Origin of the sequence: Collimonas sp. (genome assembly GCF_035566555.1) — a bacterium.
In the GTDB taxonomy this organism is placed as follows: domain Bacteria; phylum Pseudomonadota; class Gammaproteobacteria; order Burkholderiales; family Burkholderiaceae_D; genus Collimonas.
Map to the genome: position 1 here is coordinate 1 of NZ_DATMRB010000141.1, position 54,126 is coordinate 54,126.

At 61.8% G+C, this 54,126-nt stretch carries 52 protein-coding genes, 2 pseudogenes and 1 riboswitch; of the genes and pseudogenes, 29 read left to right on the plus strand and 25 right to left on the minus strand.

The genetic code is table 11. The features are described 5' to 3' along the window. Positions 1 to 460, plus strand: a 460-nt coding sequence (locus tag VNZ65_RS17510; RefSeq protein WP_325671250.1) for a TolC family protein, incomplete at its 5' end; no start/stop codon positions are given. A gap of 331 nt (positions 461 to 791) precedes the next feature. Further along, positions 792 to 1,208 (plus strand): F0F1 ATP synthase subunit epsilon, encoded by a 417-nt coding sequence (locus VNZ65_RS17515; protein ID WP_325671252.1) that lies wholly within the window; start codon positions 792 to 794, stop codon positions 1,206 to 1,208. A gap of 45 nt (positions 1,209 to 1,253) precedes the next feature. Here VNZ65_RS17515 and VNZ65_RS17520 read toward each other — a convergent pair whose 3' ends face one another. After that, on the minus strand, positions 1,254 to 1,868 hold the full coding sequence (locus tag VNZ65_RS17520) for an SH3 domain-containing protein (protein WP_325671254.1): 615 nt from the start codon (positions 1,866 to 1,868) through the stop codon (positions 1,254 to 1,256). 114 nt (positions 1,869 to 1,982) lie between these two features. Continuing rightward, complete coding sequence (locus tag VNZ65_RS17525) at positions 1,983 to 2,885, minus strand: LysR family transcriptional regulator (protein WP_325671256.1); 903 nt, start codon at positions 2,883 to 2,885, stop codon at positions 1,983 to 1,985. Positions 2,886 to 2,987: 102 nt separating this feature from the next. On the opposite strand from VNZ65_RS17525, the gene VNZ65_RS17530 reads away from it, so the two are divergent. Then, a complete protein-coding gene (locus VNZ65_RS17530) occupies positions 2,988 to 3,995 on the plus strand; it encodes an aldo/keto reductase (protein ID WP_325671258.1) in 1,008 nt (335 codons plus the stop codon). A gap of 137 nt (positions 3,996 to 4,132) precedes the next feature. Here VNZ65_RS17530 and lipA read toward each other — a convergent pair whose 3' ends face one another. The 4 genes from lipA to VNZ65_RS17550 form a co-directional block, all read right to left on the minus strand. Further along, entirely contained in the window at positions 4,133 to 5,137 is a 1,005-nt protein-coding gene (lipA, locus tag VNZ65_RS17535; protein ID WP_325671260.1) for a lipoyl synthase, read from the minus strand. A 93-nt stretch (positions 5,138 to 5,230) separates the two neighbouring features. Then, positions 5,231 to 5,908, minus strand: coding sequence for a lipoyl(octanoyl) transferase LipB (gene lipB / locus VNZ65_RS17540; protein ID WP_325671262.1), 678 nt, complete (start codon positions 5,906 to 5,908; stop codon positions 5,231 to 5,233). A gap of 70 nt (positions 5,909 to 5,978) precedes the next feature. Continuing rightward, positions 5,979 to 6,599 carry a glutathione S-transferase family protein gene (locus tag VNZ65_RS17545; RefSeq protein WP_325671264.1) on the minus strand — a complete coding sequence of 207 codons (621 nt, stop codon included), beginning with the start codon at positions 6,597 to 6,599 and terminating at the stop codon, positions 5,979 to 5,981. Between the two features lie 13 nt (positions 6,600 to 6,612). After that, positions 6,613 to 6,921 (minus strand): DUF2917 domain-containing protein, encoded by a 309-nt coding sequence (locus VNZ65_RS17550; RefSeq protein WP_325671266.1) that lies wholly within the window; start codon positions 6,919 to 6,921, stop codon positions 6,613 to 6,615. 169 nt (positions 6,922 to 7,090) lie between these two features. Between VNZ65_RS17550 and gcvA the strand changes: the two genes are divergently transcribed. Further along, the gene (gcvA, locus tag VNZ65_RS17555; RefSeq protein WP_325671268.1) at positions 7,091 to 8,017 is read left to right on the plus strand and encodes a transcriptional regulator GcvA; all 927 of its coding nucleotides are present in this window, start codon (positions 7,091 to 7,093) and stop codon (positions 8,015 to 8,017) included. A gap of 12 nt (positions 8,018 to 8,029) precedes the next feature. On the opposite strand, the gene VNZ65_RS17560 is transcribed toward gcvA, so the two are convergent. Further along, entirely contained in the window at positions 8,030 to 8,317 is a 288-nt protein-coding gene (locus VNZ65_RS17560; RefSeq protein ID WP_098494497.1) for a DUF493 family protein, read from the minus strand. Between the two features lie 330 nt (positions 8,318 to 8,647). Beyond that, on the minus strand, positions 8,648 to 9,499 hold the full coding sequence (locus tag VNZ65_RS17565) for a D-amino acid aminotransferase (RefSeq protein WP_325671272.1): 852 nt from the start codon (positions 9,497 to 9,499) through the stop codon (positions 8,648 to 8,650). A 213-nt stretch (positions 9,500 to 9,712) separates the two neighbouring features. On the opposite strand from VNZ65_RS17565, the gene VNZ65_RS17570 reads away from it, so the two are divergent. Together VNZ65_RS17570 and ycaO are read left to right on the plus strand one after the other, a co-directional pair. Next, positions 9,713 to 10,291, plus strand: a complete 579-nt coding sequence (locus tag VNZ65_RS17570) for a DNA-3-methyladenine glycosylase I (protein WP_325671274.1) — start codon at positions 9,713 to 9,715, stop codon at positions 10,289 to 10,291. A gap of 153 nt (positions 10,292 to 10,444) precedes the next feature. After that, positions 10,445 to 12,172 carry a 30S ribosomal protein S12 methylthiotransferase accessory factor YcaO gene (gene ycaO / locus VNZ65_RS17575; protein WP_325671276.1) on the plus strand — a complete coding sequence of 576 codons (1,728 nt, stop codon included), beginning with the start codon at positions 10,445 to 10,447 and terminating at the stop codon, positions 12,170 to 12,172. A gap of 15 nt (positions 12,173 to 12,187) precedes the next feature. On the opposite strand, the gene VNZ65_RS17580 is transcribed toward ycaO, so the two are convergent. Further along, positions 12,188 to 12,532, minus strand: a complete 345-nt coding sequence (locus tag VNZ65_RS17580) for a phosphotyrosine protein phosphatase (RefSeq protein ID WP_325671278.1) — start codon at positions 12,530 to 12,532, stop codon at positions 12,188 to 12,190. Positions 12,533 to 12,621: 89 nt separating this feature from the next. Here VNZ65_RS17580 and VNZ65_RS17585 point away from each other — a divergent pair, with 89 nt between their 5' ends. Further along, positions 12,622 to 13,338 carry a pseudouridine synthase gene (locus VNZ65_RS17585; protein WP_325671280.1) on the plus strand — a complete coding sequence of 239 codons (717 nt, stop codon included), beginning with the start codon at positions 12,622 to 12,624 and terminating at the stop codon, positions 13,336 to 13,338. Positions 13,339 to 13,487: 149 nt separating this feature from the next. On the opposite strand, the gene argB is transcribed toward VNZ65_RS17585, so the two are convergent. Then, on the minus strand, positions 13,488 to 14,390 hold the full coding sequence (gene argB, locus VNZ65_RS17590) for an acetylglutamate kinase (protein ID WP_038493964.1): 903 nt from the start codon (positions 14,388 to 14,390) through the stop codon (positions 13,488 to 13,490). A gap of 323 nt (positions 14,391 to 14,713) precedes the next feature. Here argB and VNZ65_RS17595 point away from each other — a divergent pair, with 323 nt between their 5' ends. Next, positions 14,714 to 14,911 carry a cysteine-rich CWC family protein gene (locus tag VNZ65_RS17595; protein WP_325671284.1) on the plus strand — a complete coding sequence of 66 codons (198 nt, stop codon included), beginning with the start codon at positions 14,714 to 14,716 and terminating at the stop codon, positions 14,909 to 14,911. Here VNZ65_RS17595 and VNZ65_RS17600 read toward each other — a convergent pair whose 3' ends face one another. The 3 genes from VNZ65_RS17600 to VNZ65_RS17610 are packed head-to-tail and all read right to left on the minus strand — an operon-like array spanning position 14,912 to position 17,200. Beyond that, positions 14,912 to 15,601, minus strand: coding sequence for an SPOR domain-containing protein (locus tag VNZ65_RS17600; protein ID WP_325671286.1), 690 nt, complete (start codon positions 15,599 to 15,601; stop codon positions 14,912 to 14,914). A gap of 3 nt (positions 15,602 to 15,604) precedes the next feature. Further along, positions 15,605 to 16,366 carry a type III pantothenate kinase gene (locus VNZ65_RS17605; RefSeq protein WP_325671288.1) on the minus strand — a complete coding sequence of 254 codons (762 nt, stop codon included), beginning with the start codon at positions 16,364 to 16,366 and terminating at the stop codon, positions 15,605 to 15,607. A 3-nt stretch (positions 16,367 to 16,369) separates the two neighbouring features. Next, on the minus strand, positions 16,370 to 17,200 hold the full coding sequence (locus VNZ65_RS17610; RefSeq protein WP_325671290.1) for a biotin--[acetyl-CoA-carboxylase] ligase: 831 nt from the start codon (positions 17,198 to 17,200) through the stop codon (positions 16,370 to 16,372). Positions 17,201 to 17,397: 197 nt separating this feature from the next. Between VNZ65_RS17610 and VNZ65_RS17615 the strand changes: the two genes are divergently transcribed. The 8 genes and pseudogenes from VNZ65_RS17615 to VNZ65_RS17650 all read left to right on the plus strand — a co-directional run bounded on the left by VNZ65_RS17615 (position 17,398) and on the right by VNZ65_RS17650 (position 24,729). Beyond that, a complete protein-coding gene (locus VNZ65_RS17615) occupies positions 17,398 to 18,522 on the plus strand; it encodes an ABC transporter permease (protein WP_325671291.1) in 1,125 nt (374 codons plus the stop codon). Beyond that, on the plus strand, positions 18,522 to 19,352 hold the full coding sequence (locus VNZ65_RS17620; protein WP_325671293.1) for an ABC transporter ATP-binding protein: 831 nt from the start codon (positions 18,522 to 18,524) through the stop codon (positions 19,350 to 19,352). The genes VNZ65_RS17615 and VNZ65_RS17620 overlap by 1 nt, the downstream gene beginning before the upstream one ends. 31 nt (positions 19,353 to 19,383) lie before the next feature. Beyond that, positions 19,384 to 20,331: an MlaD family protein gene (locus VNZ65_RS17625; RefSeq protein ID WP_325671295.1), complete on the plus strand. Its 948-nt coding sequence runs from the start codon at positions 19,384 to 19,386 to the stop codon at positions 20,329 to 20,331. Between the two features lie 74 nt (positions 20,332 to 20,405). After that, entirely contained in the window at positions 20,406 to 21,005 is a 600-nt protein-coding gene (locus VNZ65_RS17630) for an ABC-type transport auxiliary lipoprotein family protein (RefSeq protein ID WP_325671297.1), read from the plus strand. Further along, a complete protein-coding gene (locus VNZ65_RS17635) occupies positions 21,005 to 22,174 on the plus strand; it encodes a VanZ family protein (protein ID WP_325671299.1) in 1,170 nt (389 codons plus the stop codon). The genes VNZ65_RS17630 and VNZ65_RS17635 overlap by 1 nt, the downstream gene beginning before the upstream one ends. An 85-nt stretch (positions 22,175 to 22,259) precedes the next feature. Further along, entirely contained in the window at positions 22,260 to 22,580 is a 321-nt protein-coding gene (locus VNZ65_RS17640; RefSeq protein WP_038493988.1) for a (2Fe-2S) ferredoxin domain-containing protein, read from the plus strand. 59 nt (positions 22,581 to 22,639) lie between these two features. Then, positions 22,640 to 23,362 (plus strand): annotated as a pseudogene (locus VNZ65_RS17645) (alpha/beta hydrolase); the annotation flags it as partial. Between the two features lie 221 nt (positions 23,363 to 23,583). Then, positions 23,584 to 24,729 carry a D-alanyl-D-alanine carboxypeptidase family protein gene (locus tag VNZ65_RS17650; protein WP_325671302.1) on the plus strand — a complete coding sequence of 382 codons (1,146 nt, stop codon included), beginning with the start codon at positions 23,584 to 23,586 and terminating at the stop codon, positions 24,727 to 24,729. 88 nt (positions 24,730 to 24,817) lie between these two features. On the opposite strand, the gene VNZ65_RS17655 is transcribed toward VNZ65_RS17650, so the two are convergent. The 6 genes from VNZ65_RS17655 to VNZ65_RS17680 all read right to left on the minus strand — a co-directional run bounded on the left by VNZ65_RS17655 (position 24,818) and on the right by VNZ65_RS17680 (position 32,926). Next, positions 24,818 to 25,861 carry a 5'-methylthioadenosine/S-adenosylhomocysteine nucleosidase gene (locus tag VNZ65_RS17655; RefSeq protein WP_325671304.1) on the minus strand — a complete coding sequence of 348 codons (1,044 nt, stop codon included), beginning with the start codon at positions 25,859 to 25,861 and terminating at the stop codon, positions 24,818 to 24,820. Positions 25,862 to 25,955: 94 nt separating this feature from the next. Beyond that, positions 25,956 to 26,495: a hypothetical protein gene (locus tag VNZ65_RS17660; protein ID WP_325671305.1), complete on the minus strand. Its 540-nt coding sequence runs from the start codon at positions 26,493 to 26,495 to the stop codon at positions 25,956 to 25,958. A gap of 51 nt (positions 26,496 to 26,546) precedes the next feature. Next, positions 26,547 to 27,140 (minus strand): transglutaminase family protein, encoded by a 594-nt coding sequence (locus tag VNZ65_RS17665; protein WP_325671307.1) that lies wholly within the window; start codon positions 27,138 to 27,140, stop codon positions 26,547 to 26,549. Beyond that, positions 27,137 to 30,760, minus strand: a complete 3,624-nt coding sequence (locus VNZ65_RS17670) for an ATP-binding protein (protein WP_325671309.1) — start codon at positions 30,758 to 30,760, stop codon at positions 27,137 to 27,139. Before VNZ65_RS17670 ends, VNZ65_RS17665 begins: the two co-directional genes overlap by 4 nt. Next, on the minus strand, positions 30,757 to 31,482 hold the full coding sequence (locus VNZ65_RS17675) for a DUF4194 domain-containing protein (protein ID WP_325671311.1): 726 nt from the start codon (positions 31,480 to 31,482) through the stop codon (positions 30,757 to 30,759). Before VNZ65_RS17675 ends, VNZ65_RS17670 begins: the two co-directional genes overlap by 4 nt. Continuing rightward, positions 31,469 to 32,926, minus strand: a complete 1,458-nt coding sequence (locus tag VNZ65_RS17680) for a Wadjet anti-phage system protein JetA family protein (protein ID WP_325671313.1) — start codon at positions 32,924 to 32,926, stop codon at positions 31,469 to 31,471. The genes VNZ65_RS17675 and VNZ65_RS17680 overlap by 14 nt, the downstream gene beginning before the upstream one ends. Before the next feature lie 338 nt (positions 32,927 to 33,264). Here VNZ65_RS17680 and VNZ65_RS17685 point away from each other — a divergent pair, with 338 nt between their 5' ends. Both VNZ65_RS17685 and VNZ65_RS17690 read left to right on the plus strand, forming a co-directional pair. Beyond that, positions 33,265 to 34,299, plus strand: a complete 1,035-nt coding sequence (locus VNZ65_RS17685; RefSeq protein ID WP_325671315.1) for a DUF2804 domain-containing protein — start codon at positions 33,265 to 33,267, stop codon at positions 34,297 to 34,299. A 124-nt stretch (positions 34,300 to 34,423) separates the two neighbouring features. Then, positions 34,424 to 35,674: an Hsp70 family protein gene (locus VNZ65_RS17690; RefSeq protein ID WP_325671317.1), complete on the plus strand. Its 1,251-nt coding sequence runs from the start codon at positions 34,424 to 34,426 to the stop codon at positions 35,672 to 35,674. Between the two features lie 7 nt (positions 35,675 to 35,681). Here VNZ65_RS17690 and VNZ65_RS17695 read toward each other — a convergent pair whose 3' ends face one another. Continuing rightward, a complete protein-coding gene (locus tag VNZ65_RS17695; RefSeq protein ID WP_325671319.1) occupies positions 35,682 to 36,947 on the minus strand; it encodes a voltage-gated chloride channel family protein in 1,266 nt (421 codons plus the stop codon). Positions 36,948 to 37,032: 85 nt separating this feature from the next. Continuing rightward, a riboswitch (Fluoride riboswitch) is annotated at positions 37,033 to 37,098 on the minus strand. Positions 37,099 to 37,154: 56 nt separating this feature from the next. Next, entirely contained in the window at positions 37,155 to 38,066 is a 912-nt protein-coding gene (locus VNZ65_RS17700) for a LysR family transcriptional regulator (RefSeq protein WP_325671321.1), read from the minus strand. A gap of 193 nt (positions 38,067 to 38,259) precedes the next feature. Between VNZ65_RS17700 and VNZ65_RS17705 the strand changes: the two genes are divergently transcribed. Both VNZ65_RS17705 and VNZ65_RS17710 read left to right on the plus strand, forming a co-directional pair. Then, complete coding sequence (locus VNZ65_RS17705; protein ID WP_062119797.1) at positions 38,260 to 38,646, plus strand: DoxX family protein; 387 nt, start codon at positions 38,260 to 38,262, stop codon at positions 38,644 to 38,646. A 35-nt stretch (positions 38,647 to 38,681) separates the two neighbouring features. Further along, complete coding sequence (locus tag VNZ65_RS17710; protein WP_325671324.1) at positions 38,682 to 39,527, plus strand: pirin family protein; 846 nt, start codon at positions 38,682 to 38,684, stop codon at positions 39,525 to 39,527. Between the two features lie 59 nt (positions 39,528 to 39,586). Here VNZ65_RS17710 and VNZ65_RS17715 read toward each other — a convergent pair whose 3' ends face one another. Then, positions 39,587 to 40,078 (minus strand): Lrp/AsnC ligand binding domain-containing protein, encoded by a 492-nt coding sequence (locus tag VNZ65_RS17715; RefSeq protein ID WP_325671326.1) that lies wholly within the window; start codon positions 40,076 to 40,078, stop codon positions 39,587 to 39,589. 194 nt (positions 40,079 to 40,272) lie between these two features. Between VNZ65_RS17715 and VNZ65_RS17720 the strand changes: the two genes are divergently transcribed. The 7 genes from VNZ65_RS17720 (at position 40,273) to ettA (ending at position 49,082) form a co-directional block, all read left to right on the plus strand. Continuing rightward, on the plus strand, positions 40,273 to 41,559 hold the full coding sequence (locus VNZ65_RS17720) for a D-amino acid dehydrogenase (protein ID WP_325671328.1): 1,287 nt from the start codon (positions 40,273 to 40,275) through the stop codon (positions 41,557 to 41,559). Positions 41,560 to 41,621: 62 nt separating this feature from the next. After that, a complete protein-coding gene (alr, locus tag VNZ65_RS17725; protein ID WP_325671331.1) occupies positions 41,622 to 42,731 on the plus strand; it encodes an alanine racemase in 1,110 nt (369 codons plus the stop codon). A 119-nt stretch (positions 42,732 to 42,850) separates the two neighbouring features. Beyond that, positions 42,851 to 44,089, plus strand: coding sequence for an ArgE/DapE family deacylase (locus tag VNZ65_RS17730; protein ID WP_325671333.1), 1,239 nt, complete (start codon positions 42,851 to 42,853; stop codon positions 44,087 to 44,089). 214 nt (positions 44,090 to 44,303) lie between these two features. Further along, complete coding sequence (locus VNZ65_RS17735; RefSeq protein WP_325671335.1) at positions 44,304 to 45,539, plus strand: Bcr/CflA family multidrug efflux MFS transporter; 1,236 nt, start codon at positions 44,304 to 44,306, stop codon at positions 45,537 to 45,539. An 8-nt stretch (positions 45,540 to 45,547) separates the two neighbouring features. Next, a complete protein-coding gene (locus tag VNZ65_RS17740; RefSeq protein ID WP_325671337.1) occupies positions 45,548 to 46,231 on the plus strand; it encodes a diphthine--ammonia ligase in 684 nt (227 codons plus the stop codon). A gap of 148 nt (positions 46,232 to 46,379) precedes the next feature. Further along, positions 46,380 to 47,270, plus strand: a complete 891-nt coding sequence (rarD, locus tag VNZ65_RS17745) for an EamA family transporter RarD (RefSeq protein ID WP_325671339.1) — start codon at positions 46,380 to 46,382, stop codon at positions 47,268 to 47,270. Between the two features lie 144 nt (positions 47,271 to 47,414). Beyond that, the gene (gene ettA, locus VNZ65_RS17750; RefSeq protein ID WP_061945267.1) at positions 47,415 to 49,082 is read left to right on the plus strand and encodes an energy-dependent translational throttle protein EttA; all 1,668 of its coding nucleotides are present in this window, start codon (positions 47,415 to 47,417) and stop codon (positions 49,080 to 49,082) included. 58 nt (positions 49,083 to 49,140) lie between these two features. On the opposite strand, the gene VNZ65_RS17755 is transcribed toward ettA, so the two are convergent. Continuing rightward, positions 49,141 to 49,719 carry a DUF4337 domain-containing protein gene (locus tag VNZ65_RS17755; RefSeq protein ID WP_325671342.1) on the minus strand — a complete coding sequence of 193 codons (579 nt, stop codon included), beginning with the start codon at positions 49,717 to 49,719 and terminating at the stop codon, positions 49,141 to 49,143. A 340-nt stretch (positions 49,720 to 50,059) separates the two neighbouring features. Here VNZ65_RS17755 and VNZ65_RS17760 point away from each other — a divergent pair, with 340 nt between their 5' ends. Beyond that, positions 50,060 to 52,372, plus strand: a complete 2,313-nt coding sequence (locus VNZ65_RS17760; protein ID WP_325671344.1) for a hypothetical protein — start codon at positions 50,060 to 50,062, stop codon at positions 52,370 to 52,372. Between the two features lie 51 nt (positions 52,373 to 52,423). Continuing rightward, complete coding sequence (locus VNZ65_RS17765; protein ID WP_325671346.1) at positions 52,424 to 53,395, plus strand: glycosyltransferase family 2 protein; 972 nt, start codon at positions 52,424 to 52,426, stop codon at positions 53,393 to 53,395. A gap of 9 nt (positions 53,396 to 53,404) precedes the next feature. Here VNZ65_RS17765 and VNZ65_RS17770 read toward each other — a convergent pair whose 3' ends face one another. Both VNZ65_RS17770 and VNZ65_RS17775 read right to left on the minus strand, forming a co-directional pair. Then, positions 53,405 to 53,803, minus strand: a complete 399-nt coding sequence (locus tag VNZ65_RS17770) for a GtrA family protein (protein ID WP_325671348.1) — start codon at positions 53,801 to 53,803, stop codon at positions 53,405 to 53,407. 179 nt (positions 53,804 to 53,982) lie between these two features. Continuing rightward, positions 53,983 to 54,126: pseudogene (locus tag VNZ65_RS17775) on the minus strand (L-asparaginase); the annotation flags it as partial.

Here is a 54,126-nt window from a genome sequence, read left to right on the forward strand (position 1 = left end):
GCTGGGACCGCTGGTGGGCAGCGTGCTGAACCTGCCCCTGCTCGACGGCGGCCGCAACAAGGCTAACCTGGCCAAGGCCGACGCCAACTATGAATCGGTGGTGGCCAACTACCGCCAGCAGGTGCTGGTCGGCTTCCAGGATGTGGAAGACAACCTGAGCGCGATGCGCACGCTGGATAACCAGATCCGTTTCCAGGAAGACGCCGTGAAATCGGCGCAGCTGGCTGCGCGCCTGGCCGATTCGCGCTACAAGAACGGCTCGACCAGCTATTTCGAAGTGATCGACGCCCAGCGCTCCAGCCTCTCGGCGCAACGCGCCAAGAGCCAGAGCGTCGGCCAGCGGGCGGTCGCATCGGTGGGCCTGATCCGGGCGCTGGGCGGCGGCTGGGGTTCGCCTGCCGCTGCTGTTCCTGTCGCTGCCTCTGCCGCCACGTCTACTGCACTGGCGCAGGCCAGGTAAGCCAACTTGTCGACGTGAAAATGGCGATGCTGGCACTGCTGCCTGCATCGCCATTTTTTTTCGTCCAGATAGGACTTGCGCAACGATTGCGGGCAGTTCTAAGAGCGGATCCGTAATGCACCGCTACTTCCCACCAGCCGGCATGCATGGCAAAGCAGCGGCCGATTAACATCGACCAATTTGCCCAAATCAATTTTTCCACGAAAACCGATCGCCTATTGGGCGCGAATGGTTTTGTCCGTCATAATGGTGGCGAAAATAGACGTGATTTTTTCCAGATAAATACGCTATTGCTTATCAATCAAATTGTTTTCCTGCTACAGGAACCCGTATGTCGGAAACTCAAGTCGTCGTCGTTAGTCCGGAAGGCGAGCTGTACGCTGGCAGCGCCGGATTGGTCACCTTACCGGGCATCGAAGGCTCGCTCGGCATCCTGCCAGGCCACACGCCGCTGCTGACGCGTCTGAAGCCAGGCGCAGTCCATATCAAAAGGCCGTCGGGCGAGGACGATTTCATCTATGTCGCCGGCGGCTACGCAGAAATCCAGCCGCATTCCGTCACTATCCTGGCCGACACCGCGATCCGCGGCAAGGACCTGGACGAAGCCAAGGCCACGCTAGCGCGCCAGCAGGCCGAGGAACGCTTGCAAAACCTGCATTCGGATATCGACTATGCGTTGGCGCAAGCCGAACTGGCGCAAGCCACTGCGCAACTGGCGACGCTGGCGCAAATGCGGCGCGGGAAATAGATCACCCGAGGCGGCCGGCTTGCGTGGGCCGCCTCGTCGCGATCGTCAGCGCGGCTGCGGCCTGTTTTGGCCCGGCCGGTTGCCGCCACCAGGTGGCCTGCCGCCTGGTGGCCGGGCGCCATTACCCGGCGGTCTGGCGCCACCCTGCGGCGGACGCTGGCCGCCCCCGATTCCTGGCCGATGTGGTCGTTGCGGAAAGACGCCTGGCGGCGTTGGCCGTGGTGGCGGTGGCCGCACAATCGGCGGGCGCGGCCGGATCGGCCGGTGCGCCCAGTGCGACTGCTGGCCGTACCAAGGACGGCCGCGATAATACTGCCCCCAATACGTACCAATCGAGAAAGCGATAATCGGCAGGCCGATGGCGCTGCCGTATGTGATCAGCGGCACCTGGTTGCCTTGATAGGGATAGTTCAGGTTCTGTGCATAGACCCAGCCGCGATTGCCATCCTGCAGCGTGACGTCGCACCAGCTATATCCGTTCACGCAGCCCGCCACCTGGACCGGCGTACCCGGGCCGAGCTGCGCCACCAGCGGATAGTCGCGCGCCGGGCCGGCGCGCAAATTGACCGGCTTGCTGGTAAAGGCCTGCTGGGCCATGGCAGCTAGCGGCGCGGCTAGGCAGGCGGCGGCGATCAGGGGGATCAGTCGGATACGGATCATAGGCGGGCTCCTGGTGGTAGGGCGGTCGATAGCGGCGTCTGGGTCCAGCGTTTTCAAGGATACCCTTAAAAACTTTCGATGAGGCAACAAAATCAATCCGCTTGCCGCACAATCCTATTCTGAACTCTCCGGGCTGTCACGTAGCATTTCGATAAATAAACGCAAGCCGGTCGGCAACTGGCGCCGGCTCGGGTAGTACAGGAAAAATCCCGGCATCGGCGGGCACCAGTCGTCCAGCACCCGCAGCAGCCGGCCCTGGTTGATCCATTCCCGGGCCTGTTCTTCGTACAGATAGCTGAGGCCGATGCCGTCCAGCGCCGCCCGCAACATCAGTTCGTCGTCGTCCAGCAGCAAGGGGCCGTCTACCGCCACCGCCAGCGCCTCGCCGTCCTTGGCGAATTCCCAGGCGTACAATGCGCCGCTCGGAAAGCGGCGGCCGATGCAGGCGTGCTGCTTCAGCTCCAAGGGTTGGCGCGGCAAGCCGCGGCGTGCCGCATACATGGGTGCAGCCACCACAATCAGGCGCAACGGCGGGCCCATCGGCAGCGCGATCATGTCGCGCGCCAGGGTTTCGCCGAAGCGGATGCCGGCATCGAAACCCTGGGCGACGATATCGACCAGGCTGTCGTCAGTCACCACTTCCAGCCGGATTTGCGGGTAAGCCGCCAGGAAGCGCGCAAAGATCGGCGCCAGCAGCCAGCGCGCTGCCGCGCGCGGAACATTCAGGCGCAAGCTGCCACGCGGCGTGTCGCGGAACTGGTTGACCTGATCCAGCGCCTCGCCGATTTCGCGCAAGGCCGGCGCCAGCCGCGCCAGCAACTGCTCGCCAGCCTCGGTCGGGGTCACGCTGCGGGTGGTGCGGTTGAGCAGGCGCACTCCCAGCCGGGTTTCCAGCGTGCGCATGGCGTGGCTCAGAGCGGAGGCGGAAACCCCGCATTCCGGCGCCGCCTTGGTAAAGCTGCGATGGCGGGCAACGCTGGCGAAGGCATCCAGTTCGGTCAGGTCGGGCTTGTCCATTAATGAATTTTTTTCAGTATTACATCAAATATAGCATGGCTTATCGATAGCAATTACTCGGAGGATACTGGTCCCGTCATCACTCACCAAGGAACAAGTCCAATGAAAACCCGCACACTGGGCCGCAACGGCCTCAAGGTTTCCGCCATCGGCCTCGGCTGCATGGGCATGAGCTTTGGCTATGGCGCCAGCGACGACGCCACTTCCATCAAGACCTTGCAGCATGCCGTGGATATCGGCGTCACCCATTTCGACACCGCAGAAGTCTACGGTCCGTACATCAATGAAGAACTGGTCGGGCGCGCCCTCAAGGCTGTGCGCGGCAAAGTCACCATCGCCACCAAATTCGGCTTCAAGATCCTGCCGGAAAGTAAAGACGTGCAGGGCCTGGCGCGCATGGCAGGAGTCGACAGCCGGCCGCAGCATGTGCGCGACGTGGTCGAAGCTTCTCTCAAGAGGCTGGGGGTGGAAACCATCGACCTGCTGTACCAGCACCGGGTCGATCCGCAGGTGCCGATCGAAGATGTGGTCGGCGCCATGGCTGAACTCGTGCGCGCCGGCAAGGTCCGCCATTTGGGCCTGTCGGAGATGTCTGCGGCCACTTTACGCCGCGCCCATGCGGTGCATCCGATCGCCGCAGTACAGTCCGAATACTCATTGTGGAGTCGTGACCAGGAGCAGGAAATCCTGCCGCTGTGCGCCGAACTGGGCATAGGTTTCGTCCCTTACAGCCCGCTGGGCCGCGGTTTCCTCACCGGCAAAATCAGCGACAGCGGCCAGTTGGCGGCCGACGATTTTCGCCGCACGCTGCCGCGCTTCCAGGATGGCGCGCTGCAAAGCAACCGCCTCCTGCTGGAGGCGCTGACGCCGCTGGCTAACGCGCGCGACTGCACGCCAGCGCAACTGGCGCTGGCATGGCTGCTGGCGCAGGGAGATAGCATCGTGCCGATACCCGGCGCCCGCCAGATCAAGCATCTGGAAGAGAATGCCGCAGCTGCCGACATCGTGCTGCGCGCCGACGAACTGGCCACCATCCGTGCGGTGCTGGACGGCGACCTGGTGGTCGGCCAGCGCTACGGCGCACCGGAGTTGGAACTGATCAATCGCTGAGCACGGCGCTTGCAACCCGAGCCAGCGTGGTAAAAGAAAAAGCCATATCGCTCAAGGAGAGATATGGCTTTTCATCGGACTTGTTACAGCATCAAGGCAGGCTGGACGACGTGCGTCGTCAGCGCCGCCAGAAAGAATTACTTGCTGGCCATCATGCCGGCATCATGCGCCTGCTGGTCGGCATGGTAGGAACTGCGCACCATCGCGCCAACCGCCGCATGCGCGAAACCCATCTTGTAGGCTTCTTCTTCGTACATCTTGAAGACGTCAGGATGGACATAGCGGCGCACCGGCAGGTGATTCCCGCTTGGCATCAGGTATTGGCCGATGGTCAGCATGTCGACGTCGTGGGCGCGCATGTCGCGCATCACTTGCAGCACTTCTTCGTCGGTTTCGCCGAGGCCGACCATGATGCCGGATTTGGTCGGGGTGTTCGGGTGCAGCGCCTTGAAGCGTTTCAGCAGGTTCAGCGAATACTCGTAGTCGGAGCCGGGGCGCGCTTCCTTGTACAGGCGCGGTGCGGTTTCCAGGTTGTGGTTCATCACGTCCGGCGGCGCCAGGTTGAGGATTTCCAGGGCGCGGTCCATGCGGCCGCGGAAGTCCGGCACCAGGATTTCGATGCGGGTGTTCGGCGACAGCGCGCGCACGTGGCGGATGCATTCGGCAAAATGGCCGGCGCCGCCGTCGCGCAGGTCGTCGCGGTCGACACTGGTGATGACCACGTAGTTCAGTTTCAGCGCAGCGATGGTCTTGGCCAGGTTTTCAGGCTCGTTGACGTCAAGCGGATCGGGACGGCCGTGGCCGACATCGCAGAACGGGCAGCGGCGGGTGCACTTGTCGCCCATGATCATGAAAGTGGCGGTGCCCTTGCCGAAGCATTCGCCGATGTTCGGACAGCTGGCTTCTTCGCACACGGTCACCAGGTTGTTGGCGCGCAGGATGTCCTTGATTTCATAGAAACGCGAGGACGGCGAGGCCGCCTTGACGCGGATCCAGTCCGGCTTTTTCAGGCGCTCGATCGGGATGATCTTGATCGGGATGCGGGCGGTCTTGCTGGCGCCCTTCTGCTTTTCGGATGGATTGTAGCTGGCGGTAGCAACAGTGGCTTCGGTTGGCAGCGACGGCGTGGTTTCTGTGGTCATGGTCTGGTGGAGTCCCGGAGGGCGCTCGGTTAAATCGCGCAGTTAAATTCAGCAGTAAGTTCGGTAATTAAGTTCAGCAACTAAGTTGAGCAGTTAAGCCGCAAATGTTTCAATCAATTGGTCAGCAAGCGCTAACTGCATCTCAGAGAGCGCTATATCGACACCAAGTGTTTTCATGTCGACGGTCTGCAGGCCTTCGTAGCCGCACGGGTTGATCCAGGAAAATGGCGTCAGGTCCATGGCGACATTGAGCGATACACCATGGTAGGTGCAGCCGCTGGCCTTGACTTTCAAGCCAAGCGCGGCGATTTTCGCACCCTGCCAGGCGCCGTCAGCGACATATATCCCGGGCGCGCCGGGCTTGCGTTCACCGGCCAGATTATACGCTGCCAGCGTGTCGATGACCGCCTGCTCGATACTTTGCACGAATTCCCGTACGAACAGGCGGGCGGAAGGACGGCGGCGGCGCAGATCGAGCAGCAGGTAGATCACTACCTGGCCGGGGCCGTGATAGGTCACTTCGCCGCCGCGGTCGGTCTGGATCACCGGGATCTCGTGCGGCGCCAGCACATGGCTGGGATCGGCGCCCAGACCCAGCGTATATACCGGCGGATGTTCGACTATCCACAGCTGGTCAGGCGTGTCTACCGTGCGGGCGGCGGTAAACGCGCGCATGGCATCAAAGCTGACGGGGTAGGATTCGACGCCGCGCTGGATGATCTGAAGGCTGGGCGGATGATCGGAGGAACGGAGTTGCTGCGCACTGGACATAGCGCAAGTGTAACGAAAAAAGGCGGTCGGCGTGCAAAAGCGGCTGGCACGCCGGACCGCCGTCAGGTCCTCAGAGGGCCAGTAAACTTTCAGGAGATTGCCAGTTTGGCAATTGACGGATGCGCTGCAACCAGGCAGCGACACGCGGCGGCAGCACAACTTTGGCGGCATCCGCCCAGAACAGATAGCCGCACAGGGAAAAATCGGCAATGGTCGGCAACTCATCGATGATGAAAGCACGGCCGTCGGCCAGTTCCGCTTCCAGCTTGGCGATGTCCACCTCAAAACGGCTTTGCAGCCAGTCGATGGCGCCCGGCGGGTAGTCCTGCGGCGCAAAACTGCGCGCCCAGCGCAGCTGAGGCAGGCACATGCCGAGCCGGTTGGCTTCCCAGAACAGCCATTCGCGCACGCGCGCCATCCGCAGCGGTGATTCGGCGCCAAAGCCGCCACTCAACTCGGCCAGGTGCATCAGGATGGCGTCGGACTGGATATACGGCACACCGTTGTGCACCAACAACGGCACCTCGCCGAACTTGGCGAGGCTGCGGAACGGCTCCGGCCGCAAATGACGCGGCTGGCCGATATCGATGGACTGATAAGTATGGGCAAGGCCGCTGACCGCCAGCATCAGGCCGACCTTGTATGCATGTCCCGAATCGGCGTTGCCGTAGAACGTGATCTGATCCGGCATGTCCGTCATCGGATCAGCAGGCTGCAGGCGCGCCGTTTGGCGTCTTGCTGAAGCCGGCGCGGGCGCTGACTGCCGGCAGGCGGCCGGACAGCTGTTGCACTTGCACCACGCTGTTGCCCTTGTGGGCTTCGATCACGACATGGCTGTCGGCGGCGACATGCAGGAATTGCCCGGCCGACAACCAGTAATCATCGCCCTGGCCGGAAACCGTCACCCACACCCGGCCTTGCGTGATTTGCAAGGTTTGCGCTACCGGCGCGATGACCGACAGGGCTTGTCCGGCGCCGATCGCCAAAGACTCGTTAGCTAATAATTTTCTCATGATGCTGCTCCTTGAAACTGCTGGTATATTGACCGCTACATCCTCTTCAAGCGCTTGATATAGCCGTTCCTTGTTTCTACAGAGTCATTTTAATCAAGTGCAGAGTGTTAACAAAACGAGTAATTTTCCCTTTCCTTGCTAGTTTTTCTCACACTAACCCGAGCCCGCCATGGCCGATCTCAGAAAACTGCCGAATCTCTCCGCCCTGCGTGCCTTTGAAGCCGCGGCCCGCAATGACAGCTTTTCGCGCGCAGCCGAAGAAATTTATGTGACGCCGGGGGCGATCAGCCACCAGATCCGCACACTGGAACAGGAACTGGGCGTGCAGCTGTTCATGCGCCACGGCAAGCGCATCACCATCACCGCCCAGGGCCAGCGCTTCGCCGCCACCATCCGCAAATCGCTGAATGAAATCGCGCTGGCGGCCGAGGCCTTGCAGCTCGACGCCAAGCAGAAGCGCCTGACGGTCTCCGCCCTGCCCTCGTTCGCGGCGCGCTGGCTGGCGCCGCGGCTGTGGAAATTCATCGACCTGCACCCGGATACGGAAGTCGTGCTGCAATCGAGCAATCACCTCAATGATCTGGAAAGGGAACCGATCGACGTCGGCCTGCGCTACGGCCTGGGCAACTATCCCGGTCTGATTGTGGAAAAACTGATGGATGATTTTTATTATCCGGTGGCCAGTCCGCACTACCGCGACGGCAAGCTGCCGAAAACCCCACAGGAACTGGAGCAGTGCAGCTTGCTGCGGATGGATACTGAATCTTCCTGGCTGCCTTGGTTCGAGGCGGCGGGCGTGGACCTGGTGGAGCCGACCGGCGGCTTGCTGATCGAAGATGCCTCGATGCTGCTGCGCTCGGCGTCGGATGGCCTGGGGATAGCGCTGACGCGGCACGCCATCGCGCTGCAGGAAATCGCCTCGGGCGAGCTGGTGCGCCTGTTCGATGTCGTGGCGCGCTGCCCTTTATCCTATTATTTCGCCTGCACCAGGGAGGCGATGGACAAGCCGCAGGTGCAGGCTTTCCATCGCTGGCTGACAGCCGAGGTGCGTGCTTTCAAGGCGCAAAGCGAATGGCCCGGAGAGCCCGGGGCCTGATCCGCACGGGACTTACAACACCATCTTGACCATCGGATGGGACGACAAGGCGCGGTACAGATTGTCCAGCTGCTCACGGTGGATGGCATACACATTGGCCGTCAGGCCGGTGTAGTTGCCCTTGGACGAAGGCCGCACTTCCAGCTTGTCGATATGGAACGTAGGATCATGCTGCAGCACCACGCCGACAATGGTCTCGACGAAAGCATCATGCGTCGGTCCCATGATCTTGATGGGGAATACGCTGGGATACTCGATCAGGCTTTCTGCTGGATCGATGGGCTTGGTCAGGTCGGTCATGGTCTTTACTCTTCAGTGATGTTGCAGACAGGTAGTTTACTCCTAGTGCAGTGTTTCGTAGGTAATGGCGCTTCAGAAATGGCGTATTTTCGTGCCAGGCTAGGCGCAAACCGGAGCGATAGCGGGTCTATCGCGAGGATTTGCAACGACGCATGGCGCGAAAAGACGCGGTCGGCTAGACGCTGTTTATGAAGTGTCATTACCTGCGAAACACTACACTAACTTATCAGTGGCGCGGGATTCTGCAAGAACCGCTTGTGCAAATGAAAACAGGGTGGAATTTCCACCCTGCAACCTTCGCTCCGACTACCTGACAGAAAGCTGTTCCGTTCAGGCAGCAGCCTTGGCCAGCTGATAAGCCTCGTATAACTGCTTGTATATGGGGCCGGGGGCGCCGTTTCCAATAGCCTTGCCGTCGATCGACACCACCGGCAACACTTCCTTTGTGGCCGACGACAGCAGCACCTCGTCTGCTCCGAACACCTCTTCCCGTGCAATCCGGCGCGCCTCGAAAGGAATGCCGCCGGCGGCGCACAGTTCCTCGATCAGGCGGTAGCGGATGCCTTCCAGGATCAGGTTGTCCTTGGGCGGCGCCATCAGCTTGCCGTGCTTGACGATCCACACATTGGAAGAAGAAGCCTCGGTCAGCCAGCCGTCGCGGAACTGGATTGCTTCCACCACGCCGTGCTCGGCGGCGTTCTGCGCCGCCAGCACGTTGCCCAGCAACGAGATCGACTTGATCTCGCAATGCAGCCAGCGCTGGTCTTCCATCGCAACGCAAGGCACGCCGCTGGCGCGCAAGGCGGCGCTCGGCAGCACCAGCGGGTTGGTCATGATGAACACGGTCGGCGTCAGCGCTTCCTTGGGAAACGCGTGGCCGCGCTTGGCGACGCCGCGGGTGACGTGGATATAAACCATCTGGTCATCCGCCGGATGGGCGTCGATCACGCCCTGGATCAGCGCCAGCCACTGTTCCTTGTCATGCGGATTTGGAATACTGATCTTGGCCAGGCTGCGAAACAGGCGCGCCAGGTGATGTTCGGAACGGAACAGCTTGCGGCCATAGATAGGCACCACTTCGTAGACGCCGTCGCCAAAAATGAAGCCCCGATCCAGCACCGGGATGCGCGCTTCGGACAGCGGGGTCATGCAGCCATTGAGATAGACCAGCGGGTCTTGCATGATCGGATTCCTGAAAAAGTAGAGAAACCAATTCTGGCACAGCGCCAGGCGACAGGGTATGCAAAAAAAGTATGCGGAAATGCGTCAGAAACGAACTGATCCCTCGCTCACATGGCCGGCGCTTAGCCTGCTGCCGCAGCAGATGATTTTGTGCGGTAGCATGTGCGTAACTCAACTTCCGGGAAACCTTAGCGTTTCTCCTCCCAGTTCGCCATGACCAAGTCCCTTACCCGCTGTGCCTGGGCCAATCCCGCCAACCCTCGCTATCTTGCCTATCACGATGAGGAATGGGGCCAGCCCTGCCACGACGAGGTGCGCTTGTTCGAAATGCTCAATCTGGAAGGCGCACAGGCCGGCCTCAGCTGGGAAACCATCCTCAACAAGCGTGAGAACTACTGGCGCGCGTTCGACGGCTGGAACGCCAAGAAGATCGCCCGCTACGACCAGGACAAGGTGACGGCGCTGCTGGCCGACGCCGGCATCGTTCGCAACCGCCTCAAGGTGGCCGCCGCCATCACCAATGCCCAGGCTTATCTGCGCCTGCAGGCTGAACTGGGCGGCCTCGATCCTTATCTGTGGGCCTTCGTCGATGGCGCACCGATCCAGAACCAGTGGACATTACTGGGCGGCAATCCCGCCAAAACCCCGTTGTCAGACCGGATTTCCAAGGATCTGGCCAAGCGCGGCTTCAAATTCGTCGGTTCCACCATCATTTACGCGTATATGCAGGCGATCGGCATGGTCAACGACCATTGCGTCGAATGCTTCCGCCACCACGCCGTACAGGAGTAATTGTTCGCGAAAACGGTTGCGGACGGTCACACAAGGTATCATCGCGCCATTCCACGATGCTGATGAGCTTGTCATGCGATGCTTGCCATGACAAGCGCCCTGCCATCCTGCCCCGCCCGCTTTCCCTGCATTACTCCCATTCCAGGAATTCACATGACAACCGAAAGCTTTATCCCCGGCAAAGATGCCTCGCTGGAATCGTCCATCGGTTCAATGCAATCCAAGCTGGAAAAGCTCGGCTTTCATGTCGAAGAACGTTCCTGGCTCAATCCGATCGACGGCGTCTGGTCAGTGCATATCCGCGAGCGCGATTGCCCGCTGCTGTTCACCAACGGCAAAGGCGCGTCGGAACAAGCTTCGCGCGCCAGCGCACTGGGCGAATTCTTTGAACGCCTGTCCTGCAATTATTTCTGGAGCCACTACTACCTGGGCGAACAGAACGCTAACGCTGCATTCGTCCATTACCCGCGCGAACAATGGTTCAAGCTCAACGACGACGATGAAAACTGGCCGGCAGGCTTGCTGACGCCGGAGCTGCAAAAATTCTACAACCCGGAAGGCTCGATTGACGCCACTACCCTGGTCGATTACAACTCGGGCAACGAAGAACGCGGTATCTGCGCAATTCCTTACGTGCGCGAGCGCGACGGCGCCACGGTCTGGTTCCCGGTCAACATCATCGGCAACCTGTACCTCAGCAACGGCATGTCGGCCGGTAACACGCTTGCCGAAGCGCGCACCCAGGCACTCTCGGAAATCTTCGAACGCGACGTCAAGTTCCGTGTCATCAAGGAAGGCTTGTGCCTGCCGGATGTGCCGGAACAAGTCATCGCGCGTTACCCGCGCATCGCCGCCGGCATCCGCGATCTGCGCGCCGCCGGCTTCGGCATCCTGGTGAAAGACGCTTCGCTGGGCGGCAAATATCCGGTCATGAACGTGACCCTACTCAATCCGCGCGACCAGGGCTGCTTCTCCAGCTTCGGCGCCCATCCGCGTGTCGAGATCGCGCTGGAACGCGCGCTGACCGAACTGCTGCAAGGGCGCGCGCTGGATGCGCTGGACGGCTTCCCTGAGCCGAGTTTCGACCTGGAAGAAATCGTCCAGCCGCAAAACCTGGAAATCCACTTCGTCGATTCCAGTGGAATCATCGGCTGGAACTTCCTGCGCGCCACGCCGGATTTCGCGTTCTGCGACTGGAACTTCAGCAACACCACCGCCGAAGACTATGCCTGGTCGGTGGCCGCCATCCACGCTACCGGCCACGATATCTATGTCGCCGATTTCAGCCACCTCGGCGTGTACGCCTGCCGCATCCTGGTGCCGGGCATGTCCGACATCTATCCGGTGGAAGACCTGGAATGGGACAACAGCAGCGTCGGCAACGATATCCGTGAACCGATCCTGTACCTGGCCGAGCTGGACGACGACGAATGTGTCGACCTGCTGGAAACATTGAATGAACTGGGCTTGGCCGACCAGCGTCCGGTGGCCGCTCTGATCGGCCTCGCCGCCGATGCCGGCTCACTGTGGAAAGAACTGCGCGTCGGTGAGCTGAAAACCCTGCTGGCGCTGGCCATCGGCGATCTCGACGCGGTGCGCGAAGGCTGCGACTGGATCCGCCATTGCAACCAGATCAGCGTCGAACGCCAGCTGGTGTACCGCTGCATCGAAAGCCTGATCGGCCTGGGCGACGCTACCGTGTACGCCGACGCGCTGCAGCAGCTGTACGGCGCCGCTACCCTGCTACAGGCCGAAGCCCTGCTGCAGCGCGAACAGCGTTTCTTCGGCCTGAATGCGCCTGGCCTCAAGCTGGAAGGCTGCGAGATGCATCAGCGTTTGCTGGCTGCTTATGCCAAGCTGAACGCCGCCAAGCTGACGTAATTCAGGCAAAAACGACTAGCCCGCCGCGGGGTCATTGTTTGCCAGCACGTAAGCGACTGCGTCAGTCAGCTGCTCGACCAGTTCCGGATCCATGTATTGATATTCATCGGGAATATCCAGCACATGGATCCGTTTGTGTTCCAACAAACGCCCGAACTCCGCCTGGATGCGGTTCTTGTGTTTCTTTTCCATCACGAAAATCAGGTCCGCCCAAGCGATATCGGCGGCACTGATTTTTCTGCGTGCATTCGGGCTGGTGCCCGCCGAACGGGCCTGGATTCCCGGCTGGCGTCGCCATACTTGCTCGCCTGTAGGGCTGCGCCACTGATTGCGGCTGCAGATAAAGAGTAATTTGGTCATTTGCCGATTTGCCATTTATTCATCTGGCAGCATGGTACACGTCTCAGCGCCCCCTTTCCGTCCGTCCCTCCTTCTGCTACATTGCCGCCATGCCTAAACTGACCTTAGACCGGATCCTGCAATCGCAGGGTTTCGGCAGCCGAAAATATTGCCGTGAGTTAATTGAAGATGGCGAAGTCGCTATCAACGGCACCGTCGTGACCGACTACAAATCGGTGCCGGAGACCGACGGCCTGGTGTTTACCTTGTTCGAAGAAGAATGGACTTACCGCGAGCACGTCTACATCGTGCTCAACAAACCCAGCGATATCGAGTGCTCGCGCAAACCCAGCCATCATCCCGGGGTACTGAGCATCTTGCCGGAGCAGTTCAGTTGGCGCGACGTGCAGCCCGTCGGCCGCCTCGACCACGACACCACCGGCCTGCTGCTGATGTCGGACGACGGCAGCTTCATCCACGCCCAGTCTTCCCCCAAGCGCCACGTGCCCAAGCTGTACGTCGCCACCACCCATGAGCCGGTGACCGAGGAACTGGTGCAAAGCCTGCTGGCCGGGGTCAAGCTGCATGACGAGCCGCAAACCCTGGCCGCCATCAGCTGCCGCATGCTCGGCACGCATGAAATCGAGATCGTCCTGGAACAGGGCAAATACCATCAGGTCAAACGCATGCTGGTGGCCGCCGGCAACCACTGCACCGCCTTGCGCCGCACCGCCATCGGCGGCCTGACGCTGGATGCGCTGGAACTGGAATTGGGAGAATGGTGCTACCTGGAGCCAGAGCACCTGGCTTTGCTGGTGCCTAACTAGAACGTAAAAACACACTTTGCTAGGGCGGGCATTTTTTACCCACGCGTTGATCGTGGAATTCACGCGTGGGCACGGGTGCCCACCCTACGACGTAAAAAAAGCGCAGGGCCTGAGCCTTGCGCTTTCCTGTTTTCGGCTGTTTCCGCCGCTTAGTGCGAGCGGATCATGGTGCCGAAAGCCTGTTCGGTCAACACTTCCAGCAGCAGCGAGTGCTCAATCCGGCCATCGATGATGTGCACGGTGTTGACGCCCGACTTGGCCGCATCCAGGGCCGATGAAATCTTCGGCAGCATGCCGCCGGAGATGGTGCCGTCCTTGAACATTTCGTCGATTTCACGAGCCGACAGATCAGTCACCAGATTACCCTGTTTATCTTGCACGCCAGCAATATTGGTCATCATGATCAGCTTTTCGGCGTGCAGGATTTCAGCGATCTTGCCGGCCACGACGTCGGCGTTGATATTGTAGGCCTGGCCATCGGCGCCAAAGCCGATCGGCGAAATGATCGGGATGAAGGCATCGTCCTGCAAGGCCTTGACCACCGCCGGGTTGATTGCTTCGATTTCGCCGACAAAGCCGATATCCAGGAATTCGCCCGGATGCTCGCGGTCCGGCATGCGGTACTTGCGGGCGCGGATCAGGCCGCCGTCCTTGCCGGTCAGGCCGACTGCCTGGCCGCCGTAGTGGTTGATCAGCATCACGATGTCCTGCTGCACTTCGCCGCCCAACACCCACTCCACCACTTCCATGGTTTCTTCGTCGGTGATGCGCATGCCTTGCACGAACGTGCCTTGCTTGCCGATTTTCTTCAGGGCGTTGTCGATCTGCGGACCGCCGCCATGCACCACCACCGGGTTCATGCCGACCAGTTTCAGCAAGATGACGTCGCGCGCGAAGCCGTGTTTCAGGCGTTCCTCGGTCATGGCGTTGCCGCCGTATTTGACGACGATGGTTTTCCCGTGGAATTGACGGATGTACGGTAACGCTTCGGCCAGAATTTCAGCTTTGATTCCTGGGGCAACGTTGGCAAGATCGTTGGTCAAATCGGCCATGAACAGTCCTACAAGAGATTCCCGGATAGCTGCCTGAGGAAGAATCGCGGCCCGGCGGGCGCCGGCGCCTAACGATTCTTCTGGGGCCTGGGACAGCTGGCCGGAAGAGAATAAAAGGGTGCAAAGACTGCAACTCGGAGGAGTTAAAAATCGCTGCGCGATGGATCAGCGAGATTTTACATTGAAATACGCAAGCTTAGGTGTGACAAGCGTGTGATGTGTTGCGCAGATATACCATGGCGGCCAAGATGGTTATCATGACGGCCGGAGCTTCCCGATTCACCACCCGCGATTCACCCCCGCTTAAACAAAGGATAGCCTGAATGGCGCAATGCCCGATCTGCCAGCAAGCGTTTTTCTGCGGCGCCGGCCAGCATCCGGCCCAGCCTTGCTGGTGCAGCCGCTTGCCGCCGCTGGCCGGAGCCAGCCTGGCCACCTCGGCACTATGCTATTGCCCGGCCTGCCTGGAACGCCTGCTGCAAGAGCAGGCCACGGCCGCTCGCCAACCAGCACCCGGATAGTCAAGGGCAGCTGCGTACTTCCTGGGTCGGAAAATCGGTCTTGATCTTGTCGAACGCCAGCCTGGCGTCGCCGCCCATGTCGCGCAGCTGGAACGCCACCTTGCTGGAACTGACGCTGCGGGTGCCGACCTTGGCCCCGCTCAGGCCGCGCTTGGCCAGGCTGGCGACCTGCTTCTGCGCCGCCTCGTCGGTCTTGAAGATGCCAAGCGAGATGCCGTAGCGCAGCGCGCTGCTGTCCTGGATCACGAAAAAGTCGTTGATGCCGAGGCGCCGCACTTCATCGGCCTTATTGTCAGCCGCTTCCTTGCTGCCCAGCGAAGGCAGGTACACCATGTGGCTGGCGACTTCCTGGATTTCCCGCCGCACGAACTTCAGGTTCGGCGTACGCTCCGCCAGCTGGCTGGAAAAACGGCGTGCTTCGGAAGCGCTGAAATTGCCGATTTCGGTGCAGGCCACCGGCGCCAGGTCGGCCGCCGCCGGCGCGCTCGCGGCGGGAGCAGAGGCGCTTGCCGCGGCCGTTGCCGCAGGCGTCGCATCGCTGGCCACCAGCTTGATCTTGTCCGCCTGCAGTTGCTTGCCGATGCGGGCCGGCTCACGGCCGTCGCTGTAGAACGCGCCCAGATAGCCCTTTTGCATGGCAAACAGGGCGGCATTCGCCAGTAACAGCAGCCAAAAGATGAGTTTCAACATGTTTTAAATAGTCGCCGCTGCAGTTTGTAGACCGATCAATACCAGATTATCAACTATTTCATGCCGGATGGACAGATAAGGCGCAATCAGCCCCGCCGAACCGCCCGCCACGATACAGCGTAGCGCCGTTCCCGCGGCCTGCTGCCCGAGCAAGGCAAAGCCGCGTTCGATCGCCCCGACCTGGGCGTTGATGCAACCGCTGATGATAGCGCCATCCGTGTTGTCTGCAAACAGCGTGTCGACTTGCACGTGGTCGGTGATATGCGGCAGCTTGGCGGTGCTGCGCGCCAGCGAGGTCGCCATCAGGCCCAGTCCCGGCAAAATCATGCCGCCGCTGAAGACGCCGTCGGCGGTGACGGCATCGATGGTGGTCGCCGTGCCGCAGGTGGCGACCAGCAAGGTCTCGCGCGGAAACAGCTGCTGCGCGCCCAGCGCCGCGGCGAAACGGTCGCAGCCAAGCTGGGCCGGATCGCGGTAGCCGTTGCGCAATCCCGCCAGCTGCGGCGGCGAGGCAAACCAGCCAGGCTGCACGGCGGCGCCGAACACTACTTCCAGCATGGTCTGCAGGCGTTCCTGCATATGTTCGCCGGCCACATTGGAGATCAGTATCTGCGCCACCGCCAGCTTGCGCCAGCGCTCGCTCAGCATGGACAGCTCGGACAACGCCGCCGAGCCGCTCTCCAGCCACGCGCCCGGCGCCGCGCCGGCTGCCGCCAGCGCCCATTTGATGCGGGTATTGCCGACATCGATCAATAGCATGGCCATGGCTCAGCCTTCCTTCGCGCGCAATGAAATATCCCCGGCCATGATGGCCAGCGGCCTGGCGCCGCCGTCCGGCTGCAGCATCAGGCGGCCGATCTGGTCGATCCCAAGCGCCCGGCCTTCATGCAGCACCTTGCCCTGGTCCAGGATCAGCACTTGCTGGCCGGCAAACGCGTGCAGCCGGTTCCAGCGCTCGACGAAGGCAGGCAAACCATGGCTTTCGAATTGCCGCATGTTTTGCGCCAGCGCGCTCAGCAATGAGGCCAGCAGCAGATCGCGGTCTTGCGCGGCCGGCGCCGGCAGACTGGCGGCACGCTGGCCGATCTGCTCCTGCAACTGCTCCGGTATGCTGAGATTGATGCCGATGCCGATCACCGCCCACACTTGCTGGTCGGGTGCGGTCGCGGTTTCGATCAGGATGCCGGCTAGCTTGCGCCCTCCCTGCAGCACATCGTTGGGCCATTTCAGCTGCACTGCAACGCCGAAATCGGCCAGCGTCTCGGCAATCGTCACGCCCACCGCCAGCGGCAAGCCGACCAGCGCGTGCAAGGGCGCGGCAAACGGCCAGGCCAGCGAAAACGTCAGCGCCGCCGCCGGCGCCGTCAGCCAGGTGCGGCCAGCGCGGCCGCGGCCGGCGGTCTGGGTTTCCGCCGCCAGCAAAGTCGCTGCGCTGAGGCTGCGCTGGGCGACCCGCGCCAGCAGGTCGGCATTGGTGGAACCGGTCTCGGCCACCACTTCGATCTGGCAATGCTCGGCGTGATGGCCGGCAAAAGCAGCGATGCGGGCGGGCGACAAATGGCCCGTGAAAGATGTTGGTGCAATAGTTTGTGCAGTCATGCCGCGCATTGTAGCGGGAGTTATGGCGAAATGCGGCCGCCGATGCACGGTTGTGCAATGGAAAACCGCGCAAGCGCCTGTCATCGCCCTGGATTTTTATTTCATAACAGGCAACTACTCCGTCCTATTACACTTTACCTACAAGTTTTATCACTACTGCAATAGTGCTAAGCACGATTCTCCCTTAAACTGGTGCGATGCCGAATCCCGATTCCTCCACGCCCGTTCTCGATATTACAGATGGCAGCCTGGTCGCCGCGCGCGGCAACTGGCAGGTGCACGCCCTGACCCGGCCGGGCGTGATCCAGGCCATCGAGGCCAAGCTGAAAGGCTTGAGCCGGCAGTCGACCGCGCTGCGCTGGGATCTGACGCAGGTCGGCACGCTCGACCATATCGGCGCCCAGCTGCTGTGGAATGCCTGGGGCAAGCAGCGGCCGCCGCAACTGACCGTGGCGCCGCAGCACCGCGACTTTTTCCAGCGCCTGGCCGACGCCGGGCCGCTGCAACTGCCGCCCAAGCCGCCGCGGCGGCGCCTGTTCAACGCCATCTACGACATGGGCAGCGACACCCTCAGCCATGTGGCCGGCTTCATCACCCTGCTGGGGCAGCTGGTGCTGGATTTCCTGCGCATGCTGCAGCTGCCGCAGCGCGCGCCTTGGAAAGAAATTTCCGCGAATATCTATCATGTCGGCTACCAGGCGCTCGGCATCACGGCGCTGGTCGGCTTCCTGATCGGCGTGGTGCTGTCTTTCCTGTCGGCGCAGCAGCTGCATACCTTTGGCGGCGACATCTACCTGGTCAACATCCTCGGCATGAGCATCATCCGCGAACTCGGACCGCTATTAGCCGCGATCCTGGTAGCAGGCCGCTCCGGCTCAGCGATCACCGCCCAGCTGGGCGTGATGCGCGTCACCGAGGAACTGGACGCGATGCTGGTGATGGGCCTGCCGCACGGCTTCCGCCTGATCCTGCCGCGGGTGCTGGCCTTGCTGGTGGCGATGCCCTTGCTGGTGATCTGGACCGACGCCATCGCCTTGCTGGGCGGGATGACGGCAGCGCAATTGCAGCTGGGCCTGTCGCCGACCTATTTCCTGCAGCAGCTGCCAAATGCGGTGCCGCTGCCGAATTATCTGATCGGGCTCGGCAAAGGCGCGGTGTTCGGCGGGCTGATTGCCATGGTGGCCTGCTATTTCGGCCTGCGCATCGAGCCGAATACGGAAAGCCTGGGCCATGGCACCACCACCTCTGTGGTGACCGCGATCACCATCGTGATCGTGGCCGACGCCATCTTCGCCATCATTTTCAGCGGCGTGGGGTTCTGATGGATAACACGCAACTAAGCACGCCACTAAGCACGCAACCAAGTGCTCAACCGGGTATCCAGCCGAGCGCCCAGCCGATTATCGAGATCGACAAGCTGTGGACCCAGTTCGGCCCGGTAGTGATCCACCAGGACCTCGACCTAAGCGTCGCGGCCGGTGAAATCGTCGGCCTGGTGGGCGGCTCCGGCTCCGGCAAGACCACGCTGGTGCGGCAGATCCTTGGCCTCAACCGTCCGACCAAGGGCAAGGTCAGCGTGTTCGGCACCGACATCAGCCAGGCCGACGTGGAACAGATGTATGCGCTGCAAAACCGCTGGGGCATGCTGTTCCAGCAAGGCGCGCTGTTTTCCGCGCTGACTGTGCTGGACAACGTCGCGCTGCCGATGCGCGAGCTGCGCGCCTTGCCCGACAAGCTGATCCGCGACGCCGCCCTGCTCAAGCTGCAGATGGCCGGCATCGGCCCCGAGCATGCGCTGAAGATGCCGTCCGACCTGTCCGGCGGCATGATCAAGCGGGTGGCGCTGGCACGCGCGCTGGCGCTGGAACCGGAGCTGCTGTTCCTGGACGAACCGACCGCCGGCCTCGATCCGGCGTCCTCGGCCGCCTTCATCGAATTGATACGTTCGCTGCACAAGGACATGAGCCTGACCGTGGTGATGATCACCCACGACCTGGAGCCGTTGCTGGCGCTGTCGACCAAGATCGCGGTGCTGGCAGACAAGCACGTGATCGCCTACGACACGCCGGAGCGCGTCATGAAAGTACGGCATCCCTTTATCGAGACATTTTTTCTTACAGCCAACCGCTATGAACACGACACTTGCGGCTAAGCCGCTGCTGGCAGCATAGATAGGAAACACCATGGAAAACAAAGCACATGCCCTGATCGCCGGCCTGTTCACCGTGATCTTGCTGATCGCGGCGATCATCGGCGTCATGTGGTTCAACAGCGACCGCGTCGAACGGGTCCCTTATGAAATCGCCACCAAGCTGTCGGTGCCCGGCCTCAATCCGCAAGCCGATGTCCGCTATCGCGGGCTGGACGCCGGCAAGGTCGATACGATCACCTTCGATCCCAAGTTTCCCGGCCAGATCCTGATCAAGATCAAGATCAATCCGGACACGCCGGTGACGCAATCCACCTTTGCCACCCTGGGTTATCAGGGCGTCACCGGCATCGCCTATATCCAGCTGGACGACGACGGCAGCAAGCCGGTCAAGCTGGCCAGCAGCAAGCAGCAGCTGGCGCGCATCGAACTGCGCCCCAGCCTGTTCGACAACCTGCAGAGCAAGGGCGCGATCATCCTGTCGCGCGCCGACGAGATGATCAACAAGCTCAACGACCTGCTGGACCCGGCAAACCAGAAAACCATGGTGAAAGCCTTCAGCGATGTCAGCGATACCGCCAACGCATACCGGGACATCCCGCAGAAACTGGAGCCGACCATCCGCCAGCTGCCAGCCCTGACCGGCGAGCTGAACCAGGCGCTGGCCTCGATCACAACGCTGTCGAACAACATGAGCGTGCTCAGCAAGAACTTGAACAGCCTGACCGCCAGCCTGCAGGGACCGGACGGCGCCGTCACCAACCTGACTGGCGCGGTGCAGAACATCGGCTCGGTGGCCAGTGGCGTCGAATACGATACGCTGCCGCGCTTCAATACGCTGACAAATGAAGCGCGCAGCTCGATGCGGACGCTGAACCAGACCCTGGATCACTTCAACCAGCAGCCGCAAAGCATCCTGTTCGGCAGCAAAGGCCTGCCGCCGGGTCCGGGCGAGGCTGGATTTGTCGCGCCGGTAAGATAACAAATTGGGGACAGAGTTTATTAGCCACCGTAGCGTGGCGAATTACTCTGTCCTCGACTAAAAAAGGGTAAGCCATGACAATTTCTAAAATTCTTTCATCCCTCCTGGCCATTGCGCTGATCGCCGGTTGCGCCAGCAAGGTCGATGCCCCGACCCAGTACGATCTCGGCCTGCTGCCGGCCGTCGCCGCACCCGTTGCACCGGCCCTGGCCGCCATCAGCGTGGCCGACGTCAACGCCCCCGCCTGGCTGGACAACAGCATGATGTTCTTCCGCCTGGCCTATGCCAACGAACAGCAGCCGCGCCCCTACGCCAGCAGCCGCTGGACCATGCCGCCGGCGCAGCTGTTCCAGCAGCGCCTGAAAGCGCGCCTGGCGCAGAACGGCAGCGCGGTGCTGGCGATGTCGGATGCGGCCCTCAACGTGCCGCTGTTGCGCATCGATATGGACGATTTCACGCAAACCTTCGATACGCCCTCGCACAGCGTGGCGACCTTGCAGGTGCGCGCCTCGCTCTTCAACGGCCGTCTGCTGCTGGCGCAAAAGAGCTTCAGCGGCCGGGCGGATGCACCTAGCGCCGATGCCGCCGGCGCGGCGCGCGCTTTCGTCAGCGCCAACGATGCCGTGATCGGTGACATGATGACCTGGCTGGCGACGGTGGCGCCGAAAAAATAATGGCGCAGAATTCCGCACCGGAAACCGCCGCACCGCGCTCTTTGGCGGCATCATCATTTGCGCGCGTCAGCCTGCTGATCTACCTGCTGCTGATCATCTATGCCAGCTGGTATCCGTTCGCCGGCTGGCGCGATCTCGGCTTGACCGCCTTCGCCTACCTGAGCGCGCCGCTGCCGCACTATTGGACCGTGTTCGATGTCTGGACCAATGTCGCCGGCTATCTGCCGCTGGGCATGCTGATGGTCTTGTCCTTGCCGCGCTGGCGCCGCTGGTCGCCTTACTGGGCGGTGCTGCTCGCCACCATCGCCGGGGTGCTCATCTCCGGCAGCATGGAAGCGGTGCAGACCTTCCTGCCGACCCGGGTTGCCTCCAACCTGGACCTGATGACCAACAGCATCGGCGCCCTGCTTGGAGCGATGCTGGGAGCTATCCTGCGCCCGCGCTTCGGGCCGGACAGCCGCCTGCTGCAACTGCGAGAACGCTGGTTCAACCGCGAAGCCAGCCAGGGCATGGTGGTGGTAGCCTTGTGGCCGCTGGCGCAAATCTATCCGCTCAGCCACCTGTTCGGCTTCGGCCAGGTAACTTCGATGCTGTCCTCCTGGCTGTCCGACCTGATGGAGCAACCGGTCGATCTGCAAGGCTGGATCACCAGCGATTTCCAGTTCAGCGCCGACCAGTACTGGCTGACCGAAACCATCATCACCGCCTGCGGCCTGACCGGCGCCGCCCTGACTTTCCTGATCCTGCTGCGCCAGCAGGCGCCCAAGCTGCCGCTCAGCCTGCTGCTGGTGTTCCTGACGCTGATGGCCAAGACGCTGGCGACAGCGCTGCTGTTTGCACCGGATAACGCCCTGGTCTGGCTCACCCCCGGCTCCTTCGGCGGTTTGCTGATCGGCGGCCTCATGCTGAGCGGCCTGGCCTACGCACCGCCGCTGGCGCAACGGCGACTGGCGGCGCTGACCCTGGTCATCGCGCTGCTGCTGGTGAATGTCATGCCTGACAACCCGTATTACGTCGAAACGGTGCAGACCTGGACCCAGGGGAAATTCCTCAACTTTAACGGCGTCGCCCAATTCCTCGCCATGCTGTGGCCGTTCTGCACGCTGTGGTTCCTGCTGCACCCGATGCACAAGCGGCGCGCCGGCAAGCAGCAACGGGATTCCAGATAGCGGCAAGCAGGAAACAAAACCCGTGCAGGTGTATGATTCCTGCCTGTATTCATGCTTGCAGCACGCAACCCATCATTCCGAGACCATGAGCGACAAACCATTCTACGAACACCACGTCTTCTTCTGCCTCAATCAGCGCGCCCCCGGCGAGCGGGTCTGCTGCGCCAACAGCGGCGCCCAGGCGGCGCAGGAACATGCCAAGAAGCGCATCAAGCAGCTCGGCCTGGCCGGCGACGGCAAGGTGCGCATCAACAAGGCCGGCTGCCTGGAGCGCTGCGAAGAAGGCCCGGCGCTGGTGATCTATCCGCAAGGCACCTGGTATACCTATGTCGACAATGAAGATATCGACGAAATCATTGATGTCCATATCGTCGGCGGCAAGATCGTTGAACGCCTCAAAATTTAAGCAGTGTGTAGGATGGACAGGCTTTTGTGCCCACGCTGTAGCGCCATCCGCGTGGGCACAAAAGCCTGCCCACCCTACCTCTAAACAAGAAGTACAAATCAACTACTCACGATGGCAAAACAGTCTCATCGAATCAATTCCATCCAATGAACGCTCAAACTCTCCCCTTCTTCATCGCCGGCGCCGTCGGCCAGCTCGAATGTGCGCTAGACCTGCCTGACGCCACAACTTTCCCGGAGCCGCGCGGCCTGGCGCTGGTGGCGCATCCCCATCCGCTGTTCGGCGGCACCATGGACAACAAGGTGGCGCATACGCTGGCGCGCGCTTTCCTGGCGCTGGGTTACGTCACGGTGCGCATGAATTTCCGCGGCGTCGGCAAATCCGAAGGGGTGCACGACGAAGGCCGCGGCGAGACCGACGACATGGCGCTGCTGCTGGCCCACATGCGCCAGCAGTATCCGGAACTGCCGCTGGCGCTGGGCGGCTTTTCTTTCGGCACCTTCGTGCAGTCGCAACTGCAGCAGCGGCTGATCGATGCCGGCACGCCGGCCGAGCGGCTGGTGCTGGTCGGCACCGCTGCCGGCAAATGGCCGCTGCCGACAGTGCCGGCCAACAGTATCCTGATCCATGGCGAACTGGACGAGACCATTCCACTGACTGCGGTGTTTGAATGGGCGCGCCCGCAAGACATCCCGGTGATCGTGATTCCCGGCGCCGATCATTTTTTTCACCGGCGCTTGCAACATATCAAGAATCTCATGGTCGAAATGTGGCATCGCTGAGCCGGCGATTCGAACGCAATTCAAGCTGCTTGAATGATTGTTAAGTCGACCGGCGAGGCGGTAGCGCTATAATTCTGTCGGCACGCTTGTTTGCGGTTGTTTGCTCACCGCCTCCGCTTAAGCATTTTTCGACCCGTTTTCAACCCATTCACGCCAATAAAGTTGCTTCTTATCACCATCGATGCAGGTTTGCTGGTCCTGATTTCATTACTCGATACTCCATGAAAAAAATATTCGCGGCGCTTGCTGCAACTGTCCTCTCCATATCCGTTGCCTTTGCCCAGACCTTGCCGTCGCCGACCGTGGCGGCAAAATCATGGCTGCTGCTGGACACCACCAGCAACCAGGTGATCGCTGCGCAAGATCCTGACATGCGCATCGAGCCGGCTTCGCTGGCCAAGATCATGACCGCCTATGTGGTCTTCGACGCCCTCAAGGACAAGAAGATCAGCCTCGACCAGATGGTGACCGTGTCGGTACGCGCCTGGAAGGTCGACCCGAGCAGCTCGAAGATGTTTATCGATCCGGCCACCCCAGTGTCGATCAACGACCTGCTGTACGGCCTGATGGTGGTTTCGGGTAACGACGCCGCGGTCGCGCTGGCGGAAGCCGTCGCCGGCACCGAAGACTCGTTCGTCGCGCTGATGAACCAGGAAGCGCAGCGCATGGGCATGAAAAACACCCATTTCGGCAATCCGCACGGCTTGCCTAGCGCCGACACCTACTCCACCGCGCGTGACCTCTCCACGCTGGCGGCGCACGTGATCACCGACTTCCCCGAGTTCTACAAGATCGACTCGACCAAGAAGTACACCTACAACAAGATCACCCAGCCTAACCGCAACCGCCTGCTGTGGAGCGATCCGACCGTCGACGGCATGAAGACCGGCCATACCAGCAGCGCCGGCTACTCCATCATCGCCAGCGCCAAGCGTCCGAACGCCGGCGGCGACCGCCGCCTGCTGGCTGTCGTCATCGGCACCAACTCCGACGGCACCCGCACCCAGGAAGCGCAGAAGCTGTTGAACTGGGGCTACCAGAACTTTGACGCGGTCAAGCTGTACGCCAAGGACACTGCCATCGACACCCCGCAAGTCTGGAAAGGCGCCAAGAATCTGGTCAAGATCGGCTTCACGCACGACGTCTACGTGACCGTACCGAAGGGCATCGCCGACAAGATCAAGCCGGTTCTGGAACGCACCGACCCGCTGATCGCACCGATCCAGCAGAACGCCAAGGTTGGCGCGGTCAAGGTCAACGCTGACGGCAAGACGATTGCCGAATTCCCGGTAGTGGCGCTGGAAAGCGTCGGCCAGGCCACCATCTTCGGCCGCGCCTGGGATTCGATCCGCCTGATGTTCAAGTAACAATGTAGCCCTGGCCCTGAAGGGCTGCACATAAAAAATGACAGCCGCGGCTGTCATTTTTTATGCTGCCATTCAAACGCGCCTCGCTTCAGCGCTTCTGACGATGGTTCCACGCTTCCAGGAAAGCCAGCGTCACGCTGGCTTCGTTGGTTTCCGCCAGGCCGCTGCCGAAGAAGGCGCCGACATCCTTGAAGTCATTGCCGCCGGCCAGGTCCGACAGGCTGCGGAAGGCAATGAAAGGCACGCGGTTGGCGTACGCCACCTGGGCGAAAGCGGCAGTCTCCATATCCACTACCTGCGCCTGCAGGTTCTCATAGAGATAAGCACGGTAGTCGGGATTGGCCAGGAATGCGCTGCCGGAGACGCCGCGGCCGCCGACCCGCAGCTCAGGCTGGACGCTGACGCACAGCGACGGATTTTTCGGTCCGCACTTGGCCAGCGCCGGCTTCAAGGTGCGCGCCAGCGCCAGCATCTCGGCATCGGCCTGGAAATCGAAGCGGAATTCGCCTTGCGGCGCATTACTGGCATTCATCACGAAATTTTCGCGCATGAACAAACCGCTGCTGACCGGCCCCTGCGGCGTAGCGATCTTGAAATCCGGACGCGGCTTGCCGTTTTCCGTCGCCAGCCTGACGCCCAGGCAGCCGACATCGCCGGCCGTGCCGCATGGCGCCGGCAGACTGCCGTCGCCATTCCAGTAAACTTCCATCGGCATCGCCCAGCTTTCCGGCACGATCACGTCGCCAACATGGTTGTCCGGGTTGACGCCGCCGGCGATACCGCTCATCAGCAAACGCTCGACATGGAAATGATCCATCATCAGCTGCGTCACCATGGTGGCGTTCACCACGCTGACGCCGCTCAGCACGATCACCACCGGATTGCCGCGCAGTTCGCCGGTAGTAAAGCGGTTGCCGTTGATTTTCCAGTCGCGCTTTTTCTGCGTCTGTTCCAGCAGGATATCGGCCTCGGCGCCGAAGGCAGAGACGATGCCGATGCGCGGCTTGCAGTCGCTCAGGCAATGCTTGTCGGCTGTTGGCGCGGCGGCGGCAGCGCTGCTCAGTGCGGCGCCAAGCAGCAAGGCGGAAGCGCTGCGGCGCAGGGTTTTAAATAGGGGCTTGGAGACAGGCAAGGGCTTTCCTTTCGCTTAGAGATGGCTGCAGGCATCAAGTCATCAGGAGCACTGCAGCGGACAGGATAACTCAGAGAACATCTTGCAGAAAAGACTATTGACGCATTTCCCGCCCGGCAGGGAGCACCCGGCGACGCCACAGCAGCAAGCCGACCGCGTAGGCGACGTAGTAACCGGCCAAGATGCCGAAGATCAGCAAGGTCAGCGGGCTGCCGGAAAATTCAGCGGATGGAAAGGTATTCGACGCCACGCCCGATGCCGAATAAAGCAGCACGCCGCGATACACCAGGCGGCCGATGAACAACGCCGACAGCGCTATCCCCAGATGCAGGCTCGGGGTGTAAAACAGCCCCTCCGGTGTCTGCTCGAACCGGGTCAGCCGGATGCCATACCAGCCCAGGGCTGCCCCAGCCGCGGTCCCGCCCAGCAGCGCCGCCGCATGCATCGGGTGCACGACGGAGCCAAGCAACAGCATCGCGATCAGGACGCTGAAAAACACGATGCGGATCCAGGTCCGCCGATCCGACATTTTCTGCCGCCCGACCATGCGCCGGACGCGCGAATACAGGCGCCAGACCACCAGCGCGGCAATGCCGAGATAAACCACCAGGGAAGGATGAGCAGGAATTGCCATGCGCCTAACTCCAAATGCCGAAAAATCAGTTAATAGGATTAACTCAGCGGATCAATTCAGCGAACGAGCCGAGATCAATTCAATATCGGGAAGGTTTTCAGCGACTTCCCGCACAGAAGAATACGCCAATAATGCATGCACCACCTGCGGCAAGGGTTCGGCCCAGATTTCCGGCAAATCCCTTTCCTGTTCCGCCAGCACCGGAAACGCCAGCCGTTCCAGCGGTGGCATGAATTGCGCATCCACGCCCGGCTTGTTGCCGCGTGCATCGATGCGGTACCAGCCGTGATTCTTCAGATAGACCGCGTTCAATCCGTGCAGGCAAAACGGCGGCCCTTCCATGCCCACCGACAAACGCTGGTAACACAAGCCGGCCGGAATGCCGTTGCGGCGCAACAGCGCCGCCAGCAAATGGCTCTTGGCATAGCAATAGCCGGTGCCATGGAGTAACACATCGGAAGCGCGGCAAGTCACCGGATCGCGCTTGAAATCCCAGCTGTGCTGGATGGCGTCGCGTACGAATTCGAAGCAGGCTTTGACCACATCCTCTTCGCTGGCGCAACCAGCCGCCAGTGCCGCTGCCTTGGCGGCTACCTGCGGGTGGTCACCGTCGATGTAGGTGCTGAACGCAAGATAGGGATTCACGCTGCCTGCTCCGCCGCTTCAAAATTCATCTGCGCCTGCTCGCGCACCTGGGCGCGCCGCAATTCCCACAGTTCGCGCAACTTGTCGGAGCGTAGTTCGCGTTCATCCGATTCGGAAACGAAGCCAACCTCGCCGTTGCCGTCGGCGACGGTGCGGCTGAAACTCCATTCGCGCGAAAATTCCGGCTTGATGGCGCCGGCGTGCTTGGTCGGCATGGCGCAGATCAGCTGCATGCCGAGATTGTCGCGCAGGAATTTCAAGACATCGCGTGCGCGCCCTTCATCCATCTTGGCGAACGATTCGTCGTTGACCAGCAGATGCAGGCTATTGCCTTTCTCGAAGCGCTTGAGACGGTTGGTCACAACGGCCGCGTGGATGATGTAGGCGGGTGTTTCCAGCTGGCCGCCGGAACCGGTGCCCCACTCGGACAAGCGCACGTGCGAACCGGTATCGGATTCCTTGTAGATTTCGTAGCGGCGGTAGTTGCGATAGTCGGCAACCCGCTGCAATTCCTTGACCGCCTTGTCTTCATCGTCCGACAACAGCAGTTGCACCAGGCGGTCGCGCACCAGGCAATTCTCGGCGCTCAAGGCAGGATCGGCGAACAGGCTGCTGCTGGCTTCCTGGGTATCCGCCATTTCCGAGGTGGCGCAGAAGAAGTCGTAGTAGGCCTTGAACTCCGGAATCCATTCCGACCAGTCGATGCGGAATTTGTCGGTACCGAACTTGAGTTTGTCGAGTTCGGTATTCAGTGTCTTGAGGGTGCGGACGCCGGTATCGACGGCATTCCGGATCTCGTAACAGAACTGCTTGGTGAAAACGTCGTTGAACGAGGATTCGGCAGTGCGTAGCTGTTCCAGGTTCTTGATCAGGCCGATGTCTTTCTGCCGCGTCAACTGGGCGCGGGTGCGCTCCTGCAAGGTCACCATCATGGCGTACAGCGGCGTGAAGTCGCCGTCGCGCAGATCTTCGCCCTGGGCGATTTCGAAGCGTTCGTCGATACGGGCATGGGCGTGGTATTCGCCCAGCGCGTTGCGCGCATCGCCGTACAGCTGCCAGCTGAGCGCGGTCTGCTTGCCGACGTTGTTCGCTGCCTGAGTCTGTGAATAACTGCCGTCGCTGACCCAGTCCGCCACTTCATCGGTCACGGCAGTGAACGACAGGCTGCCATTGACTACGCACAGCTGGCGCAGGCGTTCGCTGTCGGCGTCGACCCTTGCCTGCTTGCCGCCGAGACCGAAGTTCAGGCGTGTAATCGCCGCCTGATGACCCTGGATGGCTTTTTCATGACCGCCGATGTTCTTGCTGCAGGCTGTCTTGCGCGCTTCCAGCGCAGCGATTTCCAGGCCCAGCGCCTGCGCTTCGTCTTCCAGCTTGCTGACCTGGGTCAGGTCGAGCCGGCTCATGTCCTGGCGCGCTGCATCCAGCTGCCGCACCAGGTTTTCCAGCTTATCGATAGCGGCGAACGAAGGACATTGCAACTGTCCCATCAGCGCCAGCGCACCTTGCAGTTCGCGCAGCTGGACGCGGATCTGGGTCAGTTCCTGCTCGGCCTGCGCATGCTCCTGTTCGGCGCGCTGCTTGGCGAGGCGCTTGGCTTCCTGGCCGAACACCAGCATGTCGGTATCGGTGGTGAACATGGTGCGCGATCCGCTGCCCTTGCCGTCCTTGGTCAGGCCGCGCGAAGTATGGCGCAGCGCCTCGGTATCGGCCACCTTGACCACCTGGCCGAACTGGTCGTGCAGGTAGGCGTGGGCGATCGGATGCTCTGTGCTGAGTTCGTGGATGATCGAGTCGCTCGGCGTTCTTTCGATTTTCAGGTTCTTCAGGCAAAAGCTGCCCTGGATCACATTGGCGCGCAGTTTTTTCTGGCGCACGAAATCGATCGCCTTGCCTTCCCAGGCCTGGTCCACCACCAGGTTGAAACGGGCGCCGCCGAGATAGCCTTCAATCGCCGCCTGCCATTCGGCCGAGGCCGGTTCCACCAGGTCGCACAGCACCTGGGCGCGGGCGGCGCCGAGTTCGGCGCGGAATTCTTTCAGCGCGTGGCGGATATGCGCGGGATAATCGGCGCCGCCCTCGGCCAGGTTGGCTTTGCGCGAAGCGGCGTCTTTTTCGCGGCGCAAAGCTTCGTGCTCGCCGGCGCGCAATTGCGCGATCTGGGTATGCAGGGCGGAGACAAAACTCTTTTCGGTACCGGCCAGCGCGCCGTGCAGCTTCACCAGCGCGGCGTCGACGCCTTCAAAGCCACTGACCAGCATCAGCGATTTCAATACGTCGACCTGCTCGGCCTTGGCCAGTTCGCCAATGCTGCGCAGATGACTGGCAATCTCCAGCGTACCGGCAGCGGCCAGCGCCAGCACGACCTGGCGGGCGGCATCGGCAATTTCCTTTTGCTGCGGCGGGATCTGCATGCCGGCGACGTTGCGCGCAGCGCTGTCCAGCTGCTGCGCCGTCTGCGCGTTATGCAACAGCGAATTGAAGACCGCCTTGATCTTGCCGTCGCACTGCTCGATCTGATTCTGGATGCGGGTCTTTTGCTCGACGGCGGGAATCCCCATCATCTGCGCATGGATCTGCGTCAGGCTGCGGTTCTTGGCGTTGCGATCCTGCTCCAGCTTGTCGACGCTCTCGCTCTCGTCGTCGATGAGCGCCTGCAAACCCTCGATCGCCGAACTGGCCGCTTCCAGCTGGCGCTGGTCTTCACGCAAAGCCAGCGACGACGCCAGCAGCTGCGACTGGCTGGCGGCCTGGTGCGCGCGCGCAGTGTCGCTGACAGCTTTGCCAAGCAGTTCCAGGCGCTTGACGTTGTCGCTCAGGCGTTCGCCTTCCTTGCGCAGCTCGTTGACCTGGCGCATCAACTTGCTGATCTGGCCGATGCGTTGCCCCAGCTGGGTGGTGTCGAGCTCCAGGATCTGGTGCTTGACCAGGTCGTCGACGCTGCCGATCGGCTTATGCGCAATCGACTGGCTCCAGGCGCGGGCCGCGCTTTCGGCTTCGGCGAAGGAGACCGTCTTCTGCCCACGGAAGCGGCCGTACAGCTGGCACAGGTACTCGCGCTTGCTGTCGCGGAAGTTGGTGACGCCGTGATATTTCCCGGACAGATGACGTTCGATCTTTTCCACCGCCACCACCGCCATGCCGCCGTCGATTTCGGTCGAGGTCAGGTCACCCAGCTGCAGGGCGACGCCATCGATGATCAGCAGCGCCAGCCGTTCCGATACCGCCTGGCGCCGCTCGCCGGCGCCGTCGACGCGTGCCGAAGCGGCCACCAGCGCGGTGAACTCGCGTCCCTCCTCGCCCTCGCTCGGCTTGAACACTGCGGCAACATAGCCGTGTGCGCCGTTGGGACGAGCGAACAGGTTGTCCTCGGCGCCGACCACGTAGGACCACAGGCTGCGCTTGGTCTTGCCGTTGCGCGCGCCCTGGGTGGTTTCGTCCTGTCCCGGGTTGTAGCTGAAAATGTTCTGGTAGACCGCTGTCATCACGGTTTGCAAGGCGTCCAGCATGGTCGACTTGCCGGAACCGGTAGGACCTGTCAGTAAGGTCATGTTGCCCATCGGGTATTCCTGCGAGCGCAGCGCGCCCCAGTTCACCAGGATCAGTTTGTCCAGCTTCATTCCATGTTTCCTTCAATGCTTTCTTCCTGCTCTTCCATCGCTGCCTGCACGCCGGGCTGTTCATCGTCGGCAACAGCGAGCGGCAACGGCTCGGATTCCAGCGCCGCTTCCAGCATGTCGTCGCTGATGATGCCGAGGATGGTCGGCCGGATCGCCAGCAACGCATCCTCATCGTCCATGGAGAAATTGGCGGCCAGGCGGATCAGCCGATGGCGCTTGAGGTCGTTCAGCAAGCGCTGGCGCTCGATATTGGTGGGCGGCAGCGCCCGTTTCAATTGCGTCTGCAAGGTTGCCGACAATTCTTCGAAGCGGGTCAGCACCTCGCCGGAATCGGTGAGGCGGTTGCCGCCTTCCGACAAACCCTGCTGGTATTGGAAGCGTAGCGCCAGGGCGGCGGCGACGAAATCCGGCGACAGCCTGGCGCGCAAGCCCGGCACCGGCTCCAGCCCGTCCTCCGGCATGCCCGGCACTTCGGCGCCGGGCGCATACAACCGGAAAAATTCGCCCTTCAGGTTATGTTCAAGACGGAAACCGGCAAGCTGGAAATAATCGTGCAGGCAGGCTTCGATACGGCGCGCATCGTCATACAGACGCTGTTCGACGCCGTCTTCTTCGCGGATCACGATGCCGGCGGCAAACAGCCGGCCGACGATCTCGCGGAAACGTTCCGGCGGCAGGTTGTGCAGCGCCAGCTGCTCATGCAATGCTTCAATCAGTGTCATGTTTCATCTCGATCTGGTAATCGTCGCCGGCATAAAACTCGTTCCAGAGCTTGCTCGGCAATTTCTGCACGGTCAGCCGTTCATCGCGCGCACCGCGCACGGCTTCCACTATCTGCATATTGTTGAGAACGTCGGTGGTGGTCGCCACCGGCAAGGTCGACAGGCGGATCGGCCGGTCGCGCAGGCGCAGCTCGGCGCGGATGCGGTGCACGATGTCGTCGTTGGAGAGGGCGAAGGCATCGGCTTCGGCGCGGTACATGGCAGCCGCCAGGCGGGCGTCGCGCGTGACCTTGGGCTGCGCGGTCACGGTCAGCGCACGGCGTCGCTGCGAAGCGCTGCGCAATTTGAACGTTGCGGGGTCGAGCAAACGGATTTCGGCCGGCGCAATGGCCGCGCCCAGCCGTTCCAGCAAGGCATCCTGAGCATTGCCAGCGCCGCTCAGCCTGGCGATCTTGCTGATGGCCACGCTGTAGGCCTGGCGGGTATGGCCGCCGCGCAGCATCAAGGCTTGCTGCACGATGCTGGCGGCGCGCTGCATGTAGACACTCATTGCCTTGATCAGCTCCGGATGCTTGGTGGTGCAGGCGGCTTCCACCATTTCTTCGATGCGGTCCAGCATCCAGTCCAGCGTCGACGGCCCCTGCCGTTCCTGGCTGGCCCAGCGCGCGATATCGTTGAGCTGGTCTTCCAGCGCCTGCGCCTGGTCGTGCTCCAGGCTGTGCAGGCGCGCGATCAGGTCGCGGATGGCCTGGCGGTGGCGCTCGATGCTGTCGGCGGTGAGCTGCTTCTTGAACTCTTTCTCGAAGCGGTCGAGAAATTCCATGAAACCGTCCCATGGCGTTTGCGATGCTTCCAGCATCAGGCGCCGCACCAGTTCCTGGAAATAATCGACACCCTCGGACAAATCGCTGATGACTTTCTCCGCGTAGTCGTAAGCATCGATCAGGTCGTAGGCGTCGACATTGCGCAGCGCGGCGTTGAGCGCATTGCGGCAGCTGCGCACATTGCGCTGGCGGGTGCGGGCGCTGCGCCGGTCGATGGCCCAGAAGGCTTCTGCAAACAGCTTGCCGGCACGGCTGAAACGGTAGGCCGTGACCAGGCCGGCGCGGTCGCCGAAGGTTTCCAGCCAGCCGTCCCTGAGCAAGGTGCGCAGCAGCGCGCTGCTGCTCTGCTGGTCGTCGGCGCCGGCCGGGATCAGATCGTCGTCGGCCAGCTCGGCGGCGGCCTCGTCCTGCTGCAGCATGGTCTGACGTGCTTCTTGCAGCGCTTGCTGCACCACCGGCAGCAGCAGGTCGCGCAAGCCGTCGCGAGTCAGGTTCTGGCCGTAATCGGCGCTCGGCCCGTGCAGCCGCTCATACAGCGCGCGCACGCAAGCCACCACCACGCCGCGGTGCTTGCCGGCCAGGGGCCTGAAGAAATTTAATCTGTCTGGTTCAAAAAACAATCGGATTGCCTGCAAAAGTTGCAAAAAAACGAATATATCGCGATATTGGCGCTGGGCGCTTCAAACTGCCCGGCCGCCAATTTACCTAACTCACCATTGTAAGGGCTCAGGCCTGCCAGCAGGTAGCTTAGACAGTAGACAGGAGACAAGGCTATCCGTAACATTCGTTTCCATAATGCAACTAGACATTACCAGATCAGCCGTCAGGAGACACCCATGCCATCCCGTTGCCCCAACCGCCGCCACAATCTTGCCGTTCAGCCCAAGCCGGGCGATGCCTGTCCACGGAATCTTGCAATATGGACCCGCGCTGTGGCGCCAGCCTTGGCGCACATCCGATGACATCCTCATCTGCAACCATACAAAACCTGCCCGCCGCTCCCGCCAACGTCATCGATGAGGTCGGCCAGCCGCGCATGGGCCGCTATGCCGGCCGTACCGGCGCCATCGATTGGTCGGCCCTGGCGCCGCCCTTTGCCCGCAACAGCCTGTGGCGGCGCTTCCACCATAAGCGCTGGCAGTATGTGGCGCTGTCGACGCCGCGGCTGCTGTGCGGCATCGCGATTGTCGACGTCGGCTGGACCAATACCGCCTTCGCCTACGTCTTCGACCGCCAGCTAGGCAAGCAGATCGCCGGCTTCTCGCAGGATGGCATCCCCGGCCTGAGCGCCCAGGTCAGCGACCGGCCCGACGGTGCCAGCAGCTTCAGCTGCTTCGGCCACCGCATCCGTTACCAGCCGCCGGCCGGCAAAGGCAGCGATGCGGACGGCAAGTATCGGCTCAGCCTGCACAGCGCGCAATTCAGCATCGACGCCGAGTTCGACGACAGCCGCGCCGCGCCGCTGCTGCTGGCGGTCGGCCCGATCGTCAACGGCTCGGTGCATGCGACCCAGAAATCGCCCGGCATGCCGCTCAGCGGCGAAGTGCTGGTGGGTGAGCAGCGCTTCGACTTGCAAGACGGCGTCGCCAGCTTCGACTATTCCAACGGCTTGCTGGCGCGCGACACCGAGTGGCGCTGGGCCTCGGCTCACGGCCTGGATATCGGCTTCAACCTGCAGGCGGGCTATTTCGGCAAGCAGGAAAACGTGCTGTGGCTGGACGGCCAGCTGCATGCGCTTGGCCACGTGCGCTTCGAGTACGATCCGGCGACGCCGCTGGCGCCCTGGCATATCTATACCGACGACGGCTTGCTCGACCTGCAATTCATGCCGGACGGCGCCCGCCGCGAAAACAAGAACCTGGTGATCGCCGCCACCCGCTATATCCAGCCGATCGGCAGCTTCAGCGGCTGGGTCAAGCCGGAGCGCAATGCGCCGCCGCGCGCGGTGGAGCACCTGGCGGGCGTGACCGAGGAGCACTTCTCGCGCTGGTAACATTTCCGCCAGACAACTTAAACCGAAGGCGATTTGCAAATTTCCAACACCTGCGGCATTTCCGCTGCGTAGCCCATACGTTTGGTATACCATTGCCGGCCAATTTTGTGTACGAGGTACGGCGATGTCAAATGCTTGTGGTGTGGATTTCGGCACGTCTAATTCCACGGTCGGCTGGAGCCGGCCCGGACACAAGGCCCTGCTGCCGCTGGAAGACGGCAAGGTCACCCTGCCTTCGGTGGTGTTCTTCAATGCCGAAGACGATGCCTTCAGCTTCGGCCGCGCCGCGCTGGGCGCCTACCTGACCGGTTACGAAGGGCGCCTGATGCGCTCCCTCAAGAGCCTGCTCGGTTCCAGCCTGATCGACGCCCAGACCGAAGTCGGCGGCCGCGCGCTGCCGTTCCGCGCTTTGCTGACCCATTTCATCGCTGAACTCAAGCAGCGCGCCGAAAGCGCCGCCGGCAAGGAATTCCAGAGCGTAGTGCTGGGCCGGCCGGTGTTTTTCGTCGACGACAATCCGACGGCAGACCAGCGCGCCCAAGACACGCTGGCGGAAATCGCCCGCTCGGTCGGTTTCCAGCACATCGCTTTTCAGTACGAGCCGATCGCTGCCGCCTTCGACTATGAATCCACCATCCAGCGCGAAGAACTGGTGCTGATCGCCGACATCGGCGGGGGCACCTCGGACTTTTCGCTGGTGCGCCTGGCGCCGCAGCGGGCCGCCAACAGCGAGCGGCGCGACGATATCCTGGCCACCGGCGGCGTGCATATCGGCGGCACCGATTTCGACAAATACCTGAGCCTGTCGAGCGTGATGCCGATGCTGGGACTGGGCAGCCGCCTGCAAAACAATAGCGAAGTGCCGTCCAGCTATTACTTCAACCTGGCGACCTGGCACACCATCAACCAGATCTACACCCGCAAAGCCTGGCTGCAACTGAAAGACGTGCATCGCGAAACTGTCGAGCGCGAGAAGTTCGGCCGCCTGCTCGACCTGGTCGAACAGCGCGCCGGCCACTGGCTGGCATTGCAGGTTGAACAGGGCAAGATCGGCCTGTCGGATGCCGAAACGGTGCAGATGAGCCTGGACCGCATCGCTCCTGGCCAGGCCCTGAACCTGACGCGTGAACAGTTCAACGCCAGCATCACTCACCTGGTGGGCAGTGTCGAAGATACCGTCACCAAGCTGCTGCGCGATGCCGGCGTTACGCCGGCCCAGGTCGATACTGTGTTTTTCACCGGCGGCTCCAGCGGCGTGCAGCTGCTGAGGCATAAGATCGCGGCCCTGGTGCCGTCGGCAAAAGCCGTGGAAGGCGACCTGTTCGGCAGCATCGGCGCCGGCCTGGCGCTGGATGCGGTGCGCAAGTTCGGCTAGACCGCCGCTAGCCGGCTCCTTGATCCGGTTGGCGCGGCTGCTCCGGCGCATGGCGTTTTGTCTGGCCTATGCGCTGCGCATGATAAATCCCGCTGTGGCCTGAAAACAGATAGCTGACCACGCAGGCGATCCCCGCCAGCACGCCGATCTCCGGCCCGAATAATTCGATCGCCATGATGGTCGAGGCAATCGGCGTATTGGCCGCTCCCGCAAACACTGCCACAAATCCCAGACCGGCCAACACCGGAATCGGCATGGATAAGATCTGCGCCAGCGCATTGCCCAGCGTAGCGCCGATATAGAACAGCGGCGTCACCTCGCCGCCCTTGAAGCCGGAGGCCAGCGTCACCACCGTGAACAGGATCTTGCCGCCGAAGTCGTACAGCGGCAGCGGCTTCTCGAACGCCTCGACGATGGTCGGAATCCCCAGTCCCAAATACTTGTCGGTGGCCGGCAGCATGGCCAGCAACAGCACCGCGACACCACCGGCAAACGGCCGCAAGGGCGCGAACTTGATCAGACGCTTGAATAGACGCGACAAGCCATGCGTCGCCTGCGCAAACAGCATGCCGACCAGGCCGAACACGATCCCCGCCAGCAGCGTGGCGGAAAAAATGCCGAGGCCGAAATGCGGCACGAAGGGAATCGCATAGTGGGTGTGGTGCACGCCCAGCAGCGCCGGAATCTGGTCGCTGATGATGGCGGCGATGAAGCAGGGCAGGATGGCGTCGTAGCGCAGACGGCCGATGGCCAGCACTTCCAGGCCGAAGATGGCGCCGGCCAGCGGCGTCCCGAACACCGAGGCAAAGCCGGCGCTGATGCCGGCCATCAGCAGGATACGCCGCTCGTCCGGTCCGAGGCGGGCGATGCGGGTCAGCACATCGGCCAGGGCGCCGCCCATCTGCACTGCGGTGCCCTCGCGGCCGGCGGAGCCGCCGAACAGGTGGGTGATCACCGTACCCAGGAAAATCAGCGGCGCCATGCGCTTCGGCACGATGCGCTTGGGGTCGTGGATTTCATCGATCAGCAGGTTGTTGCCGCCCTCCACCGACTTGCCGAGGAAGTGATAGAGCAAGCCCACGGCAAAACCGGCCAGCGGCAGCAGCAGGAGCAGCCAGCGGTGTGCGTTGCGGATATCGGTGGCCCATTCCAGCGACAGCAGCAGCAGCGCCGAAGCGAGGCCGGCCAGCGCGCCCACCAGGGAAGCCAGGATCAGCCAGCGCGCGAGATACAGCAGCATCAGGAACTGCTCGGGATAGTTGTTTTTTTTCATCGTCAGGGACAAAAGATTTGAAGAACTCAAACCCGAACGGCAAGGCGAGGTAAACCGAAAACGCACGCCTACAAATCCCGTTCAGGACTTTGTAGGCATCATCAGCTGCTTGCACAGCGGTTCAGGGAGGCATGCCATCTCCCATTGCATCCGTGTCATTGTGCCGGAGCGCGCGCTCCGGCGCAACCGGCGTTCATCGAACGGGTTTCAGGCCGGATCGAAAGTCGTCAGCCTGGCCAGCGCATCCAGCCACCAGGTCAGCGCCGGGCCGGCCTCGCGATCCGGCCGGTACACGCATTGCATCGCCAGCACGGCGCCTTCGGGTGGATGGGCTGTAGTGACGATAGTCACCAGCCGGCCGCTGGCAAGGTCGTCGGCGACGATATGCCGCGGCATATAGCCCCAGCCCATGCCGGCGCGCAGCAAGGCATGCTTGGTGCCGAGATCGCTCATGCGCCAGGCCAGCGAAGAATGCACCGAGAAATCCTGGTTGGCGGTCAGCGCACTGCGGTCGCTCAGCACCAGCTGCACTTGCCGTTCCAGCACATGGCCGGGAATGCGGCCCTGGATCTGCGCCAGCGCATGGACTGGCGACACCACCCCAACCAGCAGCACGCTCGGCAAACTGACGTGCAGCAGGTTGGGCGGCACGATCGGCAAGGTGCCGAGCACGCCTAGCATCGCCTCGCCGTCGATCACGCGTTCGGCGACGGCGCCCAGCGCCTCGATCTCCAGCCTTACCGTGACGCCGGGAAAGGCCACCCGGAAATCCGCCAGCAAAGCCACCAGCGCCGTGGTCGGGAAGAACACATCGAACGCCAGCGTGATCTCCAGCTCCTGTCCTTGTGCATAGGCAGCCGCGCGCGCCTGCATGGCGTCGACCTGGCCCAGCACCTGGCGGGCGTCGCGCAACAGTTCAATGCCGGCGGCGGTCAGCCGCGGCCGGTAGCTGCTGCGGTCGAACAAGGGCACGCTAAGCTGGTTTTCCAGCGTGCCGACGGCATAGCTGACCGCCGACTGTGCCCGGCCCAAGGCGCGCGCCGCCGCCAGGAAGCTGCCGCTGTCGGCAACCTGGGCGAATACCCGCAATTGATCCAGCGATAGCCTCTCGATATTCATGGCGCCCCAACACTATCTAATAATCAGATATTGATTATCGCAAGATAAACAATATCTTGCTGAGCCCGGGGGGATTAATATGAGCTCGTTCGCTGCAATCAGTAGCCGATATCCGGTGGCGCCAGCCAACGCTTGCTTACTTCGGGTTTTACTTACATCGCAGTTTTACATCTACTTATAGATCGGACACATCATGCAAACTTCGCCAACCCTGTACCGCATCGGCCGCGTCCTGCTGGGCTCACTGTTTTTCATTTCCGGCATCCTGAAGATCACCGCCTTTTCCGGCGTGGTCGGCTACATGACCAGCCTCGGCGTACCGCTGGCGACCTTCGCCGTCGCTGCCACCATCGTGGTCGAATTCGGCGGCGGCCTGGCCATCATGAGCGGCTGGAACGTGCGGCCGATCGCCATCGTCGTGGCGCTGTTCACGGTAGCTGCCACCCTGACCGCGCACCGCTTCTGGGAAGCCGATCCGGCCAATGTGCAGAACCAGCTGAACAACTTCCTGAAAAACATCTCCATCATCGGCGCGCTGCTGATGCTGGCGGCAACGGATGACGGCAAATCGAAACAGTAAGCAGTAGATCAACTATTCAAGGAACGGAGCAAGCCATGAAATTCAATCGCCAACTCGAACGCCTGGTCACCGGCATCAACACCCAGGACGGCGCGGGCGTCAGCCTGGTGCGGGTCTTGACCAATGATCTGCAGCGCCGGCTTGATCCGTTCCTGATGCTGGACAATTTTCACTCGGACAAGCCGGAGGACTACCTGGCCGGCTTTCCCGACCATCCGCACCGCGGCTTTGAAACCGTCACTTACATGCTGGCCGGCCGCATGCGCCATCGCGACAACGCCGGCAACGAAGGTTTGCTGCAGCCCGGCGGCGTACAGTGGATGACCGCCGGCAGCGGACTGGTGCATTCGGAACTGCCGGAACAGGAAGACGGCCTGATGAGCGGCTTCCAGCTGTGGCTCAACCTGGCCTCGGGCGACAAGATGATCGCACCCAGCTATCGCGACCTCCAGGCTGAGCAGATTCCGCAGGTGTCGCCGCAGCCCGGCGTCAAGGTCAAGGTGATTGCCGGCGAGGCTTTCGGCACCGCCGGCGCCGTGCAACGGCCGCATACCGAGCCGCTGTATCTGGACGTGCAGCTGGAAGCGGGCCAGCCGCTGGATCTGCCGATCCCGGCCGGCCACAACGCCTTTCTATATGTGTTCGAAGGCACCCTGCGCATCGGTGAAGACAGCCGCAACGCGCCGGCAGGCCGCATGGCGGTCCTGAGCAATACCGCCGACGCAGCCGGCGTCAGCCTGCAGGCGGAAGGCAACAGCCGTTTCCTGCTGATCGCAGGGAAGCCGCTGAATGAGCCGATTGCACAGTGGGGACCATTCGTGATGAACACCCGCGAGCAGGTGGAACAGGCGATCCAGGATTTCCGCGACGGCAAGATGTAAGCGGGTAGTGGGCAAGCCGGCAGCTTGCCCGCCCTGCCGGCGCGCTCCGGGCTGGGCGTCTACTTTGCTTCCATCGACAACGCCAGCGTCTCCTTGATTTCTTCCATCACCACATAGCTCTTGGACTGCGCCGCCCCCGGCAGCTGCAGCAGCATATCGCCCAGCAGCTTGCGGTATTCCGCCATTTCCCGGATCCGGGCCTTGATCAGATAATCGAAATCGCCTGACACCAGATGGCATTCCAGCACTTCCGGAATGCGCAGCACTTCGCGGCGGAACTGCTCGAAGGCGTTCGCCGATTTCTGATTCAGCGTAATCTCCACAAATACCAGCAGCTTGGCGCCGACCGCGGCCGGATTGATGCGTGCGTAATAGCCGTCGATGACGCCGTCGCGCTCCATGCGCTTGACCCGTTCGATGCAGGGCGTGATCGATAGCCCGACCTGTTCGCCCAGGTCTTTCATCGACATGCGGCCGTCCTGCTGCAACAGGCGCAGGATGTGGCGGTCCAGCTTGTCCAGGGCGCGGTTGGATTCCTTGTAGATTCTCATGACGATTTTCTTGAATTTTTAGTATTAATTACTGAATTAATGGGCTTATACAGTAACAAATGCTGGGAAATTACTAATAGCATAGCGCTTATTACTGCAAATCAAAAACAATTCATTAGCACGCATTCCGTATCGCCGGCGCCCCGGATTTCCGGTGCGCAGTAAGATACGCACAGGCGTTACGGAGATTCAAGATGCGAGTACTTATCCTTGGCAGCGGCGTGGTGGGCGTCACCAGTGCGTATTACCTGGCGCGCGCCGGCCATGAAGTGACCGTGATCGACCGCTTGCCGGGCCCGGCGCAGGAAACCAGCTTCGCCAACGCCGGCCAGATCTCGCCCGGCTACGCCTCACCCTGGGCCGCACCCGGCATCCCGCTGAAAGCCTTGAAGTGGATGCTGCAGGAACATGCACCGCTCTCCATCACGCCCGACGGCACCCTGTTCCAGCTGCGATGGATGTGGCAGATGCTGCGCAACTGCAGCTCGGCCCGCTACGCCGTCAACAAGGAGCGCATGGTGCGCCTGGCGGAATACAGCCGCGACTGCTTCAAGGTCTTGCGCGCCGATACCGGCATCGCCTACGAAGGCCGCCAGCTCGGCACCATGCAGGTATTCCGCAGCCAGCAGCAGCTGGACGACGCCGCCAAGGATATCGAAGTATTGAAGGAAACCGGCGTGCCGTTCGAACTGCTGACGCCAGACCAGCTGGCACAGGCTGAGCCGGCGCTGGAAGCGGTCAAGCACAAACTGAGCGGCGCCCTGCGCCTGCCGAACGATGAAACCGGCGACTGCCAGATGTTCACCACCAAACTGGCGCAGATGGCCGAGGACCTGGGCGTACGTTTCCGCTACAACGTGCAGATCGATGCGCTGACCTTGTCCAATGGCGAAATCGCCGGCGTCCAGTGCGGTTCCGAGCACTTGCAGGCGGACAGCTATGTGGTGGCGCTGGGCGCCTACTCCACCGGCTTCCTCGGTGCGCTGGTGGACATCCCGGTGTATCCGCTGAAAGGCTATTCGATCACGGTACCGATTGTCGATGCCGAAGCGGCGCCGGTCTCCACCATCCTCGACGAAACCTACAAGATCGCCATCACCCGTTTCGACGACCGCATCCGGGTCGGCGGCATGGCCGAGATCGTCGGCTTCAACAAGACCCTCAAGCCGAAACGCCGCGCCACGCTGGAAATGGTGGTCAACGACCTGTTCCCGGGCGCCGGCAACACCGCCGCCGCCAGTTTCTGGACCGGCTTGCGGCCGATGACGCCGGACGGCACGCCGATCGTCGGCGCCACCCATATCCGCAACCTGTTCCTCAATACCGGCCACGGCACGCTCGGCTGGACCATGTCTTGCGGCTCGGCGCAGCTACTGTCGGACCTGATCTCCGGCAAGCGCCCGGCGATTGCCGCAGATGACCTGGCAGTCAGCCGCTACAGCAAGCACTTCGAGCAAGCAACGCATCCTGCCTATGCCTGAAACGCCTTGGCCGGCGCGCAGTGTGATCCACCCCGTTTTAAGCGATTCTTGAGCGAGACCCGATGAACCCACAAGCAGCACACGCCGGCGCCATCCTCACGGTCGACCTGGACGCCATCCGCGGCAATTATCGCCTGCTCAGGCAACAGGCCGGCAAAGCGGCCTGCGCTGCCGCCGTCAAAGCCAATGCCTACGGCCTCGGCGCCGACCAGGTGGGGCCAGCGCTGGCGGCGGAAGGCTGCCGTCACTTCTTCGTTGCCCACCTGGATGAAGGTATCGCCCTGCGTCCGCACCTGCCGGCCACCGCCGACATCTTCGTCCTGCATGGCGCACCGCCCGGCACTGAGCGCGAGTTGATCGCCCACGGCCTGACGCCGGTGCTCAACAGCCTGCAACAGATCCAAGCCTGGCATGCGCTGGCGCAAACCCTGCAACGGCCGCTGCCGGCGATTTTCCAGGTCGACACCGGCATGTCGCGCATGGGCTTGCCAGCCGCCGAAGCGGAAGCCTGGCTAGCCAACCCGGCCTTCATGGAAAGCATCCCGCCGCTGTTCCTGATGAGCCACCTGGCCTGCGCTGAACATCAGGGCCATGAAATGAACGCCAGCCAGCTGGCGCGCTTCAAGACCTGGCGCCAGCGCCTGCCGCAGATCGCCGCCAGCCTGGCCAATTCTTCCGGCATCTTTCTCGGTGCCGATTACCAGTTCGACCTGGTGCGCCCGGGCGCAGCGCTGTATGGCATCGCACCTGTGGCCGGCGCCGCCAACCCCTTGCAGCCGGTAGTGGCGCTGCATGGCCGCATCATCCAGAGCCGCACTATCCAGCGCGGCGACCACGTCGGCTACGGCATCAGCTATAGCGCCAGCGAAGAACGGCAGATCGCCACCGTTGGCGTCGGCTATGCCGACGGCTGGCTGCGCAGCATGAGCAACCGCGGCATCGCCTTCATCGACGGCCAGCCGGCGCCCATGGTCGGCACGGTCTCCATGGATTCGATCACCATCGATGTCACCGGCATCGCCGCCGAACGCGTGCAGGCCGGCGCCTTGGTGGAACTGATCGGACCGCACCGGCCGCTAGACGACGTCGCGCGGCTGGCCGGCAGCATCGGCTATGAAATCCTGACCGACCTCGGACGCCGTTATCACCGCGAATACGTCGGAAGCTTGTAGAGTGGGCAAATAATCGAGGGCGATTTCGGGTGGGCAGAAATCTGTCCACCCTACGTTTTCCCTCTCATGGCGCCAACGTCGTAGAATCAGGTACTTCTGCAACTTTTCCCGCCGCCGCCATGACTAAAACAGCGTTATCCGCACAGCTCGCCAGCTGGATCGACAGCCACTTTGACGAAGAAGTCGGGTTCCTGCAAAAGATCGTCCGCATTCCCACCGACACGCCACCCGGCAACAATGCGCCACACGCCGATGCCGTGGCCGAGCTGGTCACAGCCTGGGGCTGGCAAGCCGAGAAGCATCCGGTGCCGGCCGCCACGGTCAAGGATTACGGCATGGAGAGCATCACCAACCTGATCGTCCGCCGCAAGTATGCCGGCGCCGGCCCGACGCTGGCGCTGAACGCCCACGGCGACGTCGTGCCGCCGGGCGAAGGCTGGAGCAAGCAGCCGTATGGCGGCGAGATCGAGAACGGCCGCATCTACGGCCGCGCCACCACCGTCTCCAAGGGCGATTTCGCCACCTATATTTTTGCGGTGCGGGCGCTGGAAGCGCTGGGCGTGCCGCTCAAGGGCGCGCTGGAACTGCACTTCACCTACGATGAAGAATTCGGCGGGCTGCTGGGCCCTGCCTGGCTGCTCGAAAACCAGCTGACCAAGCCGGACCTGGTGATCGGCCCCGGCTTCAGCTACAACGTCGTCACTGCGCATAACGCCTGCCTGCAGTTTGAAGTCACGGTGCACGGCAAGGCCACCCACGGTTCGATGCCGGAAACCGGCCATGACGCCCTGCAAGCCGCCACCAAGGTGCTGCAGGCGATCTACGCCAAGCTGCCCGAGCTGAAGAAAATCAGTTCGGCGATTCCCGGCATCACTCATCCGACCATGATCGTCGGCCGCATCGACGGCGGCACCAACACCAATGTGGTGCCCGGCAAAGTGGTGCTGAAGATGGACCGCCGCATGATTCCGGAAGAAGATCCGGTCGCGGTCGAAGCCGAGGTGCGGGCCATGATCGCCGCAGCGGTCGACGGCCTGCCCGGCATCCGCGTCGAGATCAAGCGCCTGCTGCTGGCGCGTGCGCTGCGTCCTTTGCCCGGCCACGAAAAACTGCTGGCCAGCGTACAGGCGAATGCACTGGCGGTGCTGGGCGAAGCGATTCCGGCCAATGGATCGGCGCTCTACACCGATGCCCGGCTGTATGGTGAACATGGCATACCGGTCGTGCTGTACGGCGCCGGCCCGCGCACCCTGATGGAATCCAACGCCAAGCAAGCCGACGAGAACCTGGCGCTGGACGACTTGCGCAAAGCCACCAAGGTGATCGCCATGACGCTGCTCGATTTCCTGGCGGCGTAGGGTGGGCACGACGTGCCTACCCTAGGATCAATCGCGATTCCTTCATGCAGTCGCCCTGTATGCCACCGGCAGGAATCCCGAAGTTCCTGTAACATGAACGCTCGCTTGAACGCATAGGCATTTTTTCGCAAACGCCCGGCAGTTCCTGCCAGCGCACTCCACCCGCTTCAAATATTTAACCGGCGCCAGCAACTGGCGTCCTCCTAAGCATTCCATGACAAACACACCTGCAACTTCAGCCCCGGAGAAACTGCTCCCCGGCTGGCTTCTTTTACTGGGCGCCCTGACTGCCATCGGCTCGCTGTCGATCGACATGTACCTGCCAAGCTTCCCCACCATCGCGCAACAGTTCGGCGTCGGCAGCAACCTGGTGCAGCTGACCCTGGCTGCCTTCCTGGTCGGGCTGGCGGTCGGCCAGATGTTCTACGGACCATTGAGCGACCGCTTCGGCCGCAAGCCGCCGCTATATGTCGGCATGACGCTGTACCTGCTCGGTTCGCTAGCCTGCATGGTGTCGCAGGACGTCACGACGCTGATACTGTTCCGCTTCCTTCAAGGCCTGGGCGGCTGCGCCGGCATGGTGATCGGCCGCGCCGTGATCCGCGACCGCCTCGGCACCACCGGCGCCGCCAAAGCGTTTTCGCTGATGATGCTGGTGATGGGCCTGGCGCCTATCCTGGCGCCGTTGATTGGCGGTGCAGTGCTCAAGCTGTGGGGCTGGCGCGTGATCTTCGGCGGCCTGGCCGGCTTCGGCCTGTTCTGCCTGCTGGCGATCCACTACACCATGCAGGAAACGCTGGACCGCCACAAGGCCGAGCCGCTGCACCTGGGGCGCACGCTGAAACAGTATGGCCGGCTGCTGCTGGACCGCCAGTTCGTCGCCTATAGCCTGGTCGGCGGCCTGATCCAGGGCGGCATGTTTGCCTACATCACCGGCTCGTCCTTCGTCCTGATCGAACTGCACGGCATCAAGCCCGAGCATTTCGGCTTCGTCTTCGGCACCAATGCCTTCGGCCTGATCGCCGCTTCGCAGATCAATGCCCGTCTCGTCGGCAAGTATTCGCTCGACACCATCCTCGGCCGCGCCTTGTGGATACCCGCCATGCTGAGCCTGAGCGTAGCGCTGCTGGTGGCCTGCGGCGTCAACAGCCTGCCGGTGCTGCTGATCGGCTTCTTCGGCTTCCTCGCCAGCTACGGCTTCATCAGCCCGAATGCCTCGGCGATCGCCTTGTCGCAACAAGGCAAGCAGGCCGGCGTGGCATCGGCGCTGATGGGCACCTTGCAGTTCGCGCTCGGCATCACCTCCGGCATCAGCATGAGCTTGTGGCACGACGGCACGGCATTGCCGCTGATGGTGGTGATGGCGATCTGCGGCGTCGGCGGCTTGCTGCTGCATCGTTTCGTGGCGCGGCCGGAGCACCAGCGTCTGATTCAGGCGGCAAAGGCATGAGTGTGGCCATGGCAGCCCAAACCGGCAGCGCACTGGTGTCTTGGAGCGGCGGCAAGGATTCCTGCCTGGCGCTGTGGCGCGCACGGCAAAGCGGAATGCAGATCCATCGCCTGATCACCGCGCTGGACGAAAGCGGCCTGCGCGCCCGTTCGCATGGCGTGCCGCCAGCCTTGCTGCAGGCTCAGGCCGACGCGCTCGGCGTGCCGCTGGCGTTCTACAGCGCCAGCTGGCAGCAGTATGAAGAAAAATTCATCGCCGCCTTGCGCGCCGCCCACGGCGACGGCATGCGCCACGCGGTGTTCGGCGACATCGACCTGCAGGCGCACCGCGAGTGGGAAGAAAAAGTCTGCGCCCAGGCCGGCCTGCAAGCTTGCCTGCCCTTGTGGCTGCAGCCGCGCCGCCAGCTGGTCGATGAATTCCTGGCGCTCGGCTTCAAGGCGGTGGTGGTCTGCATCAACGGTAATTATCTGCCGCAGGAATTCTGCGGCCGTGAATTCGATGCCGCCTTCCTCGCCGGCCTGCCGGCCGGCGTCGATGCCTGCGGCGAGAACGGCGAATTCCATACCTTTGTCTACGACGGCCCCGCGTTTGCCCATGCCGTGCCGTTCCGGCGCACCCGCATCAGCCCTTACCAGGCGCCTCCGGAACTGGGATCGACCCTGTTTTATTTTCAGGAGCTGGCGGCAATCTGAAGCGCCTTGCGTGGCCGGATGTTGCATTACAACTATACGCTTGCCGGATATTGCGTAAAATGCCATATGCCGTCCGCTCGCAGCGCGCCACCGACAGGCGTCAAAAGAACAATACCGGCGCCGCCCCTCACTCTCGATCGATCACACCATGCAAGCAGGAATGCTCTACGCCATCGCCTCCTACGTCCTGTGGGGCTTGTTCCCGATTTATTTCAAGGCGCTGGAAGCGGAGATCCCGCCGGTCGATATCGTCGCCCACCGCATTCTCTGGTCCTTCTTGTTCCTGATGATCGTGCTGACCGTGCGCAAGCAGTGGGCCTGGGTCGGGCCGGTGCTGCGCCAGCCGCGCGTGATCGGCGGCTTCGTCGCCAGCGCCCTGCTGCTGACGGCCAACTGGACCACTTACATCTGGGCGGTCAACAATAACCACATCGTCGAAGCCAGCCTGGGCTACTTCATCAACCCGATGGTCAGCGTCGCGCTCGGCCTGGTGTTCCTGCACGAACGGCCGCGGCCGCTGCAATGGCTGGCGATTGCCATCGCCGCCGGCGCCGTGCTGTGGCTGACCTGGCAGGCCGGCCATCCGCCCTGGATTGCGCTGACGCTAGCCGTAACCTTTGGCGGCTACGGCTTGCTGCGCAAGACCGCCAGCCTGAGCGCGCTGCCCGGCCTGGCGCTGGAAACCGCGCTGGTGCTGCCGCTGGCGCTGGCCTTCCTGGCATACACCTCGCTGCATGGCCACAACACTTTCAGCAGCGCCTCGACCTCCACCAAGTGGCTGCTGGCGGCAGCCGGGCCGATCACCTCGATCCCCTTGCTGATGTTCGCCGCCGGCGCCCGCCGCATTCCCTTGTCGCTGGTCGGCGTGCTGCAATACATCACGCCCTCGCTGCAACTGCTGTTCGGCGTCTGGCTGTACGGCGAACAGCTGGATGGCGACCGCCTCAACGGTTTTATCCTCATCTGGTGTGCTTTGGGGCTGTATTCGGCCGAGGGACTGTGGCGAACGTTTAAAATACGCCCAGGCGCGTCGGCCTGAAGGCTTGGCCTTAACAACTCGTCAACCCGGCGCGCATAGGTTATTCTTGGCAGTTCCGGCTCCTTAGTGCAGTGTTTCGCAGATAATGACACTTGCCCGAGCCGCTCTATTCACCGCATTATTTTTTTATCATCACTGCTCCTCATGGCCCAATACGTCTACACAATGAACAAGGTCGGCAAGATCGTGCCGCCCAAACGCCAGATCCTGAAGGATATTTCGCTGTCGTTCTTTCCCGGCGCCAAGATCGGCGTGCTGGGCCTGAACGGTTCCGGCAAGTCGACCCTGCTGAAAATCATGGCCGGCATCGACAAGGACATCCAGGGCGAAGCGGTGCCCATGCCGGGCCTGAACATCGGCTACCTGCCGCAGGAACCGCAGCTCGATCCGGAACAGACCGTGCGCCAGGCCGTCGAAGGCGGGCTGGGCGAAGCGTTTGAGGCGCAAGCCAAGCTGGATGCGGTGTATGCCGCCTATGCAGATGAAAATGCCGACTTCGACGCGCTGGCAGCCGAACAGGCACGCCTGGAAGACATCCTCGCCACCGCCGGCGACGGCAATCTCGACCTGCAGCTGGAAATGGCCGCCGACGCCCTGCGCCTGCCGCCATGGGACGCCAAGATCGGCGTTCTGTCCGGCGGGGAAAAGCGCCGCGTCGCACTGTGCCGCCTGCTGCTGTCGAAACCCGACATGCTGCTGCTGGACGAGCCGACCAACCATCTGGACGCCGAATCGGTCGACTGGCTGGAACAGTTCCTGCAACGCTTCCCGGGCACCGTGGTCGGCATCACCCATGATCGCTACTTCCTCGACAACGCCGCCGAGTGGATCCTGGAACTGGACCGCGGCCACGGCATCCCGTGGAAGGGCAATTACAGCTCGTGGCTGGAACAAAAGGGCGATCGCCTGAAGCAGGAAGAAGCCACTGAATCCTCACGGCAGAAGACCATCGCCAAGGAACTGGAATGGGTACGGCAGAATCCGAAAGGCCGCCAGGCCAAGAGCAAGGCGCGCCTGGCCCGCTTCAACGAACTGAGCGAACACGAATACCAGAAGCGCAACGAAACCCAGGAAATCTTCATCCCGGTCGCCGAGCGCTTGGGCAATGAAGTGATCGAATTCAAGAACGTCAGCAAATCGTTCGGCGACCGCATGCTGATCGACAACCTCAGCTTCCGCATCCCGGCCGGCGCCATCGTCGGCATCATCGGCCCGAACGGCGCCGGTAAATCGACCTTGTTCAAGATGATCACCGGCAAGGAACAGCCGGACAGCGGCGAAGTGGTGCTCGGCACGACTGCGCGGGTTTCCATCGTCGACCAGTCGCGCGATTCCCTGTCCGATCAGAAGACCGTGTTCGAAGACGTCTCCGGCGGCGCCGACATCCTCACCGTCGGCCGCTTTGAAATGCCGTCGCGCGCTTACCTGGGTCGCTTCAACTTCAAGGGCGGCGACCAGCAAAAAATCGTCGGCAACCTGTCCGGCGGCGAACGCGGCCGCCTGCACCTGGCCAAGACCTTGCTACAGGGCGGCAACGTGCTGCTGCTGGATGAACCGTCAAATGACCTCGACGTCGAAACCCTGCGCGCGCTGGAAGACGCTTTGCTGGAATTCGCCGGCAGCGTGATGGTGATCAGCCATGACCGCTGGTTCCTGGACCGTATCGCCACGCATATCCTGGCTTTCGAAGGCGAATCGCAGGTATCGTTCTTCGATGGCAACTACCAGGAATACGAAGCCGACAAGCGCAAGCGCCTCGGTGAAGAAGGCGCCAAGCCTAAGCGCATCCGCTACAAGCCTGTGACACGCTGATAGACGTAAAACAAAAACGGGAAGCACAATGTGCTTCCCGTTTTTTCATCTGCGGCGCTTAAATATGCTGCCAGGCCAGGATGCCGAGCACCACACTGACGCCTCCCGCGCCATAGGCCAGCTTCTTCAGCCACTCCTTGCGCGTCAGCAGCGTGATCGCCGCCAGCGAAATCGCGATCTGGATTGCCGTCATCGCCTGCGCCCAGCGGTGATGCTGGTGCAATACCTGCTCTGATTTCTCATCCCAGGCGCTGGCCTCTTCTTCCAGCTGCTGCGCCTTCTTCTGCACCACTTCTTTTTCACTCTTGTAGCGCGCCGCCTCGGCTGCGTAGTGCGCGGCATCGACGCCCGGAATATGGGTCGCCAGCTCGGCCAGGTTTTGCCGGCTGGATTTGGCCTGGTAGTAGTTCCACTGGTTAGATGCTTCGGTTTTCTTGATGGCGGCGTTGTTCTTGTTCATCGCCGCTTCGCTCTCGGTAGAACCGGCCTGGTAGCTGAACATGGCGCCGACGGTCGCCATGATGGCGGTCATCACGGCGATCTTGCCAGCGAAATTGTCGCCGCTGGCGTGGGCGTGCTCGGTGACGTGTTCCAGGTGGTGCTCGTGCGGGCTGGGGACTTCGAATTCTTCGGACATTGGCAAGTAATGATTAAGTGTGATGGGGCAGACGTTAATTTACATTATGCAATATTAAGGCCTCTTGAAATTCCATCTCAAGAAAATATTGATTGTTCGGAAAAATGAAATGGTGTGTTTTTTGCTCCAAGAAGAGCGGGCGCCCTTGAATGCCTTGCTACATATACCGATCCCTTACTCTAGTTTGCCGGATTCGCTCAATATTCCCGTTTCTCAAAATTGCTATTGGGATAGAATTCATGGCCAATTGCTATCGAAACAGATGATGCGGCATCGTCATCAAAAGCGTGGATTTCCAGCAAGTGAGTTTGCTCAAGCGTTTCAGTATCGTTCTCGCAATATGACAAATAATAAAAAATCCCTGCTGGTTTTTTTCACCCTGCTTCTGCTGACCCTGGTTTTTTGGTGGCCTACGCTATTCGAGGGCAAGAGCCTGATACACGGCGACTCGATCATCCATGGCTTGCCGCTGTTCGATTTCCACTCCCGCTTCCTGCATGGCGGCGACACCCCGCTATGGACCGACAAGGTCTACGGCGGCCATCCGCTGTTTGCTGAAGGACAAGGCGGTTTCGCCAATCCGCTCAATATCCTGCTGGCCTGGCTGCTGCCGCCGGTCATCGGCGTCAATATTTTTCATCTGGTGTGCATGCTGATTGCCGCCGGTGGCGTCTTCGTACTGTGCCGGCTGCTGGGACGCAGCGTCTGGTCTTCCGGCTTCGCTGCGCTGGCCCTGGTTTTTTCCACTGCCTGGCTGCAGGAACAGAACAACCTGACCATTTCCGGCACGCTGGCATGGGCTCCCTGGGCGCTCGCGGCGACAGAAGCCTGGCTCAGGAAACCGCTTGCCAGGCAGGCGGTACTGCTGGCGGCGGCAGCGACGATGATGATCCTGGCGGGATATCCTCAGCTGGTGCATGCCACTGTGCTATATGCCGTATTTTCCTTGTTCGCCATGCCGTTTTCCGAGGATGGCAGGAAGTTGTGGCGAGCGCAGCGGCTTCAATTGGTGACGACCGCAGTGCTTGCTGCATTGCTTTTCCTGGGGCTCGCAGCGGTGCAATTGCTGCCGCTGCTTGAACTTGCGTCCCTCTCCCACCGTAGCGCCGGGGTTGGCCTGTTTTTTGAATTTTCGCCCATGGCAGTGCTGCGCGGATTGCTGTATACCCCCACCCCGCTGGCGCTGGCGCGCGACCGGCTCGACCAGATTCCGGGAGTCGGCAGCTTACTGGTCTGCATGCTGGCATCGCTTTTCCCGCTGTTTAAGTCGTCCTGGCGTGAAAAAGGGTATCTGCTTGCGGTACTGATACTGATACAGCTCGGTGCAGGCAAGGCGTCGCCGCTATTTCTCGCGCTCTACGACTGGCACCTGGTGCCGGGCCTGCATTTCTTCAGGACCACGCAATCCTATCTGGAAATCGCCTGCATCGGCATCGCTGTCCTGGCCGCCTTTGTCATCGACGGCTTGAGCAGCCAGGCGCGTCCGTCCGCTGTCGGCTGGCGGCGCCACAAGCGCCTGTGGCTCGGCGCCGTTTTCTATATCGTGGCCTGGGGCATCCTGATCGCCATCAGCGTTGAAGCGGCGACGCCATGGCAGCATCTCGCCATCGCGGCCCTGGCACTGATCGCCGCTGCGGTCCTGCTGGCCAGTGGCAAAGGGCGCCACATCCCGCTGCTGATGTTTGCGCTGTTGTTGCTTGAGTGCTGTGCGCTGCGGCTGCATCTGTTTCATTTCGGCGACGTCTCCCTGCTGCAGCGGCCGGCAACCCTGCAGGCATTGGCGCAACGCTATCCGATCCAGGACACCAAGTTCATCAATCACAGCCTGGCGGTCGCCTATGCCATGCGCAATTCCAGAGTTCCGGATCTGGATGCCAATGCGGAAAGAGCGCTGGCCTCGAACGCAGCGCTGAGCAACATGCGCTGGGATACGCCATCGGAAGACGGCGCCCTGGCCTTGCCCTTGCGCGCCCGCGCTCTGCTGATCCCGGTGTTTGAAGACGAGATGGAGGGCCGCACCAAGACAGGCCCAGGCCAGCGTGCCATCGATCTGCTCGGCGTCCGTTTCATTTCCGCCGACCGGCAATTGACGGCGCCGGGTTTCCAGGTTGCGGTGCACGACCAGCGCCAGAACATGTGGATCATGGAAAACACGGCGGCACAGCCGCTGTTCCAGACCTTTACCCGCTATCGCCCGGTGCATTCGGACGACGAAGCACTGCAGCTGCTGCAAACGCCGCGCCAGCCGGAACTGATCATCGAAGCGGCCAAAGGACAGACGCTGCCGCCGTTGTCGGACGCTGACAACAAACCGGATGCCATCCGCTTCAAGGTGCTGGCCAAGCAGCCGACTTTTTACGCAGTCGATGTAGATGCCGCCGAAGCGGGCTGGCTATTCCTCGCAGACGCCAATTACCCCGGCTGGCGCGCCACCATCGACGGCCAGCCGACACACGTATTCAGCGGACAGCTGCTGGGCAAGGCAGTCATGGTTCCGGCAGGCCGGCACAGGATTGAATTCCACTTTTCTTCATCGACCTTCCGTTACGGCTTGTGGTTATCATTGCTGACGCTGTTGATTTCTGCGGGATTGCTGGCTCGCTCATTTCTGCTGCAACGCCGCCGGCATCGCTTCGATGCAATAGCCAGATAAAATTAACGCCGACTCCGCAACGACGGGGGAGGACATAAAAGATGGAGACGTATGTCAAACGCAGCCTTATCGAATCAGCTAATCGCAGTCATCCTGCCAGCCTACAACGAAGAACTGACCATCGCCGATACGGTCAAGGCGTTTCACGCCGCCTTGCCGGAAGCGGTCATCTACGTCATCAACAATAATTCCAGCGACCGCACGCGTGAATTCGCCGAACAGACGCTACAGCAGCTGTCGTGTCCCGGCCGCGTGCTGAACGAAGCCCGGCAAGGCAAGGGCAGCGCCCTCCGGCGCGCGTTCATCGAAATCGACGCCGACATCTATGTGCTGGCGGATGCCGACCTTACCTATCCGGCAGACCAGGCGCGGGAACTGATGGCGCCGGTGATCGAAGGCCGCGCCGACATGGTGGTGGGCGACCGCCAGTCCGGCGGCGACTATGCGCGCGAAAACCAGCGCTCATTCCATGGTTTCGGCAACCGCCTGGTGCAATGGATGGTGAACCGCCTGTTCCGCGCCAGGCTGGTCGACATCATGAGCGGCTACCGCGTCTTCAGCCGCGACTTTGTAAAGACTTACCCGGTGCTGGCCGAAGGCTTCCAGATCGAAACCGACATGACTTTGCATGCCCTGCACAAGCGCCTGCGGATTGTCGAAATACCGGTGGCCTATAAAGACCGGCCGAACGGCAGCGTATCCAAGCTCAACACCTTGTCCGACGGCACACGGGTGCTGTTTGCGATCGCCCAGATTTTCCGCTATTACCGTCCGCTGGCGTTCTTCAGCGTGCTCAGCATCATTCTGCTGCTGTCCGGCCTGGCCGCCGGCGTGCCGGTGTTCGACGACTGGATCCAGTACCGCTACATCTATCACGTCCCGCTTGCCATCCTGGCGACCGGCCTCTGCATTGCGGCGGTAATGGCGCTGGGCATCGGCCTGATCCTGGATTCGGTGGCGCATCAGCAGCGTCTCGAATTCGAACTGCGCTGGCTATCGCGTTCGGAACGCCGTCAAGGGTAGCCAGGAAAGTTATCCCAGTTTCCTGCGGAAGACAAAATAGCGCGCAAAGAAATAGTTGACGAACATGCCCGCGATGCTTCCCAGCGCCACGCTGGCCAGCGGCAGGTAGGAAGCCGCGGGAAGCAGCGATACTGCAATCGCGTAGACCAGGTAGTTGACTGCGCCGCCGCCCAGCATCAGACCGAAGTACTTTGCATATTCCTGGAAGATCGAGACGCCGGAGACGCGGCTGCGGAAAGTAAACTGGCGGTTCAGCAGCCAGGTCGCCGTCGCGGCGCAAAAGAAAGAAGGCACGCGCGCCCAGTACAAACCCAGGCTGCCCTTGAGCAGGTACAGTACGCCTGCATCCACCAGAAATCCCAGCGTTCCGACAATGCCAAAGATAAGAAATTCTTTGCGGATGTTCAATTGCGGCCTCTGGTTCTGATGTCTGCCATGGGCAGAGATGCGGTTATCGCCTGTGCGGCCGCTATCTTAGCATCGTTGTTCCGGAGACCTTTCTGATGCCGCCCGGCCATCCCCACAATAAAAAAAGCCAGCTAATGATTTCAGCTGGCTTTTTTGCTGCCCGGATCAGGAATTCCTGATCAATAAGTATAGAACATGCGCTGGATTTCTTTGGTGTCTTTGGTCTTGGTCAGCGCCAGCATCAGAAGGATGCGGGCCTTTTGCGCATTCAGCGTATCGGCCACCACAAAGTCCAGTTCGTCGTCGTTGGCTTCGCCGTTACG

Bases quoted from the DNA above. Each gene is read 5' to 3' on its own strand.
- VNZ65_RS17515 (WP_325671252.1), top strand. From the start codon at position 792: ATGTCGGAAACTCAAGTCGTCGTCGTTAGTCCGGAAGGCGAGCTGTAC.
- VNZ65_RS17520 (WP_325671254.1), bottom strand. From the start codon at position 1,868: ATGATCCGTATCCGACTGATCCCCCTGATCGCCGCCGCCTGCCTAGCC.
- VNZ65_RS17525 (WP_325671256.1), bottom strand. From the start codon at position 2,885: ATGGACAAGCCCGACCTGACCGAACTGGATGCCTTCGCCAGCGTTGCC.
- VNZ65_RS17530 (WP_325671258.1), top strand. From the start codon at position 2,988: ATGAAAACCCGCACACTGGGCCGCAACGGCCTCAAGGTTTCCGCCATC.
- lipA (WP_325671260.1), bottom strand. From the start codon at position 5,137: ATGACCACAGAAACCACGCCGTCGCTGCCAACCGAAGCCACTGTTGCT.
- lipB (WP_325671262.1), bottom strand. From the start codon at position 5,908: ATGTCCAGTGCGCAGCAACTCCGTTCCTCCGATCATCCGCCCAGCCTT.
- VNZ65_RS17545 (WP_325671264.1), bottom strand. From the start codon at position 6,599: ATGCCGGATCAGATCACGTTCTACGGCAACGCCGATTCGGGACATGCA.
- VNZ65_RS17550 (WP_325671266.1), bottom strand. From the start codon at position 6,921: ATGAGAAAATTATTAGCTAACGAGTCTTTGGCGATCGGCGCCGGACAA.
- gcvA (WP_325671268.1), top strand. From the start codon at position 7,091: ATGGCCGATCTCAGAAAACTGCCGAATCTCTCCGCCCTGCGTGCCTTT.
- VNZ65_RS17560 (WP_098494497.1), bottom strand. From the start codon at position 8,317: ATGACCGACCTGACCAAGCCCATCGATCCAGCAGAAAGCCTGATCGAG.
- VNZ65_RS17565 (WP_325671272.1), bottom strand. From the start codon at position 9,499: ATGCAAGACCCGCTGGTCTATCTCAATGGCTGCATGACCCCGCTGTCC.
- VNZ65_RS17570 (WP_325671274.1), top strand. From the start codon at position 9,713: ATGACCAAGTCCCTTACCCGCTGTGCCTGGGCCAATCCCGCCAACCCT.
- ycaO (WP_325671276.1), top strand. From the start codon at position 10,445: ATGACAACCGAAAGCTTTATCCCCGGCAAAGATGCCTCGCTGGAATCG.
- VNZ65_RS17580 (WP_325671278.1), bottom strand. From the start codon at position 12,532: ATGACCAAATTACTCTTTATCTGCAGCCGCAATCAGTGGCGCAGCCCT.
- VNZ65_RS17585 (WP_325671280.1), top strand. From the start codon at position 12,622: ATGCCTAAACTGACCTTAGACCGGATCCTGCAATCGCAGGGTTTCGGC.
- argB (WP_038493964.1), bottom strand. From the start codon at position 14,390: ATGGCCGATTTGACCAACGATCTTGCCAACGTTGCCCCAGGAATCAAA.
- VNZ65_RS17595 (WP_325671284.1), top strand. From the start codon at position 14,714: ATGGCGCAATGCCCGATCTGCCAGCAAGCGTTTTTCTGCGGCGCCGGC.
- VNZ65_RS17600 (WP_325671286.1), bottom strand. From the start codon at position 15,601: ATGTTGAAACTCATCTTTTGGCTGCTGTTACTGGCGAATGCCGCCCTG.
- VNZ65_RS17605 (WP_325671288.1), bottom strand. From the start codon at position 16,366: ATGGCCATGCTATTGATCGATGTCGGCAATACCCGCATCAAATGGGCG.
- VNZ65_RS17610 (WP_325671290.1), bottom strand. From the start codon at position 17,200: ATGACTGCACAAACTATTGCACCAACATCTTTCACGGGCCATTTGTCG.
- VNZ65_RS17615 (WP_325671291.1), top strand. From the start codon at position 17,398: ATGCCGAATCCCGATTCCTCCACGCCCGTTCTCGATATTACAGATGGC.
- VNZ65_RS17620 (WP_325671293.1), top strand. From the start codon at position 18,522: ATGGATAACACGCAACTAAGCACGCCACTAAGCACGCAACCAAGTGCT.
- VNZ65_RS17625 (WP_325671295.1), top strand. From the start codon at position 19,384: ATGGAAAACAAAGCACATGCCCTGATCGCCGGCCTGTTCACCGTGATC.
- VNZ65_RS17630 (WP_325671297.1), top strand. From the start codon at position 20,406: ATGACAATTTCTAAAATTCTTTCATCCCTCCTGGCCATTGCGCTGATC.
- VNZ65_RS17635 (WP_325671299.1), top strand. From the start codon at position 21,005: ATGGCGCAGAATTCCGCACCGGAAACCGCCGCACCGCGCTCTTTGGCG.
- VNZ65_RS17640 (WP_038493988.1), top strand. From the start codon at position 22,260: ATGAGCGACAAACCATTCTACGAACACCACGTCTTCTTCTGCCTCAAT.
- VNZ65_RS17650 (WP_325671302.1), top strand. From the start codon at position 23,584: ATGAAAAAAATATTCGCGGCGCTTGCTGCAACTGTCCTCTCCATATCC.
- VNZ65_RS17660 (WP_325671305.1), bottom strand. From the start codon at position 26,495: ATGGCAATTCCTGCTCATCCTTCCCTGGTGGTTTATCTCGGCATTGCC.
- VNZ65_RS17670 (WP_325671309.1), bottom strand. From the start codon at position 30,760: ATGAAGCTGGACAAACTGATCCTGGTGAACTGGGGCGCGCTGCGCTCG.
- VNZ65_RS17675 (WP_325671311.1), bottom strand. From the start codon at position 31,482: ATGACACTGATTGAAGCATTGCATGAGCAGCTGGCGCTGCACAACCTG.
- VNZ65_RS17685 (WP_325671315.1), top strand. From the start codon at position 33,265: ATGACATCCTCATCTGCAACCATACAAAACCTGCCCGCCGCTCCCGCC.
- VNZ65_RS17690 (WP_325671317.1), top strand. From the start codon at position 34,424: ATGTCAAATGCTTGTGGTGTGGATTTCGGCACGTCTAATTCCACGGTC.
- VNZ65_RS17695 (WP_325671319.1), bottom strand. From the start codon at position 36,947: ATGAAAAAAAACAACTATCCCGAGCAGTTCCTGATGCTGCTGTATCTC.
- VNZ65_RS17700 (WP_325671321.1), bottom strand. From the start codon at position 38,066: ATGAATATCGAGAGGCTATCGCTGGATCAATTGCGGGTATTCGCCCAG.
- VNZ65_RS17705 (WP_062119797.1), top strand. From the start codon at position 38,260: ATGCAAACTTCGCCAACCCTGTACCGCATCGGCCGCGTCCTGCTGGGC.
- VNZ65_RS17710 (WP_325671324.1), top strand. From the start codon at position 38,682: ATGAAATTCAATCGCCAACTCGAACGCCTGGTCACCGGCATCAACACC.
- VNZ65_RS17715 (WP_325671326.1), bottom strand. From the start codon at position 40,078: ATGAGAATCTACAAGGAATCCAACCGCGCCCTGGACAAGCTGGACCGC.
- VNZ65_RS17720 (WP_325671328.1), top strand. From the start codon at position 40,273: ATGCGAGTACTTATCCTTGGCAGCGGCGTGGTGGGCGTCACCAGTGCG.
- alr (WP_325671331.1), top strand. From the start codon at position 41,622: ATGAACCCACAAGCAGCACACGCCGGCGCCATCCTCACGGTCGACCTG.
- VNZ65_RS17730 (WP_325671333.1), top strand. From the start codon at position 42,851: ATGACTAAAACAGCGTTATCCGCACAGCTCGCCAGCTGGATCGACAGC.
- VNZ65_RS17735 (WP_325671335.1), top strand. From the start codon at position 44,304: ATGACAAACACACCTGCAACTTCAGCCCCGGAGAAACTGCTCCCCGGC.
- VNZ65_RS17740 (WP_325671337.1), top strand. From the start codon at position 45,548: ATGGCAGCCCAAACCGGCAGCGCACTGGTGTCTTGGAGCGGCGGCAAG.
- rarD (WP_325671339.1), top strand. From the start codon at position 46,380: ATGCAAGCAGGAATGCTCTACGCCATCGCCTCCTACGTCCTGTGGGGC.
- ettA (WP_061945267.1), top strand. From the start codon at position 47,415: ATGGCCCAATACGTCTACACAATGAACAAGGTCGGCAAGATCGTGCCG.
- VNZ65_RS17755 (WP_325671342.1), bottom strand. From the start codon at position 49,719: ATGTCCGAAGAATTCGAAGTCCCCAGCCCGCACGAGCACCACCTGGAA.
- VNZ65_RS17760 (WP_325671344.1), top strand. From the start codon at position 50,060: ATGACAAATAATAAAAAATCCCTGCTGGTTTTTTTCACCCTGCTTCTG.
- VNZ65_RS17765 (WP_325671346.1), top strand. From the start codon at position 52,424: ATGTCAAACGCAGCCTTATCGAATCAGCTAATCGCAGTCATCCTGCCA.